Source organism: Sphingomonas sp. DC1600-2 (assembly GCF_049897605.1).
Taxonomy (GTDB): Bacteria; Pseudomonadota; Alphaproteobacteria; order Sphingomonadales; family Sphingomonadaceae; genus Sphingomonas.
This window is the reverse complement of sequence record NZ_JAFCWO010000006.1, coordinates 56,840-114,041: the sequence shown is the minus strand read 5'-3', so window position 1 is coordinate 114,041 and position 57,202 is coordinate 56,840. Positions and strand designations below refer to the sequence as shown.

At 64.5% G+C, this 57,202-nt stretch carries 51 protein-coding genes and 1 tRNA gene (2 of these 52 cut by a window edge); 28 read left to right on the top strand and 24 right to left on the bottom strand.

The genetic code is table 11. The features are described from left to right. The 4 genes from ACP7BL_RS12860 to ACP7BL_RS12845 all read right to left on the bottom strand — a co-directional run. A protein-coding gene (locus tag ACP7BL_RS12860; protein ID WP_033965428.1) for a hypothetical protein crosses the window boundary here: on the bottom strand, positions 1-432 show its 5' portion. The gene continues 300 nt to the left of window position 1, outside the view; 432 of the gene's 732 nt are visible here — the first part of the coding sequence; its start codon is at positions 430-432; its stop codon lies beyond the left edge, outside the window. Positions 433-447: 15 nt separating this feature from the next. Further along, positions 448-4,623 carry a translocation/assembly module TamB domain-containing protein gene (locus ACP7BL_RS12855; protein WP_426258512.1) on the bottom strand — a complete coding sequence of 1,392 codons (4,176 nt, stop codon included), beginning with the start codon at positions 4,621-4,623 and terminating at the stop codon, positions 448-450. Then, positions 4,620-6,581, bottom strand: a complete 1,962-nt coding sequence (locus ACP7BL_RS12850) for an autotransporter assembly complex protein TamA (protein WP_426258511.1) — start codon at positions 6,579-6,581, stop codon at positions 4,620-4,622. The genes ACP7BL_RS12855 and ACP7BL_RS12850 overlap by 4 nt, the downstream gene beginning before the upstream one ends. A 62-nt stretch (positions 6,582-6,643) precedes the next feature. Further along, the gene (locus ACP7BL_RS12845) at positions 6,644-6,856 is read right to left on the bottom strand and encodes a hypothetical protein (protein WP_126845258.1); all 213 of its coding nucleotides are present in this window, start codon (positions 6,854-6,856) and stop codon (positions 6,644-6,646) included. A gap of 181 nt (positions 6,857-7,037) precedes the next feature. On the opposite strand from ACP7BL_RS12845, the gene ACP7BL_RS12840 reads away from it, so the two are divergent. Beyond that, complete coding sequence (locus tag ACP7BL_RS12840) at positions 7,038-7,220, top strand: hypothetical protein (RefSeq protein ID WP_033965429.1); 183 nt, start codon at positions 7,038-7,040, stop codon at positions 7,218-7,220. A 1-nt stretch (position 7,221) separates the two neighbouring features. Here ACP7BL_RS12840 and ACP7BL_RS12835 read toward each other — a convergent pair whose 3' ends face one another. Continuing rightward, positions 7,222-7,857: a S24 family peptidase gene (locus tag ACP7BL_RS12835; RefSeq protein WP_426258510.1), complete on the bottom strand. Its 636-nt coding sequence runs from the start codon at positions 7,855-7,857 to the stop codon at positions 7,222-7,224. A 71-nt stretch (positions 7,858-7,928) separates the two neighbouring features. Between ACP7BL_RS12835 and ACP7BL_RS12830 the strand changes: the two genes are divergently transcribed. The 6 genes from ACP7BL_RS12830 to dcd all read left to right on the top strand — a co-directional run bounded on the left by ACP7BL_RS12830 (position 7,929) and on the right by dcd (position 10,764). Beyond that, the gene (locus tag ACP7BL_RS12830; protein ID WP_033965450.1) at positions 7,929-8,111 is read left to right on the top strand and encodes a hypothetical protein; all 183 of its coding nucleotides are present in this window, start codon (positions 7,929-7,931) and stop codon (positions 8,109-8,111) included. Then, the gene (locus ACP7BL_RS12825) at positions 8,108-8,419 is read left to right on the top strand and encodes a hypothetical protein (RefSeq protein ID WP_426258509.1); all 312 of its coding nucleotides are present in this window, start codon (positions 8,108-8,110) and stop codon (positions 8,417-8,419) included. Before ACP7BL_RS12830 ends, ACP7BL_RS12825 begins: the two co-directional genes overlap by 4 nt. 57 nt (positions 8,420-8,476) lie before the next feature. Next, positions 8,477-8,959, top strand: a complete 483-nt coding sequence (locus tag ACP7BL_RS12820; RefSeq protein WP_426258508.1) for a UPF0262 family protein — start codon at positions 8,477-8,479, stop codon at positions 8,957-8,959. A gap of 10 nt (positions 8,960-8,969) precedes the next feature. After that, a complete protein-coding gene (locus ACP7BL_RS12815) occupies positions 8,970-9,653 on the top strand; it encodes a GH25 family lysozyme (protein WP_426258507.1) in 684 nt (227 codons plus the stop codon). Further along, positions 9,650-10,114, top strand: coding sequence for a cytidine deaminase (locus tag ACP7BL_RS12810; protein WP_341203586.1), 465 nt, complete (start codon positions 9,650-9,652; stop codon positions 10,112-10,114). The genes ACP7BL_RS12815 and ACP7BL_RS12810 overlap by 4 nt, the downstream gene beginning before the upstream one ends. A 95-nt stretch (positions 10,115-10,209) precedes the next feature. Continuing rightward, positions 10,210-10,764, top strand: coding sequence for a dCTP deaminase (dcd, locus tag ACP7BL_RS12805; RefSeq protein ID WP_010407963.1), 555 nt, complete (start codon positions 10,210-10,212; stop codon positions 10,762-10,764). Between the two features lie 288 nt (positions 10,765-11,052). Here the strand turns inward: dcd and ACP7BL_RS12800 are convergent, their stop codons facing one another. The 4 genes from ACP7BL_RS12800 to ACP7BL_RS12785 form a co-directional block, all read right to left on the bottom strand. Beyond that, entirely contained in the window at positions 11,053-11,481 is a 429-nt protein-coding gene (locus ACP7BL_RS12800) for an ExbD/TolR family protein (RefSeq protein WP_426258506.1), read from the bottom strand. A gap of 30 nt (positions 11,482-11,511) precedes the next feature. Next, positions 11,512-11,994, bottom strand: coding sequence for an ExbD/TolR family protein (locus ACP7BL_RS12795; RefSeq protein WP_033965434.1), 483 nt, complete (start codon positions 11,992-11,994; stop codon positions 11,512-11,514). 95 nt (positions 11,995-12,089) lie between these two features. Beyond that, positions 12,090-12,875 carry a MotA/TolQ/ExbB proton channel family protein gene (locus ACP7BL_RS12790; RefSeq protein ID WP_426258505.1) on the bottom strand — a complete coding sequence of 262 codons (786 nt, stop codon included), beginning with the start codon at positions 12,873-12,875 and terminating at the stop codon, positions 12,090-12,092. Positions 12,876-12,940: 65 nt separating this feature from the next. Next, on the bottom strand, positions 12,941-13,609 hold the full coding sequence (locus ACP7BL_RS12785; RefSeq protein ID WP_426258504.1) for an energy transducer TonB: 669 nt from the start codon (positions 13,607-13,609) through the stop codon (positions 12,941-12,943). Between the two features lie 222 nt (positions 13,610-13,831). Between ACP7BL_RS12785 and ACP7BL_RS12780 the strand changes: the two genes are divergently transcribed. After that, on the top strand, positions 13,832-14,683 hold the full coding sequence (locus tag ACP7BL_RS12780; RefSeq protein ID WP_426258503.1) for a hypothetical protein: 852 nt from the start codon (positions 13,832-13,834) through the stop codon (positions 14,681-14,683). Here the strand turns inward: ACP7BL_RS12780 and ACP7BL_RS12775 are convergent. From ACP7BL_RS12775 to ACP7BL_RS12765, 3 genes are all read right to left on the bottom strand, one after another. Then, the gene (locus ACP7BL_RS12775; RefSeq protein WP_033965437.1) at positions 14,680-15,018 is read right to left on the bottom strand and encodes a Rossmann fold domain-containing protein; all 339 of its coding nucleotides are present in this window, start codon (positions 15,016-15,018) and stop codon (positions 14,680-14,682) included. The genes ACP7BL_RS12780 and ACP7BL_RS12775 overlap by 4 nt on opposite strands. Beyond that, on the bottom strand, positions 15,015-15,386 hold the full coding sequence (locus ACP7BL_RS12770; RefSeq protein WP_426258502.1) for a dihydroneopterin aldolase: 372 nt from the start codon (positions 15,384-15,386) through the stop codon (positions 15,015-15,017). Before ACP7BL_RS12770 ends, ACP7BL_RS12775 begins: the two co-directional genes overlap by 4 nt. A gap of 61 nt (positions 15,387-15,447) precedes the next feature. After that, a complete protein-coding gene (locus tag ACP7BL_RS12765; protein WP_426258501.1) occupies positions 15,448-16,080 on the bottom strand; it encodes a glutathione S-transferase family protein in 633 nt (210 codons plus the stop codon). Between the two features lie 110 nt (positions 16,081-16,190). Between ACP7BL_RS12765 and ACP7BL_RS12760 the strand changes: the two genes are divergently transcribed. The 4 genes from ACP7BL_RS12760 to ACP7BL_RS12745 are packed head-to-tail and all read left to right on the top strand — an operon-like array spanning position 16,191 to position 19,116. Beyond that, positions 16,191-16,703: a GNAT family N-acetyltransferase gene (locus ACP7BL_RS12760; RefSeq protein WP_033965439.1), complete on the top strand. Its 513-nt coding sequence runs from the start codon at positions 16,191-16,193 to the stop codon at positions 16,701-16,703. A 42-nt stretch (positions 16,704-16,745) separates the two neighbouring features. Continuing rightward, positions 16,746-17,312 carry a DUF1285 domain-containing protein gene (locus ACP7BL_RS12755; protein ID WP_033965440.1) on the top strand — a complete coding sequence of 189 codons (567 nt, stop codon included), beginning with the start codon at positions 16,746-16,748 and terminating at the stop codon, positions 17,310-17,312. Continuing rightward, entirely contained in the window at positions 17,309-17,905 is a 597-nt protein-coding gene (locus ACP7BL_RS12750) for a CoA pyrophosphatase (RefSeq protein ID WP_426258500.1), read from the top strand. Before ACP7BL_RS12755 ends, ACP7BL_RS12750 begins: the two co-directional genes overlap by 4 nt. After that, positions 17,893-19,116 (top strand): CCA tRNA nucleotidyltransferase, encoded by a 1,224-nt coding sequence (locus tag ACP7BL_RS12745; RefSeq protein WP_426258499.1) that lies wholly within the window; start codon positions 17,893-17,895, stop codon positions 19,114-19,116. Before ACP7BL_RS12750 ends, ACP7BL_RS12745 begins: the two co-directional genes overlap by 13 nt. Here the strand turns inward: ACP7BL_RS12745 and ACP7BL_RS12740 are convergent. Together ACP7BL_RS12740 and parC are read right to left on the bottom strand one after the other, a co-directional pair. Beyond that, a complete protein-coding gene (locus ACP7BL_RS12740; RefSeq protein WP_426258498.1) occupies positions 19,086-20,801 on the bottom strand; it encodes a putative bifunctional diguanylate cyclase/phosphodiesterase in 1,716 nt (571 codons plus the stop codon). The genes ACP7BL_RS12745 and ACP7BL_RS12740 overlap by 31 nt on opposite strands. Before the next feature lie 93 nt (positions 20,802-20,894). Further along, positions 20,895-23,141 carry a DNA topoisomerase IV subunit A gene (gene parC / locus ACP7BL_RS12735; RefSeq protein ID WP_426258497.1) on the bottom strand — a complete coding sequence of 749 codons (2,247 nt, stop codon included), beginning with the start codon at positions 23,139-23,141 and terminating at the stop codon, positions 20,895-20,897. Positions 23,142-23,207: 66 nt separating this feature from the next. Here parC and ACP7BL_RS12730 point away from each other — a divergent pair, with 66 nt between their 5' ends. From ACP7BL_RS12730 to purQ, 7 genes are all read left to right on the top strand, one after another. Further along, positions 23,208-24,113 carry an alpha/beta hydrolase gene (locus tag ACP7BL_RS12730; RefSeq protein ID WP_426258496.1) on the top strand — a complete coding sequence of 302 codons (906 nt, stop codon included), beginning with the start codon at positions 23,208-23,210 and terminating at the stop codon, positions 24,111-24,113. Further along, positions 24,110-25,324: a kynureninase gene (gene kynU / locus ACP7BL_RS12725; RefSeq protein ID WP_426258495.1), complete on the top strand. Its 1,215-nt coding sequence runs from the start codon at positions 24,110-24,112 to the stop codon at positions 25,322-25,324. Before ACP7BL_RS12730 ends, kynU begins: the two co-directional genes overlap by 4 nt. A 58-nt stretch (positions 25,325-25,382) precedes the next feature. Then, complete coding sequence (locus tag ACP7BL_RS12720; protein WP_137902641.1) at positions 25,383-26,303, top strand: hypothetical protein; 921 nt, start codon at positions 25,383-25,385, stop codon at positions 26,301-26,303. Between the two features lie 147 nt (positions 26,304-26,450). Next, the gene (purC, locus tag ACP7BL_RS12715; RefSeq protein WP_010407920.1) at positions 26,451-27,230 is read left to right on the top strand and encodes a phosphoribosylaminoimidazolesuccinocarboxamide synthase; all 780 of its coding nucleotides are present in this window, start codon (positions 26,451-26,453) and stop codon (positions 27,228-27,230) included. A 4-nt stretch (positions 27,231-27,234) separates the two neighbouring features. After that, the gene (locus ACP7BL_RS12710) at positions 27,235-28,926 is read left to right on the top strand and encodes a hypothetical protein (protein ID WP_426258494.1); all 1,692 of its coding nucleotides are present in this window, start codon (positions 27,235-27,237) and stop codon (positions 28,924-28,926) included. A gap of 84 nt (positions 28,927-29,010) precedes the next feature. Next, entirely contained in the window at positions 29,011-29,241 is a 231-nt protein-coding gene (purS, locus tag ACP7BL_RS12705) for a phosphoribosylformylglycinamidine synthase subunit PurS (RefSeq protein ID WP_033964473.1), read from the top strand. After that, a complete protein-coding gene (gene purQ, locus ACP7BL_RS12700) occupies positions 29,238-29,909 on the top strand; it encodes a phosphoribosylformylglycinamidine synthase subunit PurQ (RefSeq protein ID WP_426258493.1) in 672 nt (223 codons plus the stop codon). Before purS ends, purQ begins: the two co-directional genes overlap by 4 nt. 84 nt (positions 29,910-29,993) lie before the next feature. Here purQ and ACP7BL_RS12695 read toward each other — a convergent pair whose 3' ends face one another. After that, entirely contained in the window at positions 29,994-30,722 is a 729-nt protein-coding gene (locus ACP7BL_RS12695) for a queuosine precursor transporter (protein ID WP_126845241.1), read from the bottom strand. 82 nt (positions 30,723-30,804) lie between these two features. Between ACP7BL_RS12695 and ACP7BL_RS12690 the strand changes: the two genes are divergently transcribed. The 3 genes from ACP7BL_RS12690 (at position 30,805) to ACP7BL_RS12680 (ending at position 36,398) form a co-directional block, all read left to right on the top strand. Beyond that, a tRNA-Arg gene (locus ACP7BL_RS12690) sits at positions 30,805-30,881 on the top strand. 85 nt (positions 30,882-30,966) lie between these two features. Beyond that, entirely contained in the window at positions 30,967-33,591 is a 2,625-nt protein-coding gene (locus ACP7BL_RS12685) for a TonB-dependent receptor (RefSeq protein WP_426258492.1), read from the top strand. A gap of 248 nt (positions 33,592-33,839) precedes the next feature. Beyond that, entirely contained in the window at positions 33,840-36,398 is a 2,559-nt protein-coding gene (locus tag ACP7BL_RS12680; protein ID WP_426258491.1) for a TonB-dependent receptor, read from the top strand. 52 nt (positions 36,399-36,450) lie between these two features. Here ACP7BL_RS12680 and ACP7BL_RS12675 read toward each other — a convergent pair whose 3' ends face one another. Continuing rightward, entirely contained in the window at positions 36,451-37,230 is a 780-nt protein-coding gene (locus ACP7BL_RS12675; protein WP_126845239.1) for a response regulator, read from the bottom strand. Positions 37,231-37,416: 186 nt separating this feature from the next. Here ACP7BL_RS12675 and ACP7BL_RS12670 point away from each other — a divergent pair, with 186 nt between their 5' ends. Further along, on the top strand, positions 37,417-38,136 hold the full coding sequence (locus ACP7BL_RS12670) for a response regulator (RefSeq protein WP_426258490.1): 720 nt from the start codon (positions 37,417-37,419) through the stop codon (positions 38,134-38,136). Continuing rightward, positions 38,133-39,482, top strand: coding sequence for an ATP-binding protein (locus ACP7BL_RS12665; protein ID WP_426258489.1), 1,350 nt, complete (start codon positions 38,133-38,135; stop codon positions 39,480-39,482). The genes ACP7BL_RS12670 and ACP7BL_RS12665 overlap by 4 nt, the downstream gene beginning before the upstream one ends. Positions 39,483-39,561: 79 nt before the next feature. Here the strand turns inward: ACP7BL_RS12665 and ACP7BL_RS12660 are convergent, their stop codons facing one another. After that, positions 39,562-39,885 carry a hypothetical protein gene (locus ACP7BL_RS12660; RefSeq protein ID WP_010407883.1) on the bottom strand — a complete coding sequence of 108 codons (324 nt, stop codon included), beginning with the start codon at positions 39,883-39,885 and terminating at the stop codon, positions 39,562-39,564. Positions 39,886-40,129: 244 nt separating this feature from the next. On the opposite strand from ACP7BL_RS12660, the gene bamA reads away from it, so the two are divergent. Next, a complete protein-coding gene (bamA, locus tag ACP7BL_RS12655; RefSeq protein ID WP_426258488.1) occupies positions 40,130-42,712 on the top strand; it encodes an outer membrane protein assembly factor BamA in 2,583 nt (860 codons plus the stop codon). 51 nt (positions 42,713-42,763) lie between these two features. Here the strand turns inward: bamA and ACP7BL_RS12650 are convergent, their stop codons facing one another. After that, a complete protein-coding gene (locus ACP7BL_RS12650) occupies positions 42,764-45,571 on the bottom strand; it encodes a TonB-dependent receptor (protein WP_426258487.1) in 2,808 nt (935 codons plus the stop codon). A gap of 306 nt (positions 45,572-45,877) precedes the next feature. On the opposite strand from ACP7BL_RS12650, the gene ACP7BL_RS12645 reads away from it, so the two are divergent. Continuing rightward, entirely contained in the window at positions 45,878-46,558 is a 681-nt protein-coding gene (locus ACP7BL_RS12645; protein WP_426258486.1) for a response regulator transcription factor, read from the top strand. After that, complete coding sequence (locus ACP7BL_RS12640) at positions 46,551-47,885, top strand: sensor histidine kinase (RefSeq protein ID WP_033966783.1); 1,335 nt, start codon at positions 46,551-46,553, stop codon at positions 47,883-47,885. Before ACP7BL_RS12645 ends, ACP7BL_RS12640 begins: the two co-directional genes overlap by 8 nt. On the opposite strand, the gene ACP7BL_RS12635 is transcribed toward ACP7BL_RS12640, so the two are convergent. The 3 genes from ACP7BL_RS12635 to ACP7BL_RS12625 form a co-directional block, all read right to left on the bottom strand. Further along, entirely contained in the window at positions 47,882-48,577 is a 696-nt protein-coding gene (locus ACP7BL_RS12635) for a phosphatase PAP2 family protein (RefSeq protein ID WP_185867524.1), read from the bottom strand. The genes ACP7BL_RS12640 and ACP7BL_RS12635 overlap by 4 nt on opposite strands. Then, positions 48,577-50,883 carry a TonB-dependent receptor gene (locus ACP7BL_RS12630; protein WP_426258485.1) on the bottom strand — a complete coding sequence of 769 codons (2,307 nt, stop codon included), beginning with the start codon at positions 50,881-50,883 and terminating at the stop codon, positions 48,577-48,579. The genes ACP7BL_RS12635 and ACP7BL_RS12630 overlap by 1 nt, the downstream gene beginning before the upstream one ends. Positions 50,884-51,000: 117 nt before the next feature. Beyond that, a complete protein-coding gene (locus tag ACP7BL_RS12625) occupies positions 51,001-52,353 on the bottom strand; it encodes a patatin-like phospholipase family protein (protein ID WP_426258484.1) in 1,353 nt (450 codons plus the stop codon). A 138-nt stretch (positions 52,354-52,491) separates the two neighbouring features. Here ACP7BL_RS12625 and ACP7BL_RS12620 point away from each other — a divergent pair, with 138 nt between their 5' ends. Beyond that, positions 52,492-54,297: a hypothetical protein gene (locus tag ACP7BL_RS12620; protein WP_426258483.1), complete on the top strand. Its 1,806-nt coding sequence runs from the start codon at positions 52,492-52,494 to the stop codon at positions 54,295-54,297. On the opposite strand, the gene ACP7BL_RS12615 is transcribed toward ACP7BL_RS12620, so the two are convergent. The 3 genes from ACP7BL_RS12615 to ACP7BL_RS12605 form a co-directional block, all read right to left on the bottom strand. Next, positions 54,225-55,823 carry an FAD-binding protein gene (locus tag ACP7BL_RS12615; protein WP_171010496.1) on the bottom strand — a complete coding sequence of 533 codons (1,599 nt, stop codon included), beginning with the start codon at positions 55,821-55,823 and terminating at the stop codon, positions 54,225-54,227. The two genes, ACP7BL_RS12620 and ACP7BL_RS12615, sit on opposite strands and share 73 nt — an antisense overlap. An 84-nt stretch (positions 55,824-55,907) precedes the next feature. Then, complete coding sequence (locus ACP7BL_RS12610) at positions 55,908-56,774, bottom strand: RDD family protein (RefSeq protein WP_126848732.1); 867 nt, start codon at positions 56,772-56,774, stop codon at positions 55,908-55,910. Next, positions 56,755-57,202, bottom strand: partial view of a stage II sporulation protein M gene (locus ACP7BL_RS12605; RefSeq protein WP_137902647.1) — the 3' portion only. The gene runs 599 nt beyond the window's last position; 448 of the gene's 1,047 nt are visible here — the last part of the coding sequence; its start codon lies beyond the right edge, outside the window; its stop codon occupies positions 56,755-56,757. The genes ACP7BL_RS12610 and ACP7BL_RS12605 overlap by 20 nt, the downstream gene beginning before the upstream one ends.

Genomic DNA, 57,202 nt, shown 5'->3' with positions numbered 1-57,202 from the left:
GCGTGTCGCGGCATCGGCGAACTCACCGATCATCAGGGTCCGCAAATCGTCGCGAACCAGACCGTCTCGCTCGACCGCTTTCTTGCCAATGTCCTGATAGAAGGTGCCCAAGGTCTGCGCATAATCCAGGATTTCGACATCATTGGGCGGATAACGATAGTCGCGCAGGCGGATGACATCCCAAAACCAGCGCCCCGCGATGACAAAGCACCCGACCGATCCAACCAACAGAAACACCACCGCGATCGTCCAGCCCGGATCGCGCACCGAAAAGGCCGAGCGATAAATGCTCGGCAGGACGGCGACGGCAAGGCCCAGGATCGCCGCGAAAAACGGCAGCGAGCGCCAGATTGCCTCATCGGCGTCCAACTCGCGCTTGTAGGAGTCCGCAAAGAGTGCCGAGAGATATTCGTCGGTCTTGGTTTCCGCCACCGCCTGCTCCCCGCCTCAATAATCCTTCGATACGCGCAAGTTTGCGCTTTGCCGTCCGAGCGTCGAGATCGTCGACAGCACCGACAGCCAACGCGTCACCTGGAACTCGACCTGCGTCGCCGAATAGCCGGCTCCGTCGGTGACGATCTCGGCATAAAAGCGCCGCGTGATGTATTTGCCCGCCGCGACCGAGGTGCCCTGCCCGGTCTGCGCGTCGGCGGGAAGGATGCGCAAGCGGTCGAGCCCGGCCACGCGGCGGACCGCGTTGATCGGATCGAGCCCCCCCTTGCCGTTCTGCAGCGCCGCCACTGCCGAGGCCAGTTGCAACGCCTCGGGGGCGGACAGATTGGTGATCGACGTGCCGAACAACAGCCGCGACAGCAATTCGTCCTGCGGCAAGGCAGGCACGCTGGAGAAGGTGATTTCGGGCTTGAGCGCCGGGCCGGTGACGTTGATCGAGGCGTTCAGCCCGGTAGTGTTGGCATTGGCCGAGATATCCAGCGCCGGATTGGCGGGGACTTCGCCGGCAAACAGGATCTTGCCGCGTTCGAGCGCGAAGCTGCGCCCGGCGAAATCGTAATTGCCCTGCACCAGATCGGCGCGACCGGTGATCGCGGGATTGTCGGGCGCGCCGCCGATCTTGAGGTCGGCCGACCATTCGCTGCGCAGGCCAAGCCCGGTGACCAGCACCTGATTGGCGGCGCGCGCATGGATGGCGAGTTGCCACGGCGTACGCGGAGCTTCGTCATCCTCCACGCCGCCGCCGGGGACGTTGATTTCGCGAATGGCGAGTTGCGGCACCGCGCTGGCGGCGCTCGCCTGGCCCAGACGATAGCGTGCCTTGTCGAGCCGCAGATCGCCCGAAATCGTGCCCCCCGCCCCATCCGACTGGAAGCGCAACGGGCCGGTGACGGTCGCGCCGATATCGTCGCGCGCGATCATCACCGCGCGGTCTGTCTGCAAGGTCAGGTCGAGCCCAAGGCCGTTCTTGGCGGCGAAATTGAAGGTGCCGCTGCCGTTGACACGCCCGCCTTTGCCCGCATCGGCGGCGAAGCGATCGATCGTGAGGCGCGACCCGCCAAAGCGCCCGGACGCCTGAACATTGGTGAGCACGGTGCCGGTTGTCGCGCTTTCGATGCGCGCACCCTTGGCCTGGACGACGCCGGTGATTTGCGGATTGGCGATCGTCCCGCCAACGTCCGCACCGATCGCGACCGGGCCGGTCAGATCGAACAGTTCGACCCCGGTCAGCCGCCAGATCGTGTCGGCGGGCCCATCATAGCGAAGCTGCGCAAACGCCCCGGCATTGGATACGCGCGTCGCCAGATCGGGGCCTGCGGGCAAGGTCAGCAGCATTTGCGCGCGCCCGACGGTCTTGCCGCCGGTGGCCGCGACCGCGCGCGCTGCGATGCGGTCGGGCGACAGCGCTCCGGCAATCCCGACATCGACCGGACGCGATGACAGGATCAGGCCCGAACGCGTCAGGCCACGCACCGTCATATCGATCTTGCCGGTCGGCGCCGCGCCGCCGCCTTGCGCATAGGACAGGGTGCCCGAAGCATTGCCGCCGAGGCCAAGTCCCGGATAGCCGATGTCGAGGATCGACAGCGGCATCCGCGCAAGCGTTGCGTCGATCGCGCTCGATTTTCCGGTGAAGCGGCCCGACAGCTTCGCGTCCCCGCCCGAGAAGGTGAGGTCGGTCGAAGCCAGTCGCCAGCCATCGCCATCGCGCGTGAACACCGCAGGGGTGACGAGCTTCAGCGGCCGACGATCGAGCGTACCCTGCGCGGTCACGGAGTAGCTGTCCGGCGTCACGCGGGTGAGCGACTGAATATCGAAGGCACGCCCGCTCGACCCGGCGATCGAGGCGGTAACGGAGCCGGTGCCGCCGCGCAGCGAGGCGCGCGCAGCAAAGCGCCCGATCACCAGCGACCCGCGCCGCAACCCAGCGCCGGTCACGCTCGCTTCAATCGATGTGCCCGCCGGATCGAGCAGCGCCACCGCATCGAGATGCCCGCGCCGCAACACCACCGCATCGCTCAATCGTGCTGTGGTGGCATCGAGATGCGCCTCGATCCGCTGATGCTCGCCCACCGGGCGGAACAGCACCGCGCCCGACAAGCCCCCACCGGCCACCGTCAGCGTGCCGTCAAACCCGCCCGGCACGATCCGCAGCGGCCCCTTGGCATGTGTCCCGCTCACCGCCAGATCGGCGATGGAGATCGTCCCGTCGCCGCCCTTGGGCAACAGGATCGCGCCATTGCCGCTGAACGCCCCCAGCCGCGATCCGCCGCGCGCGGTGAAGGTGAACCCCTCTGCCGTCGGATCGAGATGCGCGATCACGTCGCTGAGGCCCATCGTGTCGTTGGGGCTTTTGAACACCAGATCGAGCGTCGGATGGTCGATCTTGCCATCGAGCTTCAGCGTCAGCGGGCCATAGGTTGCTTGCTGGCCCACCCCTTCGAAATGGAAGGTGCCGTCGCGGCGGCGATAGCCATTGCCGGTGATGCGGATTTGCGGCGCGGTCAGCACGAGATGGTTGAGGTGGAGGATCCCGTCGGGCGTCCGCTCCAACCCAGTAACGAGGCGCGGCAACCCGCCTGCCAGCGACCGGAAGAACGCATTTTCCAGCGTCAGCATCCGCGCCGTGCCCTGGCCGACGACGCGCGTGCCGTGGCCGCCGGGGCCCGGCACCGCCTTGAGTTCCGTCTGCACGTCGACCACGCCGAGGCCGGGAATGCGGTAGCGCCCCAGGCCACCATTCAGACCAATATCATAGCGACCGTCGCTGAGATCGAGCAGCAGGTTGATCCGCCCGTTGAGCTTGTCCGAGCTCAGCTTGAGGTCGTCGCCGATGACCAGCTTCGAGGTCACCCGCAGCACGCCATCGATCGTGAGATTGCGCAGGATGCCGCCCGCCACATCGCCAACCCCGGTGACGCGCGCCGCGACCGCGTGGATCGGCAGCAACACCGGCTGTTTGGACAAATGCCCGCGACCCGCGGCGTGGAAGTCCTCGAAACCCGTATCGTCAAAGGCAAAGCGCGCTGCGCTCAGGCGGTAGTCGAAGGCCGCCGTCGCGAAGCGACCGTCGAGGATGGTGCGCAATTCGATCGCACGCCCGGTCATGTTGGGGAACAACGCCGGTGGCCGCAGCAGGATCGTGTGGAGCCGCACATTGCGATAGGCGCTTTCCGCCAGATCGAGCGTGCCATCGCCAGTCAGGCTGAGCGAGACCGAACGGAGCGACAGCGTGCCCTTGAGCTGCCGGTCGACCAGCGTAGCGCCACCATTCACCAGCACGCGCGGGGCGGTCAGCCGTTCGAGCTTGCCATGCACCAGCGGCCCCGGCGTCAGGACACCCGAAAGCGTATAGGCCCCAGCGCGATTGGTGAGCGCGAGATCGACCAGCCGCGTCGGGCCGACATCGGCAATCGCCTTGCCCTGCCACGCCTGCCAGCTTCCCTTGCCCGCAATATCCAGCGCAATCGGTCGCGCGACCCCGATCAGCTTGGCGAGCACGCCCGTGGCGCTGCCGCGCGCCCGCGCCGCAACCTCCAGCCGATTGCGATCGGGCTCGGCGTCGAGATGCACGCGCAGCCGGTCACTCCCCGCCACCATCGCCGCCAGATCGATCAGCGCGCGGCGATTGTGGATGTCCGCGCGCGCGCGCAACCGCCCGATCCGCTCGACCCCGGTCACCGCGCGCCCGACGATCAGCCGGTCCACCGCCAACGCCCCGATGCGAATATCGAACCCCGGCAGGATCGGCCCCTTGGTCTCGGTCGGGCGCGTCTCGGGCAATTTGGCCAGTGTCGCGCTCGGGATGCGCAAGCTGGTGATATCCAGCCGATTGTCGAGCCAGCGCAGCGGCGACCAATGCAGGTCGGCACGCGGTGCCGCAAACACCAGTCCCTTCGGGTCGCGCACGCGCACATCGATCAGCGTCGCGCGGTTGTAGATCGATCCCTCGATCCGCCCGATGCTGTAGCGCAAGCCATTGGCGGGCCGCAGTCCGGATATGGTATCGGCGATCATCCGGTGCCCGATCGCGGTATCGACCAGCCCCAGCGCGGCGAGCAGCACCAGCAGCAGGCCGAGCACCGCACCCAGCACAATCCGCCCCCAATGGCGGCGGCGCGGCGGGACAGGTGCGGCTTCAACCGTCTCCGGGAGCGAGTCCCCGGTCAAAACGCCTGCCCCAACGAGACATAGACGGCGACGCGCGGATCGCCCTTGGCGGGGTTTACCGGCGTGCCGACATCGATGCGGATCGGCCCGAAATTGGAATAATAGCGCACGCCAATGCCGGTGCCGTAGCGCATTCCGCCCAGCGTCGGGATGCCGCCGGTGTAGATGTTGCCGCCATCGAAGAACGGCACCACGCCGAAATGGCCAAACGCCTTGACCCGCGCCTCGAGCGAAAATTCGGCAAGGCTGCGCCCGCCGATCGGATCGTTATTGGGGTCGCGCGGGCCGATGTCCTGATAGCCATAACCGCGCACCGACGCCCCGCCACCGGCGTAGAAGCGCCGCGACGGGGCCACCGCATCGCGCGGGGCCCCCGCGATGGTGCCCAGGCGAATGCGTCCCGCCAGCACCGTACCCGCCGTGATGGGTTGGTAGGCGCTGGCGTCGATCTGCATCTTGGCATAGCCAAAGATCGATCCTTCCAGCGACGCCTCGGGCGAGAAGCGTCCGCTCAGGCGGAAGCCGCGCGTCGGGTTGAGCAAATCGTTCGACCCGTCATAGCTGAGCGAGGTCGGCAGGGCGGCAATGAAATAGGTACGCCGACGCGGGGCACCGGTGGTGACGATCACATCGCGCTCGTCCGACGCGGCAAGCTCCCCGCCCAGCGACCAGGTCCACTTCTTCTGGAAGAAGATGTTGGTCTGCCGCTCCAGGCTGCCCGAGAGCGACACGGTGCGCGCCTGATAGGCGGTGCGCTTCAGGTTGGAGGCAGCCGCCTGAAAGGTCAGCACGCGGTCGCGCCCTTCGAAATTGTTGCGGCGGAAGATGACGCTCGCCAATTGCTCCTCGGTGCCGAGCACGCCGCGCAGCGTCAGCGCGCCCTCGGGCGGGAACAGATTGCGGTGCGTCCAGCTCACTTCCGCGCGCGCGCCTTCGCCAGTGCCGTAGCCAAGCTCCCCGGCAATGGTGTGCGGCGGTGCCGGTTCCAGGCCGACCGCGATGTCCACCGTTCCCGGCTCGGTGCCTTCAACGGGCTCGATCTTGGTCGAGGAGACCAGCCCGGTCTGAATCACCGCCCGCCGCAAATCGACCAGCGCAGAGGCATCATAGGTCTGGCCGGGGACGAAGCGGGCAATGTCCTGCACATGCTTGGCCCCGAACACCTTGTCGCCCGAAGTCATCACGATCTTGCCGAAGCGGCGCTCGGCCCCCGGTACCACCGCCATATCCAGCGTGGCGGTGTGCGCGGCGCGATCGACGACGATTTGCGGATCGCCAACCACGGCAAACGGGAAACCGCGATCGTTGATCGTGGTGCGCAGGCTCGTCTCGCCCGCGACCACGGCATCCGAATTGACGGCATCGCCCGGATTGACCCCGAAGGCGTGGCGAAGCGTTTGCGCCTTCGCGCCCGCCGCTTCCACCCCTGCGACGTTGACACCCGCGAAGGTGTAGAGTTGCCCCGGCTCGGCATCCAGCACGACCAGCGGTCGCGCAGCCGGTTCCACCCGCGTCGTCACGTGCGCATCGTAATAGCCTTCGGCGCGCAGCAATGTCGTGAGCAGGGTTGCGTCCTCGCGCGCGCGGCGATCGAGCTGCGCGGCATTGGCGGGTTGGCCGACATTGGCTTTCAGCGTCGACAACTGGGCGAAACGATCGCTGAGCAGGCTACTCGCGACATCGTCGATCCCGTCGACGCGGAAATCATAGCGGGTGTCCCCGGTCAGCGCGGTTGGCGTATCCGCCGAAACCGGCTCGGGCGGGGCCTTGGACAAATCGGGCCAGTCGACCCCCAGCCCCGGCAACGGCGCGAGCGGCGATTGTGGGTCGAGCGGCGATACCTTGAGGTCAGCCGGATCGGTCGACGGACGCACTTGCGCCATCGCACGCGGGCAAAACACACAAAGGACTCCGGCGGCGGCCAACGACACGCCCCGCCGCCCGACCGACAACGCCATGGCTCGTCCTAGCCCGGCTGCGCCCGCAGTGACAGGGGCTTAGTCGCCGATTTGGTCGCCGCTCAATGAACCGTGCCGACCGCACGGTCGGCCGAAAGCAACACGATCAGCCGCTCGATCTGCCGCCATCGACAAAAGTGCAGATAATTGCCGAGGTCGCGACTGCGGTCGGCGCGCGCCGCCGCCTCCAGCGCCGCCTCATCGCCAAATATCGTGATCAAATCGGTCGCATCGACGAAAGCGGCGCGGTCCGCGAGGTAAGGCAAGCAGGTCATCAACTCTCCGCGCAAATTTCTGGCCCGCAAGCGTGCAAACATCGAGGACACACGACCCGTGCCAGTTTCGCGAAAACGCGGCAATTCGGCCCCCATCAGGGTTAACGCGATCCACCAGACCGCACAATTCTCTCACGATGGGACGCTGGCGTCCTGCACCGGGACATGGCAAAGCGCCCGCATGGCACGCTCCCCCTCTCCCCGGACGCCGCTCGCGGGCGGTTTTTTGATCGCGATCGGTGCGATGGCAGGTGCCGGGATCGGGTTGTTCTCGCCGATCGGGCCGACGCGGGGCTTCCTGGTCGGGATTGCGCTGGGCGGTGCGCTGTCGCTCGCCCTGTGGCTTGTCGACCGACGCAAATAGCTCAACGCAACGTCCGCGACAGCCACACGACGCGACCGATCACGTCCACCGACGTCGAACGGATCGGAGGATAAACGGGATTGTCGCTGGAGATAACAAAGCCTTCGGCCACTTTCGCGACACGCTTGACCAACAGCACACCATCCCGCCGGAGCACGAAGATCGCCGGGCTCTCGCTGATCCGCGTATCGCGTTCGTCGATCACGATCTGATCGCCATCGGCAATCGTTGGCACCATCGAATCCCCACGCGCCCGCAGCATCGCCGTGCTGGCCGGGCGCAGCCGCAAATCGTCGAGCAAGCGGGGGTCGAGCAGCATGTCCGCCTCGCCCGGATCATCGTTCGCGATCGCCCCCGGCCCAGCCGACACCTCGACGTCCAGCCGTCGGATCGTCGCCATCGGCGTTGACGGCGGACCACCCAGTTCGGCCGCATCCACCCGGAAATAGGCCGCGAGCAGCGCACGGTCGCGCTCCGCCAGATCGCGCGGCGTCCCCCTTCGCACATATTGCTGCAGATAGGCATCGTTACGCCGCAGCATCCGCGACAGCGCGGCATAGCTCGCCGTGTCGCCATCGATCAGCGCCGCCAACCGCGCCCGGGGATCGCCTCGCTCCATATCCGACACGATAGCCATAGGAAATTTCCTAGACAAGTTGGAAAATGGAACATATCGTGAACTTCGGCGCGAATCACGGGAGATTGGACATGTCGGTGCTGCAAAAAATCGATCGCTATCTGAAGGCTACGGCAATGCCACCGACCAAGTTCGGACGGCTCGCAGTGCGGGACCCGCGGCTTGTCCACGACCTGCGGCGCGGTCGCGAACCCGGCCCGCGCATGGTACGCCGGATCGAGGCCTTCCTCGCCGAACAGCAGGCGCGACCATGAGCCGCGGCCCGGATGCCGCCACGCTGCTCCGCCGGGCGCTGGAACGCGATGCTCGCACGCAAGGATGTGCCATCACGATCGGCACCGTGCACAGCACACGCTGGGCCAGCGCGACCTTCGTCGGCGCACAACATCGGTTGACGCTGGATGCGCCCGACGATGCGGCGCTGGCCCGCTGGCTCGGTGCATTGGCCGAAGCCGAACTGACGCTGCGCGGACATCTTGTCGCCGATGCCACGGTAACCGCGCTCGCGCGGCACGGCGGATGCGCCGAGGCGACGATCGAAGTCCTGACGGTCGAGGCCTGACGCTTCGACCGGGCGCGATGGATTGTCGCGCGCGCGCCGCCCCGCTACGGCTGCGCCATGTCCGACCCGCGCATCATTGCCGTAACCCTTGACGAGCGCACCATCCTGTGGCGCTCGGCCGATATCGAACAGGAACGGCGGATCGCGATCTTCGATCTGATCGAGGGCAACCATTTTGCGCCGCAAAAGGCGTATCCCGACGGCTATGCCGGCCCGTACAAGATCGATCTGACGGTCGAGGAGGGACGGCTCGGCATCGGCATCCACCGCGAGGATGGCACCCATCTCGAAACCTACATCCTCGGCATGGGGCGCTTCCGTCGCCCGATCAAAGACTATTTCGCGATTTGCGACAGTTACTATCAGGCGATCCGCAACGCCACGCCCGCCCAGATCGAGACGGTCGATATGGCGCGGCGCGGCATCCACAATGAAGCCGCCGAACTGCTGAAAGAACGGCTGGAGGGCAAGATCGACATCGATTTCGATACCGCCCGCCGCCTGTTCACGCTGATTTGCGTCCTGCACATCAAAGGGTAAAGCGGGCAGCATGGGGCGTTGGAAAAAGCGGATCGGCCTGGCCGTTGCCGCCATCATCACCATCGGTGTGGGATATGCGGCAGGCTGGACCTGGATGCATCATTGGCGGCCGTCCGACAAATACGCCTTTCAGGGCGTCGATGTCGCCGAGGCAAACGGCGCGATCGACTGGTGGGCGGTGAAACGCGCCGGGGCCGATTTCGCCTATGTCCGCGTCACCAGTGGTGCCGACCGACGCGACGCCCGCTTTCAGGAAAATTGGGCTGGCCTCTATGAAACGGGGCTGCGCCGCGGTGCCAGCCACCTATATTCGATCTGCCGCCTCGCCACCGATCAAGCCAATCTGTTCAACACCACCGTGCCACGCGACGACAGCGCCCTGCCCGCCGCGCTCGAGCTCGATTTCGCGGCGGATTGCCCCACGCGCCCCGCCCCGCAGATCGTGCTCGACGAACTGCGCCGCTACATCACGATGGTCGAATCGCACACCGGCAAGCCGGTGCTGCTCAAGGTCAGCAAAGCGTTTGACGCGGCCTACGGCGTGACATTGGCAATCCCGCGTCCCGTCTGGGCGGTGCAGGATTTCTTTCCGCCCGATTATCCAGCAAGGCGTTGGCGGATGTGGCAGGCAAACGGCACGCGGCGCATCGACGGCGTCGACGGACCGATCCATTGGGACGTAGTAGCACCATGACCGAAGACAGCACCCGCGACACGCTGATCGCCGCCGCGCGCGCCGCCGCGCGCAATGCGCATGCCCCCTATTCGCGCTTCGCCGTCGGTGCGGCAGTGCTGCTGGCGGACGGACGGATCGTGACCGGGGCCAATTTCGAAAACGCCAGTTATGGCCTGTCGCTGTGCGCCGAGACGGTGGCACTCGCCACCGTCAACAGCGGCGGCGACTTGCGCCAGGTGGTCGCGATCGGCGTGATTGGCGGGGCGATGGACGCGGATGGCCGCCCGACCGGCAACGCCCCGGTGGGCCCCTGCGGGCGCTGCCGCCAGGTCATCAACGAAGCCGCCGATATGGCCGGGCGCGATATCCTCGTATGGTGCGGTGCGGCCGAGGGCGATGCGGTCGAGCGGCGTACCATTTCCGAATTGCTGCCACACGCCTTCGGGCCAAAGGATCTGGGCTTGGGCGCTGCTGAATAGCCGCGCGAGACGAACACGGCAGCCCCTTGCCCGCACCGCTATTTCCGGCGAAACGCGGGGACCGAAGACCGACACACCATAGGGGAATCATTCGCATGTCGATCATGTCCGACCGCTGGATCCGCGAGCAAGCGCTCGCCACCGGCATGATCGAGCCGTTCGTCGACGGGCAGAAGCGTGAAGGCTGCATCAGCTACGGGCTGTCCTCCTACGGCTATGACGCGCGCGTCTCCGACGAGTTCAAGATCTTCACCAACATCGACAGCGTCATCGTCGATCCCAAGGATTTTGCGGCGAACAGCTTCGTCGACCGCAAGACCGACGTCTGCATTATCCCGCCCAACAGCTTCGCGCTCGCACGCACGGTCGAATATTTCCGCATCCCGCGCGACGTGCTGGTGATTTGCCTCGGCAAATCGACCTATGCGCGCTGCGGCATCATCGTGAATGTCACCCCGCTGGAACCCGGCTGGGAGGGGCATGTGACACTGGAATTTTCCAACACCACCCCCCTGCCCGCCAAAATCTACGCCAATGAGGGCGCGTGCCAGTTCCTGTTCCTCGAAGGCAATGAGCCGTGCGAGACCAGCTACGCCGACCGTGCGGGCAAATATATGGGCCAGCGCGGGGTAACGTTGCCGCGGCTGTAAGCGGGCCAAAGTCAACGGAACGCCCCTCCTGCGTAAGGGGGGAATATCAGAATCCGCTCTTCAGAGCTGAGTTGCTGTTCCGCGAACGACCGCCGTCCGTTCGTTTTGAGCGAAGTCGAGAAACCTAGCACAGCGCGTGGCGCTGTTTCTCGACTTCGCTCGAAACGAACGGGCAAAGCATGGTCTTTCCGCTCCTGCGGAGCGTCCATCCAATACCCAGCAAACACCGCGCACAAAAAAGGCGGCCCCGAAGGACCGCCCTGATTGTGCATCGACAGATCGCGACGATCAGAAGTCGTTACGATATTGCTCGTTGCCGATGAAGCCGAGCTTCGAGACGTTCGAGCGCTTGATGATCGCCAGAACCTTGTCGACCTTTTCATACTTCGCTGCCGGGTCCGGCTGGAAGTGCAGCTCGGGCTCGGGGTTGAGCTGGGTCGTCTGCACCAGATATTGCTGCAGCGTCGCCTCGTCGGTCCGCGCGCCGTTCCACAGGATCACGCCGTCCGGCTGGATGACGATCTTGTTCTTTTGTGGGTCGACGTCAGGCTTCTTCGCGGATGGATCATTGATCGGAAGATCGACCTTCACCGCGTGCGTCTGGATCGGAATGGTGATGATGAACATGATGAGCAACACGAGCATGACGTCAATCAGCGGCGTCGTGTTCATGTCCATCATGGGCTCGCCTTCGGCGCCGCCACTGCTGATTGCCATGTCAAATACTCCTTGGTGCTACCGCACGCATTACGCCGACGGGCCACCCGTGGGGGGCGGTTCCGAGATGAAGCCGACCTTGGCAAAACCAGCCGATTGCATCGTGTAGATCGCGCCACCGATGCAGCGATACGGCGTGTCCACGTCACCGCGAATATGTGCCTCGGGCAGATCTTCGGTCGTCAGATTCTGAGCGCCGCCAGCCTTTTTGACAATCTCTTCGAGCTTGTCGGTCGCGCGCTTGAGCAGCTCTTCGTGCGTAACCCGCGTCAAACCCCAATAGATGGCGCACTTGCCGTCGCTATCCTTGGTGATCGAGAGCGAGACGTTCTCGGGCTTGGTCACGGTCGGGTCGTACCGCACGTCCGGCAGCTTCAGCTTGACCGACTGCACGATCGCCGGAACCGTGATGAGGAAGATGATGAGCAACACCAGCATGACGTCGACGAGCGGCGTCGTATTGATGTCGGACATCGGGGCGTCATCGCCGCCGCCACCTGTACTAATCGCCATGAAAGGCCATCCTATTCGTATCGGTCAGGCCACCCGATCGAGCCGGGCGGCGAAAGAAACGGGGCCGCCGCTGGGAGCGGCCCCGTTCGGTACTCTTAGACGCGGGTCTGCACGCCGCCAGCCTGGCCAGCCGTGGTCGTGGCAGGCTTCGGCGCAGTTGCGGTCGGAGCCTTCTTGCCGGGAGCGGCCGGACGAACCGCACCGTTCGAGGCGAGATAGCCGAGCACGTCGGTCGAGAAGGCGCTCAGGTGCTCCGCAATCGCCTTGTTACGGCGCTGCAGGAAGTTGAAGGCGAGCACGGCCGGAACCGCGACGACCAGACCGAAGGCGGTCATGATCAGCGATTCACCGACCGGACCTGCGACCTTGTCGATCGATGCCTGGCCAGCCTGGCCGATGCCGATTAGCGCGCGGTAAATACCGAGCACCGTACCGAACAGACCAACGAACGGTGCGGTTGCGCCGACGGTTGCGAGGAAGGCCAGACCGCCACCGAGCTGCGAGTTGATCGCCGCTTCCGAACGCTGCAGCGAGCCGTGCAGCCAGTCATGCGCTTCAACCGGGTCGGTCAGGCGCGAATGCTGTTCCTGCGCTTCGATGCCGTCGTCGACGATCTGCTTGTAGGCCGAGTTCTTCTCGAGCTTGGCAGCGCCTTCGCGCAGCGAGTTCGCATTCCAGAAGGTCGCACGAACGCGACGGCCCTGGTTGATGATCTTCTGCTGCTCGAACAGCTTGGTGAACAGGATGTAGAGCGTGAAGAACAGGAAGATGGTCAGGATTGCTGCCGTCGTCCAGGTGACGGGGCCACCCTGCTTCATCGCGTTCATGAAACCGAAATTGTCGGCAGCCGATGCACCGGCGGCAAGAATGGTGGTGGACATTGCGAAGACTTCCTTCTCGAAAAATGCCCGTGCGCCTCACCCCGGAGCACGCACGGGTGGATGGTTTATTCAGGCAAGCGCCAAACGACGTTACGCGAAGACGACGAGCGGATTGGATTGCCAGCGCCGTCCAGAGCAGGCGAATACCGCCCACGCCGCGTAATGAGGGAACACGCAGTACGATCGAGCGCAGTGTTGCCGCTCGATGCGACCACGACGCAGTTCTCGACACGTCCGGCGGTGTTGATTTCCCACTTGATCTTGCTCGTGCCCTGCGCCTGCGCGTTCAAAGCGTCAGACGGATAGTCATCGTTCGAAATCCAATCATTGGGATTACCCTTTGGGCCGGCCTGCTTGCTGATGGTCGGAGCCGGCGGAGCAGCAACCGGAACAGGGGCCGGCGCAGCGGCGCGCGGCGTAATCACCAACGCGGGCGGCGGAACGGCAACCGAGACCACAGGAGGGGGCGGAGCCGTAACGCGCACGATCGGCGGCGGCGACACGACCGGCGGGGTCTGAAGCTGCGGCTGCTCGGGCGGCGGGGGCGGCGGTTTGTCGGGTGGCGGCGGCGGTGGTTCGACGACGTCGAACGTGTTCAGCTTTTCGGTAACCTTCTTGATGTATTTGAAGGTCAGACCGTTCACGAAACCCCACGCGAACAGCGCGACAATGATCGACACGATCACGATCGAAACCACGCGGCTGCCACTCGTATTGCGATCAGCGTAAGCCATTCAGAAACGAAACTCCTCTTTTCCGGTCACGACGGTCCAAGCCGATCCGTAACGTCCGCTCGTTATTCCGGCCTGCCATGGGCTAATATATCCTGGACAGGCCCAACCTCTATCGCGCCGAAAACAACGACGCAAACGCTTTGTCTCACGCAACAAACGTACAACCGCCGCATGGCAGAATTATTTCTGTATAAAAATTGCTTCCTCGGATACCCGTTGGGAATGCCAAAGTTCCCAAAAATCGCCCTGACCGCCGCAATTGTCGGACTTTCCGCCCCATCCGCCGTTGCGGCGCAACATGCTCCGATAGCTACGGAAAGCACCGCGCCATCGCCCGCTTATGCCGATTATGCAGATCTCGTCGTCGCGGCTCCGGTCATCGTCGATGCGACCGTTCGCAGCACCGTCCGGCTCAAGCCGACCGATTCGGCAGGCCTCTCGCCCACTATGGCGCGCCTTTATGTGGAAGCCGACGTCTCGGCACTGATTCGCGGCACCGATGCCATGCCCGCGCGGCTTGGCTATACGCTGGACGTGCCGCTCGACGCCCATGGCCGCGCGCCGCAATATCGCAAGAGCCGGGTGTTGCTCTTCGCCCGCGCCGTGCCCGACCAGGTCGGGCAGATCCAGCTCATCCGCCCCGACGCCCAGCGCGGATGGTCGGCGGCTGGCGATGCGTTGACGCGGCGAATCGTGCGCGAAACGCTCGCCCCCGACGCACCGCCGACGGTGACGGGCATCGCTAACGCCTTTCACACGCCGGGTGATCTGCCCGGTTCGGGGGAAACGCAAATCTTCCTGTCGACGGCGGACAACCGCCCGATTTCGCTGACGATCGAGCGAAAGGCGGGCGAAGCGCCGCGCTGGTCGGTCGCCTTGAGCGAAGTGGTGGATGCCGCCGCGCCGCCGCCGCCGCGCGACACGCTGTTATGGTATCGGCTGGCGTGCAGCTTGCCCGCAACCTTGCCCGACGCGGTGCTGCACTCGTCCGGCGACGATGCGACGGTCGCCCGCGAGGATTATGCCTTGGTCATCACTGCGCTCGGGGCCTGCGATCGCGGCGGACGCTCCTAATCGCGTGCGCCGATGCGCAACACCTGGCCAGTCGAAGATGTCGCCGCTGCCAGAAAGAGCGCGGCGGCGAGGACATCGTCCGCACACGCGCCATCAGCGAGATCGAGCGCGGCCACGCGCATAGTTGGTGCGGCGTCGATCGCGATCGGGCCAATGCCTGCGATCAGCAATGCCCGGTCCAATTTTGGGACGGTTTCGGCAATGATGAGCAACGCCAATCCGCTATCAGCCCGCGAATCGGATACCGTATGCCGGAGTTCGGCCAGCGCAGCGGCATCGGCGGCGATCACGACGCGCGCCTGCCCTGCCAACGCCGCGGCCACCGCCTGCGTCACCGGCGGTTCCGCACCAACGTAATTCCGATCGATTCGTCCGCCTCGGCGATGGCCAGCTTGACGATCGACACCTCGACCCGCGTTACACGCGCATCTTGCAGGAACAGCGTTTCGCAAATGTGCTCGGCGACCGCCTCGACCAGCGTGAAATGCACCCCGGTCGGCAGGGCGGTGGTCGCGGCATGTTTCAGATCGAGATAGTTTTTCGAGGCTGACAGCGGCGTATCGGGATCGAAACGATCGGGCACCTGCAAATCCACCGTCAGCGAAATGCGCAGCGGTTGCGGCAGATGCGTCTCCTCCGAATAGATGCCGGTCAGCACCATCACTTCGAGATCGTGGACGTTCAGCGTCAGGCGGTCGGTCAAATCTTGCCCTTCTTGTCGATATGGGCGCGCGCCATAGCAGATCGCGGGCGCAGAGGAACCGTCACGCGGCGGCGCTGCTCCGGGCGGATGCGGCGGCGTGCCAGCGGCGAAGATGGACGAAGCCCGCCGGCACCGTCAGTCGCGCGGCCTTGGCGAAATCGATCGTGACCAGCGCCGAGATATCGGCGAAGCTGTAGCCGTCGGTGGCGATCCAAGCGCGCCCGGCGAGATGGGCATCGAGTGTTGCGGTAAACGCCGCCCACAAAATACCGCCGCGTTCGGCCAGTTCGGGAATTTGCGGGATGGCGGGCCACTTGCCCGCAACACCCCGATCGCGAAACGCCTCGCGCTGGTTGCGCAGGACATAAACCGCCGCAGCATAGCCTTCCTGCTCGATCCGCCGCGTCCACGATTCGATCCGCGCAATGTCCAGCGCGCTTTCGCCGAACAGCGAAGGTGCTGGCTGCAGCGCCTCGAAATACCGGCAAATCGCCGACGATTCGCACAGCACCTCGCCGGAATCGAGTTCGAGCGCCGGCACCACCCCGCGCGGATTGATCCGCAGAAAGGCCTCGCCCAAATGTTCATCGCAGCGCAGGTCGACCGGCACGCGGTCGACCTCGATTCCCTTTTCCGCCAGATAGATGCGAACGCGTCGCGGGCTTGGTGCCCAGGCGGCATCATAAAGTTTCACGAAGACTCTCCCCATTCGCCTTGCGTTCAGCGCGGTGGAGGCTAAAGCGCGCGGCCCCTTCGGTCTATGGGCCCGTTCCAGCGGGACACCGAGGGGACGAGGAAATCGCCGTGATCGAATATGTGCCGATTGCCGATGTTGCGCCCGCTGCGGTCGAGGGATTGCTCGACCGTGCCTTCGGCGCGAACCGACAGGAGCGCACCGCCTATCGCATTCGCGCAGGGATGGAGGCGATTCCGGCCCTGAGCTTCGCAGCGCTCGACGATGGCGCGTTGGTCGGCACGATCCAATGCTGGCCGATTCGCTTTGTCGGGGATGACGGGCGCGACGTGGCGATGGTGCAGCTTGGCCCGGTCGCGGTCGAACCCGGGCGGCAGCAAGGCGGCATCGGGCGCGCGCTCACCGCGCAAGCGCTTGCGGCGGCGGAGGGTGCTGGCCTGGCGGATGCAATCACGCTGATCGGCGATCCCGAATATTATGGCCGCTTCTTCGGTTTCGATGCCGCGCGCACGGCGGAATGGCGCGTGCCCGGCCCGGTCGAGCGGCATCGTCTGCTCGCGCGCGGCGACAAAGTGCCGAGCGGGGCGGGCCTGCTCGCGCCACGGATCGTCGCGCTGGCCTGACGCGGGTTTACGCAACGACCCGCCTGCCCTACCGCCGCTGACATGCCGATGGAGCCGATCCCCGATCTCGCCGCTTTGTCGCTCGCCGACATTGCGCGCCTTGCCGAAGCGCGCAAATTGCCGCCGGTCGAGCGCTGGAATCCCACGCATTGCGGCGACAGCGAAATGCGCATCGCGCGTGATGGCACCTGGTTCCATCAGGGCTCTCCGATCGGGCGAGAGGCGATGGTGCGGCTGTTCTCGACGATCCTCCGGCGCGAAGCCGATGGCGGCTATGTTCTGGTCACCCCGGTCGAGAAGCTCGACATCGTGGTCGAGGATGCGCCGTTCGTTGCGGTGGAAATGAAGGTGTCGGGCGAAGGCAAAGTGGCGACGCTCACCTTCCGGCTCAATACCGGCGATCTGGTCACCGCCGATGCCGATCATGCGCTACGTTTCGAGCCGCGCGAGGATGGTCCGCGCCCCTATCTGCACGTGCGTGCCGGGCTCGACGCGGTGGTGGCGCGCACAGTTTATTACGAGTTGGCGCAACGGGCGATCGACGGTGGCGACGTGCCGCCCGGCGTGTGGAGCGCAGGCGCATTCTTCCCGTTGGAGCCCTCCGCATGACGCTCGTGTCCCGTTTGCAGCAGGCGCTCGCCAATGGCCATGCCGATACGGTGCTGTTGACCGGCGACCATGTCGATCCCGATGCGATCGTCACCGCGCTGACGCAGGCCGCGGTGCTGATCCCGGTCACCGATCGCACCGAACCGGGCGTGATCCTGACGCGGCGCACCGATACGCTGTCGCGCCATGCCGGGCAGATCGCTTTCCCCGGCGGACGGATCGATCCGGGCGACGACGGGCCGGTCGCCGCCGCGTTGCGTGAAGCCGAAGAAGAAATCGCCTTGCCGCGCACCTACGTCCGCATCGTCGGCGAGGCCGACCGCTATCGCACCGTCACCGGTTTTGAGGTGACGCCGGTGATCGGCGTGGTGCCGCCCGATCTGGCGTTCATCCCCGCCGCCGCTGAAGTCGCCGAAGTGTTCGAGGTGCCGCTCGGCTTCCTGCTCGATTCGGGCAACCATATCGAGGCGAGCGTCGAGTGGCAGGGCCGCAACCGCCATTATTACGAGATTTTCTGGGGCGACCATCGCATCTGGGGTGCCACCGCCGCGATGATCGTCAACCTCTCGCGGCGACTGCGATGGACGGCCTGACGCTGCCCGACGCGCCCTGGCGGCAGCGCGCGGGGATCGCCGAATTGTGCGCGGTGCTCGGGGCCGCGCGCGGCGAAGCGCGCTTCGTCGGCGGCGCGGTGCGCGATTCGCTGCTTGGGCTGGACGTTGCCGATGTCGATCTGGCGACGCGCCACCCGCCGGAGGATGTGATCGACCTGCTCGCCCGCGCGCGGATTCGCGCGGTGCCGACGGGCCTTGCCCATGGCACGATCACGGCGGTGCTGGCGGATGGCTCTCCGGTCGAGGTCACCACGCTGCGCAGCGACGTTGCAACCGACGGACGCCACGCCACCGTCGCCTTTACCGATGATTGGCGGGAGGATGCCGCGCGGCGCGATTTCACGATCAACGCGCTCTATGCCGATCCGCAAACGGGCGAGATCTTCGATTATTTCGATGGCCTTGCCGATCTGGCGGCGCACCGCGTGCGCTTCATCGGCGATCCGTTGCAGCGCATCGCCGAGGATCATCTGCGCATCCTGCGCTTCTTCCGCTTCCACGCGCGCTTTGGCGATATGCCGGATGCGGCGGGGCTGGACGCCTGCACTGCGCGCGCCAATGATTTGATGGCGCTGTCCCGCGAACGGATCGCGGCGGAGCTGCTCAAGCTGCTGGTCGCCCCCAATGCGGTGGCGACGCTACGGTTGATGGTCGAGCGCGGAATCTTCCGACCGGTCCTGCCCGAAATCACCGCCGAGGGCGTCGAGGCGCTGGCCGACGTCGCGGGCAGCGAGACACTGGCGGGCCTCAGCCCCGACCCGATCCGTCGCCTCGCCGCCGCCCTGCCGCGCGATGCGAAGATTGGCGAAGACGTCGCCGCACGGCTGAAACTGTCGAATGCGCAGCGCAAACGCATCGTCTCGGCGCTCACGCCCGATCTCGCCGCCCCGCAGGCGCTCTCCTATCGCCTGGGCCAGGAAGGCGCGATCGACCGCGTGCTGCTGCATATCCCGGCGGCGATGGAGCGTGTGCTGGCGGTGCGCCAGATCCTCGATTGGGTTGCGCCGAGCTTCCCGGTGAATGGGGGCGCGATCGTCGCGCGCGGGGTCGACAAGGGGCCGGATGTCGCGCGGTTGCTCAAGCTGGTCGAACATCAGTGGATCGCCGAGAATTTCCCCTCAGCCGAGCGTGCCAACGCCATTGCCGACGCCGCCGTCGCTCAATTCCTGAGCGATTCCAGCATCGCATAGGCAGCCTCGACTTCCAGCGGGCGGGCGTAAAGATACCCTTGGCCATAGGTGCACCCCAACGCCGCGAGCGTCTGTGACAGTTCGTTGGTCTCGATTCCCTCGGCGGTGGTCTTCATGCCGAGCGCCTGGGCGAGCGACAGGATCGCGCGCACGATCGCAATCTTGTCGCGGTCGGCGAGCATTCCCGTCACGAAGCTGCGGTCGATCTTGAGGATGTCGATCGGTAGTTTCTGGAGATAAGCGAGGTTGGAATAGCCCGTGCCGAAATCGTCCATCGCGATGGTGGTGCCAAGCGCCTTCAACGCGTGCATGATGCCGGCCATGCGGTCCGGGTCGGTTACCAGCGCGCTTTCGGTCAGTTCCAGCGTAAAGCGCGATCCGTCCAGCCCGTAGGCGGCAAGCGCCGATTGCACGACCGGCGCGATCGCATCGCGCTGCAGCTGGATCGCGGACAAGTTGACCGCGAGCTTGACCCCGCAATCGCCGCCCATCCGCGCATCCCACTGCGCCAGCGTCGCCGCCGCTTCCTGAATAGCCCAGCGACCCAGCGGAACGATCAGCCCCGATTCTTCGGCCACGGGGATGAAATCATTGGGCGAATATTCGATTCCCGCCTCGTCGCGCCAGCGCGCCAGCGATTCGAACGACACCAGCCGCCCGGTCGCGAGGTCGCAAATCGGTTGATAGGTCAGCCGCATCTGCCCGCGCTCGATCGCGCGGCGCAGCGCAGTTTCCATGCCGAATTGCTCGCGCGCAATGTCGAACGCCTGGGTCTGATACGCCTCGGTCTTGCCCGTGCCCTTCGAGCGTTTTACCGCAAACTGGGCGTGCCGGATCAACTCCTCGCCATCGTCGATCGCCGCCGTGCCGAACGCGATACCGATCGAGCAGGCGACACGAATTTCGAAATCGGACAGGCGGAAGGGGGTGGAAAGCGCTCCCTGGATGCGCTTGGCGACGTGGTCGGCGTCGCTTGGGCCATCCTCCAACGTCAACAGAATCCCGAATTCGTCACCGCCGGTGCGCGCCAGCACGTCCTGCGCGCGCAAGGCCCCCTTCAAGCGCCGGGCAACCGTGATCAGCAACTCGTCCCCGGCCATCGATCCCAGGCAGGCATTTACGCGGCTGAAACGGTCGAGATCGACGACCAGCACCGCATAGTCGGTGCGCGACGCGGGATCGTCCAACAACGTCTCGAGTCGATCGCTGAAACCGGCCCTGTTGGGCAAGCCGGTCAGGCTGTCGGTCAGCATTTCCCGACGCAGATTGTGTTCGGTGCGCAGCTCGGCGGTCTGATCGACCAGAATCAAGACACACCGCTGATCGGCGTTGCGCGCCAGCCGCGCCAACGTTGCCTGATAATAATGGCAATCGACGGCGTCGCCATATTCGACCTGGAACTCCGCGCGCAGCGAATCGCCCCTGATAAACGCCTCGATTCGTCCCTCGATTTGCCCGACCAGCGAGCGCCGACGATCGCCAATGCCAAGACCCGCCATTTCATAGGCACGATTGACCGCTATGACCGCGATGCCGATGTCCTGCAGCGACAGCATCGCTGCGGGGATGGGAAGCAACTCAATCACCCGCGAGGCGAGCATGAGCGATGGCGCGTCAGCATTATCCTGCGTCAGCGCATCCGCCGCAGTTGAGAGGGCCAAAACAGGGTGCGGAACGAGCGCCATTGCCGTGACGGTAGCGTCAAATCGTTAAGAACCCGCTCAACCTTCCGATTTTTCAGTACGTTGGTGAAATGACACCGTTGGCATTTGCGCCCGCTAGAAGCGGTTGTCGCGGGGGAATCCATTGGGTGGCATTCGGCCGGCAGCACCGCGCGCGGCACGCCACGGCGCAAGATCGGTTTCGGTACGGATGCGGCCGCTCTCGCCGCCCATCGGCCAGCTCAATCCTTCGGCAAAAACGAAGGCGATCGCGTCGGATAGCCCTCCATCCCGGAAGCGCATCAGCTGCACCCCCTGCCCGCGCGCCATCTCTGCCAGCTCGGACAGCGGAAACACCAGCAAGCGCCGATTATCGCCTATTGCAGCGATATAATCCGCCTCGGGCGCAACCGGGCGGACGACCTTGAGCTTGGCCCCGATCCGCGGCGTCACCACGGTCTTGCCCTTGCGCGTCTCCGCGAGGATGTCGGCGGTGCGGACGATGAAGCCGCGACCGTCACTCGCCGCGACCAGCAGCTTCTCCGAAATGCCGGCGCGGAAGATCCCTACGATCCCGATTTCACCATCGAGATCGATCATCAACCGCACCGGCTCGCCAAAGCCGCGCCCGCCGGGCAATTTGTCGGCCGCGAGCGTGAAGAAGCGCCCGTTTTCGGCGGCGACGATGATCTTGTCGGTGGTGTGCGCGGTGAAGTCGAACAGCGCCGCATCGCCTTCCTTGAACTTCACCGCGGCGAGCCCGGCGGCATCGACATGCCCCTTCATCGCGCGGATCCAGCCGCGCTGCGACAGGATCACGGTAATCGGCTCGCGCTCGATCATCGCCTCGAGCGGGATATCACGCGCCGGGGCCGCCTCGGCGACGGTGGTGCGGCGCTTGCCGAGCTTGGTCTCGGGGCCATAGCGCTCGCGCAATTTGGTGAAGTCGCGCTTCAGCCGCGTGCGCTGCCGCGCCTCGCTGCCGAGCAGTGCCTCCAGCCCGGCCCGCTCCGCTTCCAGCGTGTCGCGCTCCTTGCGCAACTCCATTTCCTCCAGCCGCCGCAAGCTGCGCAGCCGCATGTTGAGGATTGCCTCGGCCTGGCGCTCGTTCAGCTCGAACTCGGCCATCATCACCGGCTTGGGCTCATCCTCGGTGCGGATGATCTCGATCACGCGGTCGAGATTGAGATAGGCGACGATATAGCCGTGCAGAAGCTCGATCCGGTCGGCGATCTTCGACAGCCGGTGCGTGGTGCGCCGTTGCAGCACGATGAACTGATGCGCCACCCATTCCTGCAACGCCTGGCGCAGGCTCATCACGCGCGGGGTGCGGTTGGCGTCGAGCACGTTGAGGTTGAGGCTGAAGCGGACTTCCAGGTCCGACATCTTGAACAGGCTTTCCATCAGCATGTCGGCCTCGACCGTGCGGCTGCGCGGTTCGATGACGATGCGGATTTCCGAATCCGATTCATCGCGGATGTCGGCCAGGATCGGCAGTTTCTTGTCGTTGACGATCGCCGCGATCTGCTCGATCAACTTGCCCTTCTGGATGCCGTAGGGGATTTCGGTGACGATCGCGTTCCAGGTGCCGCGCCCCTGATCCTCGACATGCCAGCGCGCGCGCACGCGAAAGCCCCCGCGCCCGGTGGCATAGGCCTCGGCAATCGCCGCCGGGCTGTCGACGACCAAGCCACCGGTCGGGAAATCGGGGCCCTTGATATGCTCGAGCAGCGCCGCATCCTCGGCGTGCGGATTGTCGATCAGCAGGATCGCCGCGTCGAACAGTTCGGCGGCGTTGTGCGGCGGGATGCTGGTGGCCATGCCAACCGCGATTCCCGCCGCACCGTTTGCGAGCAGGTTCGGGAAAGCTCCAGGGAAAAGCTCGGGCTCCTGCTCTTCATTATTATAGGTGGGTTTGAAGCCGACGGCGTCTTCGTCGAGCCCTTCCATCAAATCCATGGCGACTTGCGTCAGCCGCGCCTCGGTATAGCGGAAGGCAGCGGCGTTATCGCCGTCGATATTGCCGAAATTCCCCTGCCCCTCAACCAGCGGATAGCGCACCGAAAAATCCTGCGCGAGCCGGACCATCGCGTCATAGACCGAGGAATCGCCATGCGGATGATATTTGCCGATCACTTCGCCAACGACGCGCGCCGATTTCTTATAGGCGGTGTTCGGGTCCATCCGCAGTTGGCGCATCGCCCACAACAACCGGCGGTGCACCGGTTTCATGCCGTCGCGCACGTCGGGTAGCGAACGCGCGGTGATCGTCGACAGGGCATAGACCAGATAGCGGTCGCTGAGCGCGCTATCGAAGGGTGAGTCCACGATGGCCTGGAAGGGATCGGTCAAATCGGTCGGCATAGCTCCGCGATAGCAGCCGCATTCGCAGGTGGCGAGATGGTCGCGTGGCGATTACACCCTGCGGACATGATCCGGTTGCTCTCGCTTGCCCTTCTCACTTTGCCCGCAGGTGCCATGCCCGATACTCCGCGCACGCCCGAACCGCCCTTGCTCAGCTGGCCCGACTTGACCGGACGGGCACAGCCGAAGCCCGATGCGACGATCGCCTATGGTACGGATGCACTGCAAAAGGTGGACGTGTGGCTCCCCGCAGGGGTCGGCCGCCATCCCGTCGTGCTGATGGTGCATGGCGGCTGCTGGACCACCAGCATCGCCGACCGCAGCCTGATGAACTGGATCGCCGACGATCTTCGCAAAAGCGGGATCGCGGTGTGGAATATCGAATATCGCGGGGTGGATCGTCCGGGCGGGGGCTATCCCGGAACCTTTCTCGATGCCGCGACCGCCGCCGACGCGCTCGCGTCCCACGCCGAGCCCTTTCATCTCGACACTACCCATATCGTCGCGGTCGGCCATTCGGCCGGCGGACACCTGGCGCTGTGGCTGGCCGGACGGTCGCGCTTGCCCAAGGACAGCCCCTTGTACAGCGCCCACCCGATCAAGATCAGCCATGTCGTAAGCCTCGGCGGGTTGCCCGATCTCGAAGCGACCGCCGCCAGCCCCGACAATGGGTGTGGCACGGACGTTGTGTCGCACCTGGTCGGCAAGCCCGGCACCCGCAGCGATGTTTATGCCGATACCTCGGTGCCGCGCCTACTGCCGCTCGGCGTGCCGCAGGATTTGGTGAACGGACGGGCCGACGCGATCATTCCGCTGCGCCTCGGCACCGGCTATGTCGACCAGGCCCGCGCCAAGGGCGACCGCGCCGCGCTGCACATTGTGGAGCGTACCGGCCATGTCGAACTGATCGCGCCGGAGACGGCGGCCTGGGCGCAAGCTAAGGCGCTGATCCGCAGCGCGCTGGCCCAATGACGCGCGACGAAGCGCGCGCGCGCGACGCCGCCGATCCGCTGCGCGGCTATCGCGACCGGTTCGCGCTGCCCGAGGGCGTGATCTATCTCGACGGCAATTCGCTTGGCCCCTTGCCCAGCGACACCGCGCCCGCGCTCGCCGACATGGCCGGGCGGCAATGGGGCGAGCGGCTGATCCGCAGCTGGAACGAAGGCTGGATCGACGCCCCGCAGCGCATTGGCGGCAAGATCGCGGCGCTGATCGGTGCCGAGCCCGACGAAGTGATCGTGGCGGATTCGACCTCGGTCAACCTGTTCAAGCTGCTCGTCGCTGCGCTTCGCCACGATCCCGCGCGCCGCACCATCGTCAGCGAAACCGGCAATTTCCCGACCGACCTGCACATCGCCGAGGGCGCGGTCGGCTGCGTGGCCGGTGCGCGGCTGAACGCGGTTGCGCGGGGCGCGCTCAGCGGTGCGATCGACGGCGACACTGCGGTCGTCCTGCTCACCCATGTCCATTACAAAACCGCCGAGCGCTTCGACATGGCGTCGTGGACCGCCGCTGCCCATGCCGCCGGGGCGCTGACACTATGGGACCTTAGCCACAGCGTTGGCGCGGTCCCGGTCGACCTCAATGCCGCCGGAGCCGAGCTCGCGGTCGGCTGCGGCTATAAATATCTCAATGGCGGGCCCGGTGCCCCGGCATTCCTGTTCGTCGCACGCCGCTTGCAGGAACGCTTGGCGAGCGCGCTATCGGGCTGGATGGGCCATGCCGCGCCGTTCGATCTTACCGATGCCTATCAACCGGCCAGCGGCATGAAGCGATGGCTGGCGGGCACCCCTTCGATGCTGGCGATGGCGGGACTGGAGGCGGGAGTCGACCTGTGGCGCGACGTCGATCAACAGGCGGTGGCGAAGAAGAGCGCGGCGCTGTTCGACCAATTCGCCGCCATCGGTGCGCGCCTGAACCTCGAATGCGTCAGCCCCGCCGATCCCGAACGGCGCGGCAGCCATATTTCGTTCCGCCATCCCCAGGCCTATGCGCTGTGCCAGGCGCTGATCGCGCGCGGCGTGATCGGCGACTTTCGCGACCCCGACATTGTGCGCTTTGGCCTGACTCCGCTCTACCTCGGATTCGAGGACGTATGGCGCGCCGGAGCGATCCTCGGGGACATCCTGGCAAGCGGCGCGCACCATGACCCAGCCTTCGCACAACGCAATGCGGTGACCTGACCCAGCGTGCCCTGCGGGTCCAAAACTGCTATGCGGTCGCGGGCATTGGGGGTGGACGATGCGATTCGCTAGGCTTCTCGCAGGATTACTGTTGCTTGGCGGATGCGATGGGGTCTCCGCACCCGGCGGCCCGGGATCGACCGCATCTGGTAAAGCCGCCGCGCTGCCCGCGCCCGACGGCGGGTTCGACTATCGCTACGCCTTCCGCCTGCCTGCCAGCCGGATCGAATCGGTGCAGGAAAGCCACGCGCGCGGTTGCGATCAGCTCGGCCCGGCGCGGTGCCGGATTACGGCGATGCGCTATACGGTCGGTACCGATAACGAGATCGCCGCCGCCCTCACGATGACGCTCGACCCAACGGTGGCGCGTGCCTTTGGCAAGGCCGCTGCGCAGACGGTGAACGCCGCGCACGGCACGATGACCGACGCCACCATCGCCGGGACCGACGCGGCCAACGGGAGCGGGCGCGGCGGAGTCGTGCTGGCGCGCCTGCGCGACGCCCTGGCCAATGCCGAATCCGGCGCTCGCGGCGCGACCGCCCCCGAACAGAAGGGACTGGCCATCGCCAAGGTCGATCGATTGCGCAGCGCGATCGCGACGATCGGCGATGTCGATCAGGGGGCCGCTGGTGCCACCGCGAGCGTGCCGGTGCTGTTCCAATACAGCTCCAACGGCGGAATCCCGGGAATCGGGGCGTCGCCCGCCGCGACCTTTGAAAGCGCTGGCGACACCTTTCTGGCGTCGCTCGCCGGGCTGCTGGTGGTGCTGGCTGGGATCGGGCCGTGGCTGGCGTTGCTGCTTGGCGGCGCGTTGCTGCTCCGCTGGATTTTGGCGCGAACCGAGGGCGCTGCCGCCCCCGTCCTGCCCCCGGCCCCGCGACAGGACGACGGTGGACACACCGGCATCGTCCAGCGTTGGTTCCACCACGAAACACCGAAAGCGCACGAGACCCGCGAGGAACACGAACCGGTTGCGTAACGGGCGAAGCGCCGCGCCCTGCGCCCAAGCTGATTGCACCGCCGCCGCGCATTCGATATAGCGGAACCCTTACCGCCCCGGCCCGCGTTCCCCGCGTCGCCGGGGCCTATCGTTTTCAGCTTTTGGTTTTTAGGGGTATCCGCGCACATGGCACGCCGCCGCCAGATCTACGAAGGCAAGGCCAAGATCCTCTATGAGGGGCCTGAGCCAGGGACGCTGATCCAGTATTTCAAGGATGACGCAACCGCCTTCAACGCCCAGAAAAAGGGCACGATCAGCGGCAAGGGCGTGCTCAACAACCGGATTTCCGAGCATATCTTCACCCTGCTCGGGCTGATCGGCGTACCGACGCACTTCATCCGCCGCCTCAACATGCGCGAGCAGTTGATCCGCCAGGTCGAGATCATCCCGATCGAAGTGGTGGTCCGCAATGTCGCCGCCGGATCGATTTCGACTCGACTCGGCATTGAGGAAGGCACCCAGCTTCCCCGCACGATCATCGAATATTATTATAAGGACGATGCGCTCGGCGATCCGATGATCACCGACGAGCATATCGCCGCGTTCGGCTGGGCCGGGCAGGAAGAGATGCACGACATTGCCGACCTGGCGATTCGCATCAACGATTTCCTGTGCGGGCTGTTCGCCGGGATCGGCATTCGCCTGGTCGATTTCAAACTCGAATTCGGGCGGGTGTGGGACAATGATTATCCGCGCATCCTGCTCGCCGACGAAATCAGCCCCGATGGCTGCCGCCTGTGGGACATGACCACCAACGAGAAACTCGACAAGGATCGCTTCCGTCGCGATCTCGGCGGTGAAGTCGAAGCGTATCAGGAAGTTGCGCGCCGTCTCGGGCTGCTGCCCGAAGGGGCCGACAATGCCGTGCTCGATCTCGAAAAGCATCGGCTGAGCAAGGGCAAATAAGCACATGGCGGGGTGGCGGCAGCTTCGGGCCGCCGCCCCGGCGGCTGTGTGGCCCTATGCGGCACTGACCGTCGTCTATCTGCTGAGCGTGCTGCGCGTGGTCGGCTGGGCAGGCCTCACCGACCCCGCAGCGCTGTACTGGCATGATTGGCAGGACCAGTCGCTCTACGTGCGCTCGGCGACCGCGCTTGCGACCGGCGATCTGGCCCCGAGCCAGCATTATTACCCGCTGCTCTATCCGTTGCTCGGCCTGCCCTTCCTGCAGCTGTGGCCGAGCCAGCCGTTTTTCCTCGTCAATCTGGCTTGCTATCTACTGGCCTTTGGCGGCTTTCGCAGCGTGGCGCGCAGTTTTGGCGTGCCGTTATGGGGGGCCGTGCTGCTCTTCGCCGCGACGACGCTCGCGCAATTCGACATTGCCAAAGTGTGGATCGAACCGTGGACGAGCACACCGGCGGCGGCGCTGCTGTGGTTGGCATTGGGGGCGATGGCGCAATTGTGGGAAGAGGCTTCCTCTTCCCGCTCTCTCTTCACCCTTCCCCGGCCCTTGCTACTTCCCCGGCGGGGGCCTGGGCCCAGTCGCGAGCCGGTTATAGGCTCGGACAGCGCTTCCTTACGATCCACACCGCAATTGGGCCCCGGCCTGCGCCGGGGAAGCGTTGAAGAGAAGCGCGCGCAGGGCGGATCTCGCTCGCCCGCGAGCATCCTCGGCCTGGCGCTCGGCCTGATCCCGTTCGCCCGTCCCGGCGACGTCATCATCGGCGCGATCATCGCGCTCGCCGCAACGGCCGCGCTGATCCGCGCTCGAGACGGGCGCGCAGCCCGCTATGCTGCTACCAGCTTTTTCCTGTCCTTCGGTGCATTGGCCACGCTGTTCGTGGCGATCTACGGCTTCGGCCCAAGCCCCTATATGCTCTATTCGGCGCAATATGGCTTCAACTTCAGCTGGCTCGGCTGGAAGGCCTATGTCCTGCTGGTCGAGCCGCGCGCCTGGTTCGGCGAGGGTGTCGGGTTGCTGGATGCGGCACCGTGGCTGCTGCTCGGCGGGGCCGGGATCCTCGTCGCCTGGTGGACCCCAGCTGCAAGGCGGCCGGTGACGCTCGCGGTCGCTGCGGCGGGTGCGGTCTATGTCATCCTGATGCTCGCTTATGTCGATTTACTGCCGACCGGGCTGTGGCGCTTCAACAATGTCCATTATTTCAAATGGGTGCTCCCGCTGTTCGGGCTGTTCGCCCTGCGTTTCGTGCTCGATGCGTGGCGGCGGCCGGTGACCCTGGTCGCGCTGCTGCCGATTTTGCTCGCTCTGACGATCCGGATCGACCCCGTACCAGTCGAGGCCCATCAACCCGCGCGGATGGTGGTGTTCCCGGCCCCGGTCGGGGCCGCGTGGACGCCAACCTATTTCGCCACCGCGTGGTTGACCGACGCGCGCGGCGAGCAACGCAACTCGTTCGATTACCATCAGATCTTGATCGGCAATCGGGTGCGCGCGGTCGCTTTACGACGCCCGTTCGCAGGCGATGAGCGCTGGATCGGCGACGACCATGTCCGTGCGCAATTGGAGGGGCGCGATACCGGCGGCTATGCGCCGCTCTATCTCACCGGCCCGTGGCCCAAGACCGCGCTCGCCCGCTACGGCGCGCGGATATCCTTCGGCCTGCCCCATTGGTTCGAACCGCGCGAGACCGCGCGCCACTGATCCCTGACGCCACACGACGCTTGCGACACGGCGCGCACGGGGCCATAGGGTGCCGCGCTAACGACCAGCAGCCAGGATATGCCCATGAAGCTCCGCATTTTCGTCACGCTGAAGCCCGGCGTGCTCGATCCGCAGGGCCGCGCGATTCACAAGGCTCTCGGTGGCCTCGGCTTCGGCGGCGTCAACGACGTCCGCGCCGGCAAGCTGATCGAACTCGATGTCGCCGACGATACCAGCGACGAGCGGATCGACGCGATGTGCCGCGAATTGCTCGCCAACACCGTCATCGAAAACTATCGGATCGAACGCGTATGAAGACCGCGGTCATCGTCTTTCCCGGCTCGAATTGCGACCGCGACATCGCGACCGCACTGCACGAGGTCAGCGGCGTCGCGCCGACGATGGTGTGGCATGCCGATAGCGATCTGCCCGATGGCGTCGGCCTGATCGCGCTGCCCGGCGGCTTTTCCTATGGCGACTATCTGCGGTCGGGCGCGATCGGCGCACGCTCGCCGATCATGCGCGCGGTGACGGCGGCGGCCGAGCGCGGCGTGCCGGTGCTCGGCATTTGCAACGGCTTTCAGGTGTTGACCGAGGCGGGGCTGCTGCCGGGCGCACTGATGCGCAATGCCGGGCTCGATTTCGTGTGCCGCGAAGTCGCGCTGACCGTCGACAATGCACAAAGCGTGTTCACCAGCCGCTATGGCGCGGGCGAGCAGATCATCATCCCCGTCGCGCATCATGACGGCAATTATTCAGCCGATGCCGAAACGCTCGACCGGCTGGAAGGCGAAGGCCGCGTCGCGTTCCGCTATGCCGAGCCCGTCAACGGCTCCGCGCGCAACATTGCGGGCGTGCTCAATGCCGCTGGCAACGTGCTCGGCCTGATGCCGCATCCCGAACGCCGCATCGAAACTGCGGCGCATGGCGGCAATGATGGACGGCGGATGTTCGAGGGCTTGCTGGAACTGGTCGGGGCGTAAAGACGGACCGAATCGGTCTTCTGCCCCCTTCCGAACGGTTGACGGAAAAGGCATTCCTCTCTCAACACGCGAACCGCATCGATCCTAAATCTGGAACGGTGAAAAGTCCGTCCCGCGGTCGTAAACATCCACGCCCTCGCTGCGCTTCAGCACGTTGACCACCAGATAGGTCACCGGCGTCAGCAGCACTTCCCAGGACACTTTCAGCACGAACTGGCTGAGCATCACCATGCCGATCTGCTCGACCGGCCAATCCGCCAAGCCGTAAAAGGCGATCGGATAGAAGATCAGGCTGTCCGCCCCCTCCCCCACGATCGTGCTGCCGATCGTGCGCGTCCACAGATATTTGCCCCCGGTGGCGATCTTCATCTTGGCGAGCACGAAGGAATTGAGCAGATCCCCCACCCAGAAGGCGGTGATCGACGCCAGGATGATCCGCCAGCCCGCGCCGAACACGCGTTCATACGCCGCCTGCCCGTTCCAGCCCTGGGCGACCGGCAGATGCACCACGGTCCATTCCATAACCGCCATGAACAGCAACGCGCCGAACCCCGCCCACAGCGCGCGCCGCGCGCGGGCATAGCCATACACCTCGGTCAGCACGTCATCGATGACATAGGAGATCGGGAAAAACAGGATCCCCGCACCGAACGGCCAAAGCCCGATCCACGGCAGGTTGATAACCGAGCGCTTCTCCGCGCCGATCACGTTCGACAGCAGCAGGATAACGACGAACGCCACCATCACGAAATCGAAATAACGGAACTGCCGCCCGGCCAGATCGCGTGCGTTGATGCTCTGTGGTGTCGTCATGCGGATCCGCCCCTGCCCTCGCCGGGCGGTTATGAAGGCCGTTTCGCTGCGCCGCAATCCACGCTACAGGCGAATCCGGTGCGCGCCCGTAGCTCAGTTGGATAGAGCAAGGAGCTTCTACCTCCTCGGTCGGGGGTTCGACTCCCTCCGGGCGCGCCAATTTTCTGCCATGCGCAGCACCCATCGGTCCGAACCGCCGCGCGGAAATCCATGCGAAACAAACCGATTCTAGCGCGCGTGGCGTATGCACACCACACCCCGCCGCCTGGTCCGCCACACCCCACCCGCGCTGACGATGTTGCTGCTCGGCTGCAGCCTGACATCGCTCGCTTATGCGGAGACGGGCGCTGCGCCCGTGCCCGAACCCGCAGCGCCCGTGCAAACAGAGGCCACGAACGACGACATCGTCGTTACCGGGCGGGCGCTGCCCGGGTCGGTCATCGGCGACATCCCCCCCGAAAACCGGCTGAATCCGGCCGATGTCGCGGCATACGGCGTATCCACGATTAGCGAATTGCTCGATGCGCTGGCCGACCAGACCCAAAGCGACCAGGGCCGCGACAGCAGCAGCGCGCCGGTCGTGCTGGTCAACGGCAAGCGCATCTCGGGCGTCAACGAAATCGGCGATTTGCCGACCGAATCGATCCTGCGCGTCGATATCCTGCCTGAAGAGGTCGCGCTGAAATACGGCTATGACGCGCAGCGCAAGGTCGTGAACATCATCTTGCGCCGCCGCTTCATCGCGCGCGTTGCCAATCTCACGGGAGGCCTCGCAACCGAGGGCGAGGGCGAGAATGGCGCAGCGGTGCTGAGCTACGTCCGCATCCATGACAGCGATCGCTTCAACCTGTCGGCCAAGGCGGTCGCCAGCGCGCGGCTATTGCAAAGTGAGCGTAACGTGACACCTACCAACACCCTGATCGACGACACCGCATACCGCACGCTCAAGCCGACATCGCGCAGCTACACCCTGAATGGCACCTATGCGCATCGCCTGTCCGACACCATCACCGCGTCCTTCAACGCGAACGGCGGCTATCAAACCAGCGACGCGTTGAACGGCCTGCCGACTATGGCGGTTGGCAGCATCCTGTCCGACGAGGCCTTGCGCCAGCATAGTGAAACCGCAACCGCGCATGGCGGTGCCACGCTCAATGCCGATCTGTCCAAGAACTGGCAGGTCTCGGCGATCGGCACCTTCGACCATAGCGATACCCGCACGGCCACCGACACCGCTTCGCGCACCCCGCTTGGCAGCACACAGCGCCAACATGCCAGCTCGATCAGCGATGCCGGAAGCGGCAGCGTGGTCGCAATGGGCAAGCTGCTCACACTTCCGGCGGGGCCTTTACGCACCAGCTTGCGCGTGGGCGGCGCGTTCAGCGCGCTGGAATCGGACAGCACGGGTGTCGATGCCAGCAGCGCGCGCACCTTCAACCGCTCCGAATTCAATGCGCAGGCCAGCCTCGACGTGCCGCTGACCAGCACCAAGGCGCACTTTCTGGATACGATCGGCACGCTGTCGGCGAACGTCAATGTCGGCACGACGCGGCTTTCCGATTATGGCGCGCTGGGCACGCTCGGTTACGGCCTCAACTGGACCCCGCGCAAGGGCATCAGCATCATCGTGTCGATGAACGAGGACCGCGTTGCCCCGACGCTCGAGCAACTCAACGCGCCGACGATCACCACGGCCAACGTGCTGGTGTACGATTACAGGCGCGGCAAGACAGTTTCGGTCACGCAGATCAGCGGTGGCTCGTCTGCGCTCGCCGCCGACGATCGCCATGTGTTCAAAGCCAGCCTGTCGGCAGCGGCGATCGCCCGCACCAGGACCAAGTTGACGCTGAGCGCGAATTACATCGACAGCCGCACCGACAATGCGATCGGCAGCCTGCCCACGCTGTCGGCGGCGGTCGAGGCGGCGTTTCCCGATCGCTATATCCGCGATGCGTCGGGCACTCTGGTCGAAGTCGACGCACGCCCCGTGAACTTCGCGCGTGAATACCGCCAGGAAATTCGCTCCGGCCTGACCTTTTCGGAGGTCCTACGCCCGGCAAGGCGGCCGCAGCCTCCCGCCAATTGGCACCCGCCCGCTGGTTTCCCGCCACCCGGCCGACCGATGGAGCCGCCCGGTCACGCGGTCGCCGACGACACACCCGAATCCGACCGTACCGCCCCCGGCAAAGATGGCGACGATATCGTCGTCGAGGGTCGCCGGTCGACTCGCGATACGTTCGCCCCACCGCCGCCCGGTGATGGCGACGGCCCGCCGCCCGGTCCCCCACCCGAGGGAATGGGTCCGCCGCCCGATGGCATGGGACCGCCCCCCGGCGGCTTTGGCGGCCCTGGAGGTCCGGGAGGGCCGGGCGGCCCTGGTGGCGGCGGCGGTGACAACAGTCTGCGCCTGCAATTCTCGGCCTTCCATAGCTGGTACTTCCGCGACCGGCTGGTGCTGCGTGACGACAGCGCGACGATCGACTTGCTCGACGGCGGGTCGACCGGCACCGGCGGTCAGCCGCGCCACGCCGTGCAAGTCGACGCCGGTATCATCGACAATGGCGTTGGGCTGCGCCTGAGCGGCAACTGGAAAAGTGCGACGACGGTCACCACCACCGCAGACGCGGCCGGATCGCTGCATTTCTCGGCGCTGGCGACCTTCGATCTGCGGATCTTCGCCAATCTTGAACAACGCTTTCCGGGTCAAGCCTGGGCGCGCGCAACGCGGGTCAGCCTGGCGATCGGCAATATGCTCGACACCCGCCAGACCGTTCGCGACGCAAATGGGGCCACGCCACTGCTGTACCAGCCGGACCTACTCGATCCGCTTGGTCGCACCGTCAGCCTGTCGCTGCGCCGTCTGTTCTGACGCTCCCGGACCGCAAAATCCGCGGGGCAAAATCTTCTTCAACAACTACAAGCAACGTATCGGTAAATTCTACAGGACTTGTAACATTACGAAACAATCTGTGTCTATAATAATACCATCCGCCGGATAAACTTCTATAAAAATCTTCGAAATAGCCATTGTCATTTAACCTTCATAAGAACTCTTCACCGAATTATTGACAGCGAACGATACAACGTTCCGCTGCGCAGTTCAAAAAAGGGAAGACAATGCGCAAAGCTCTTATGTATAGTGCTGCCATGGCGGGGCTCAGCTTGCCGACGCTCGCAGCAGCCCAATCGACCGGGTCGATCGATGCCGAAACCGACATCGTCGTCAGTGGCAAACGCGCGACGGGCATTAACGGCATCGAAATTCCCGACACGCCCAAGGCAAAGGCGGTGCTGACGCAGGACTTCATCGCCCACCGCGTTCCGGGCCAGTCGATCCTCGACACGATCAACCAGATCCCCGGCGTCAATTTCACCAATAGCGATCCCTATGGTGCGTCGGGCGGGCAGCTCCGCATTCGCGGCTTCGACGGCGCGCGCGTGTCGCTGACCTTCGACGGCATTCCGCTCAACGATTCCGGCAATTACGCGATCTATTCAAACCAGCAGCTCGACCCCGAATTGATCGAGCAGGTCAACGTCAATTTCGGCACCACCGATGTCGATTCGCCGACCGCGAGCGCATCGGGCGGCACGGTCAACTATCGCTCGCTCACCCCAACCGACAAGATGGGCGCAATCGCGATCTATTCGCACGGCACCTATGACATGAACCGCGTGTTCGGCCTGTTCAACACGGGTGTATTCACCGCGTTCGGGACCAAGGCGTGGTTCTCGGCGAGCAAGGAAACATACGACCAGTATCGCGGCTATGGCAGCCTCGACAAAAAGCAGTTCAACGGGAAACTGTACCAACCGCTGGGCAGCAATGGCGACTTCATCTCGATCGCGGGCCATTACAATGAGAACCGCAACAGTTCGTACAGCAACCCGTCGCTGTCCAACATCCGTTCGGTGCTGGGCACCTCGGTCGTGCCGTCGACGATCAGTTCCTCCAACCCCTACACGCTGTCGCTCAGCAAGAGCCAGTATGACGCGCTGTATAACAACACTTCCTCCGCCTTCCTGTACGATGCGAGTTGCTCACTTCCCTCGGCAAGCGGCGTCAACGGCACCAGCCAGAGCGACAAATCGGCCTGCTCGAACGTGGCCGCGACCGCGATCAACCCGTCCAATACCGGCAATGTGCGGATCAACTCGCGCATCACGCTGACGCCCAAGCTGACGCTGACCTTCGACGGTGCCTATAGCTTCACGCGCGCCAATGGTGGCGGATCGACGGTGCTGGCGGAAAGCAACGCCAATGCCACCAACGCTGCCGGGACCGCGGCGGCTTCGGGCGTCTATAGCTATCAGTTCCAGCGCCTCGGCGCGGGCACGGCGAGCGGGGTCGACATTAACGGCGATGGTGACACGCTGGATTATGTGCGGGTCTATTCGCCCTCGAACACGCGGACGCAGCGCTTCACCGCGATTGCCAATTTGCGCTATGAGTTCGACGCCGACAATGCGGTGCGCTTCGCCTATACGTGGGACCGCGCACGCCATCGCCAGACCGGCGAAATGAGCCTGCTCGATGCGACCGGCCAGCCCTATAATGTGTTCAGCGCGATCGACGGCGTGAGCGATTATGCCGTGGTCGATGCGGCCGGCAACGTGCTGCAGAAGCGCAACCGGCTGTCTTATGCGATCCTGCATCAGCTTTCGGGCGAATATCGCGGGTCGTTTCTGAACGAGAAGCTGAAGGTCGCGCTGGGCGTGCGTGCGCCGTTCTTCCGCCGCAACCTGACCAATTATTGCTACACCATCCCCGGCAGCACCAGCGATGCCTATTGCACGTCGCAGACCGCGGCGCAGGTGGCCGCCAATGCAACCACGGCGACCTATGGCCTGCCGTACAACAACCGGGTGAAGACCTATAACGCCATATTGCCCAATATCGGCCTGACCTATGCCGTTGCGCCGCACTTGAGTGCCTTTGCCAGCTATTCCAAAGGCTTCTCGGCACCGCGCACCGACAACCTATATGCCTTCGATGACGTCAAGATCAAACCGACCGGTGCGGTGAAGCCCGAAAAGACCGACACGGTCGACCTTGGCCTGCGCTACACCACCGCCTTGATCCAGGCGCAGGTGGCGGGCTGGTACACCTATTACGACAATCGCATCATCTCGACCACGACCGAGCTCGAGGGTGGCGGCACGCTGACCACCGATCGCAACGTCGGCGCGGTGAAGAGCAAGGGCGTGGATGCCAGCATCGGCATCGCCCCCGTGCAGCATCTGTCGATCTACGGCTTCGGCTCGTTCATCGATGCGCGGTTGCAAAGCGATGTCATCAACCCGACCACCGGTCTTGTCACCGCCAACACCGCCGGCAAGTTCGTCGTCGAGACGCCGAAATGGCAATATGGCGGGCGCGTGCAGGTCGATTTCGATCCGATCGCAATCGGGCTGCAGGTCAAGCATGTCGGCCGCCGCTATGCGACCGACGTCAACGACGTGATCGCCCCCGGATACACCACGGTCGATCTCGACGCGCGGGTCGGGCTGAAACAGCTTGGGCTGCCGCAGACCTATTTCCAGCTCAACGTCGCCAACCTGTTCAACGAACGCTATTTCAGCAATCTGACGACTGGCACCGACTCCACCAGCACGACGCGCTACACCTTCGGGTCGCCGCGCACCTTCGTGGCCTCGATCCACTTCGGCTTCTGATGCGGCGGCGGGGCGGATCGCACCGTGCGGCCCGCCCCGCATCTGCCTGGCTTCAGGCCACCCGCGCCTCCACGCGCGGCAGAAACAAATACCCCCGGTTGCGCACCGTACGGATGATCTCGTCGCCGCCATTGACCGACAGCTTGCGCCGCAAGCGGCTGACATGGACGTCGATCGTGCGGTCGTTGCAATGGGGATTATCCCGTCCGGTCAGATCCGCGAGATTTTCGCGCGAGTGGACGACTTGCGGATCGCGCAGAAAGATGGCGAGCATGCGATATTCGGTTTCGGTCACGGCCACGATTGCTCCGCCCGGTGCCGTGAGTTTGCGGCGGCGTGAATCGAAGGTCCAGCCGGCGAACGCAAAACAATCGGTCGGCGCGGGTGCCGTATGACCGACGCTGATCGTACCGCCACGCGCCGCCGTCGCCGCGCGACGACGCAAGACCGAGCGAATACGCGCCATGATCTCGCGCGGGCTGGAGGGTTTCAGGACATAATCGTCGGCCCCCATCTCCAGCGCGACGATGCGGTCGATCTCGCTCGAAATGGCGGACAGCATGATGATGCCGGGCCCGTCGGCATCGTGCATCAGCGAGCGCAGGATCGAGAGCCCGTCCTCGCCCGGCATCATGATGTCGAGCACGATCAGGTCGCATTCGCGCCGCTCCAACCGGTCGCGCAGGGCAGCACCATTGGCGACGGCCTCGGCCCCGAAGCCGTTTTCGACGAGAAATTCGGTGAGCAGCTCGCGCACGCCGGGATCATCATCGACGATGACGATTCGGGCTCCGCTTGGGCTGGAGATTGCAGTATTGGCGCTAACTGTCATGGTCGAGAAACTCCGAAAGGAAACACGCTGCGGCGACGAACTGCGCCCCGCGCATGGGCTGCGTTTTTTTCCGCCCTGTTTCCGGCCATGTCTCCGATGTTACAAAGCGACGCCGCTGCGCACGCGGCGGCCCGGACATGCCCTGACGGACATATCCCGGACACATCGCAGTCGCACCGCCGCGCGATGACCCCGGCCACCCCGCCCCCGTCCGACTCGCCCACCCTGCTGATCGTCGATGACGACCATGCCATTCGCTGCTTGCTGACCGAAAGCCTCGGCCAGCACGGCTATCGCGTGGAAACCGCAGCCAGCGCGCAGGAGATGGACATGGCGCTTGCCCGCCACCCGATTGCGCTCATCCTGCTCGATATCATGATGCCGGGGGAGGACGGCATTTCCGCATGCCGCCGCATCGCCTTGCGCGGTGGGCCGCCGATCGTGTTTCTCAGCGCGCTCGGCGATGAACCGGACCGAATCCTGGGCCTGGAAATCGGGGCCAGCCATTACCTCACCAAACCGTGCAGCGCGCGCGAAGTGCTGGCGACCGTTCGCGCGGCGCTGCGTGCCCGCGACGGTGCCGCCGAAGAACCGCGCCACTATCGCTTCCTCGATTGGCGGGTCGATTTCGCGGCGCGCGAGTTGATCGACGGCAGCGGCATGCTGGTCGATTTGACCGACGGCGAATTTTCGGTGCTGCGCGCTTTCGTCCGTCGCCCGCGCCGGGTGCTGACGCGCGATGCGCTGCTGGAGGATGCGCGCGGCCCCGATAGCGAGGCCTATGATCGTGCGATCGACGTGCAGGTCAGTCGCCTGCGCCGCAAATTGCGGGCGCGCGACGACGAGATCATCCGCACCATCCGCAACGAAGGCTATTATTTCGTTCCCAGCGTGACCCGGACGTGACCGCCGACCGAACCGTCGACCTGCGACGCTCCTGGCCGCTGTTCCTGCGCATCTTCAGCTTGATGCTGGGGACGGTGATCCTCGTCCAGTTGCTCAATTTCGGTGCCTTCCTGCTGATGCCGCCGCCCGCCCCCGTCATCTACACGACGAGCCGCATCGCGATGGTCGCGCAGTCCGGTCGCGATCCGACCAAGCGCCTGGCGATCGAGGAGACCGGCACCCCACCCGGACCGAGCCACGACGCCCGCGATCTGGCGCTAGGCCACCTGATCGCGACCGATCTGCACCTTCCCGAAACGGCGGTCGTCGTGCAATCCGATCAGCACAAAGGGCCGACCATCATCGGTGCGTTTCACCCGCCCCCGCCGATGGGCATGGCAGACGAGCGTCGACGCCACCGCGCGATGGATGACGCATTGTTCGGCGATTTCAGGGTTTATGTTCAGCAGCCCGATGGCCGTTGGCATGTGATCACGCCGATCGACCACATGCTGAGCCCGTGGCGGATGCGCTTCGTCCTGTGGTTTGTGCTGGCGGCGGTCGGCATTGCCCCGCTGGCATGGGCGATGTCGCGCCGGATCGCCAAGCCGATCGCGCTGTTCGCGGCGGCCGCCGACCGGCTCGGTCGCGATCCCCGCGCCGCACCGCTCACCTTGTCGGGCCCATCCGAAATCGCCGAAGCGGCGGCGAGCTTCAACCAGATGCAGGAACGCCTCAACCGCTATGTCGAGGATCGCACGACGTTGATCGCTGCGGTGGCGCACGATCTGCGCACCCCGCTGATGCGGCTGTCGCTACGTCTGGAAAAAGCCCCCGACGCGATCCGCCTCGCCGGGGAAGACGATATTCGCGAAATGAGCGAGCGGATCGGCGCGGCGATGGCCTTTGTCCGCGAAATGACCCGCCACGTCCGCCGCCAGCGGCTCGACTTGCGCTCGCTGGCCGAAAGTGTCGCGACCGACGCGGCCGATCGGGGCGGCGACGTTACGCTCCTGCCGGGGCCGGCGATCAGCATGGAGGGCGACGCCCCGTCGCTCAAGGCGCTGCTCACCAATCTCGTGACCAATGCCGTGCACTATGGCGGTAACGCGCAGATCGCGCTGCGCCGCGAGCGCGATGTCGCGATCGTCGAAGTCAGCGACAACGGGCCTGGCATGGTGCCGTCGGACCTGGTCCGCGCGTTCGAACCGTTCTTCCGCGCGGAACGATCGCGCAATCGTGACACCGGCGGCACCGGCCTTGGCCTCGCCAGCGTGCGCGCGGTGGCCCGTGCGCATGGCGGCGAGGCCAAGGTCGAGAACCGACCGACCGGCGGGCTGCTCGCGCGGGTGACGCTGCCGGTCTGAGCAACCGCTCCGCGCGAGGCCCCGGTTCAGCGCAGCAAACGCCACCAATGCTGCGCGACGAACAACATTGCGCGCAGCATCATTGGAACGTCGCCCCGTCAGCCAGCACTTTGGACGGGCTGAACCCCTGCTGCTCCAGGAACTGGTTGAGCCCGGTCACGAGTTCCAGCGCCGCCGTCGTGGTCAAGGCGACGCGCCCGACGACGACCCGCTCCAGCGCGGGCTGCGGACGACTATGATCGCAACGCGCGCTTTCCAGCGTCAGCACGATCACGCCATTGAGGTTGGCCAGCCCCGAATAGCCGGTCGCGAAAATCTCGGGCGCAAACGGGTTGTCGATATAGGGGGGCTGCTCGGGGAGCTGCGGCGGAGGAACGAGCGGACTCTTGATGGCAACAAACATGGCAAGCCTTTCACTACATGCGCGCCGGATGGGGACAGCGCGCAACGGTCTGGTGCGCTCCCCAAATGTCCATCAAATGTCCCGCACTTGGCGGCCCTGACATACGGCGACCCGCCAAGCGCGCCGATCGCCGCCGCGCGACCATATGTTTTGCGGCCGACGTATCGGCGCGCGTGTCGGCAAAATCCGAACATCCACCGGACACATCCCCTGCCTAGCCCCGCCGCTGGTTGGAGATGCACTGATGTTGTTTGTGTTGGGCGTTGGCCCGATCGTTATCGCTTCCGCTGGCGTCGCTGTTACGCCTCCCCCCCTCCAGACGCCGCCACCGCCTCACCCCGCTGCGATAGCGCGCACGATCGCGTCGCTTCAGGTCGAGGGCGCACAGCGGTTCGAGGCGGAAACCGTGCTGTCCTACACCAAGCTGCGGGTCGGCCAGGCCTTCAGCAACGAAACGCTCGATCAGGCGATCAAGGACCTCTACGCCAGCGACCTGTTCGCCGACGTGTCGATCAGCGGTGCCGAGACCGGCGCGATCGTGCTGCGGGTGCGCGAAAACCCGATCATCAACCGCGTGCTGTTCGAGGGCAACAAACGGTTGAAGGAGGACAAGATCGCCAAGGAGGTGAAGCTCGCCCCACGGCAGATTTTCACCCGCACCGCCGTGCGCCAGGATGTTGCGCGGATCGTCGAGCTCTATCGCCGCCAGGGCCGCTTCGCCGCCGTGATCGAACCCAAGATGGTGTCGCTCGACCAGAACCGCGTCGATCTCGTCTTCGAAATCAGCGAGGGGCCAAAATCGCAGGTCCGCCAGATCAACATCCTCGGCAATACCGTCTTCCCCGACAGCAAGCTGCGCGAACAGATGGCCACGAAGGCGGCCCGCCTCAAAACCATGCTGAGTTCCAACACCAGCTACGATCAGGACCGGCTTGCCTATGACCAGCAGAAGCTTCGGCAGTTTTACCTGACCGAGGGCTATGCCGACTTCAAGGTGATCTCCGCCGTGGCCGAGCTGACGCCGGACAAGAAGGACTTCATCATCACCTATGTCGTCGAGGAGGGCAAACGCTACAAATTCGGGGATGTGACCGTCGACAGCGACATTCGCGACTTCGACAATAAGCGGGTCGCCGCCAACCTCGGCATCACCAAGGGCGAGTGGTATAACGCAAAGCGCGTCGAAACCGCGGTGGACTCGCTTAGCGCCGCAGCCGGTGCGCTCGGCTACGCATTTGCCGACGTCAATCCCGATTTCCAGCGCGACAAGGACACGCTGACGATGGGGATCAATTTCCACATCGCCGAGGCCAAGCGCACCTTCGTCGAACGCGTCGATATCAACGGCAACACCCAGACGCAGGACAAGATCATCCGACGCGAGATCCGGCTGGCCGAAGGCGACGCCTTCAGCAATTTCCAGGTCAAGCGTTCGCAGGATCGCATCAATTCGCTCGGCTATTTCCAGGACAAGTTCGAGATCAAGCAGACCGAGGGCTCCGCGCCTGATCGGGTCGTGCTGACCGCCGACCTGCAGGAAAAATCGACCGGCGAGCTGTCGCTGTCGGCGGGCTATTCGAGCCTTGAGAAGTTCATCATCCAGGCGTCGATCACGCAACGCAATTTTCGCGGCAAGGGCCAGGAGTTGCGCGCGAGCGTGAGTTACTCGACCTATTCCAAATCGGTCGAACTGGGCTTTACCGAACCGTATCTGTTCAACACCAACATCGCGCTCGGCGGCGACATCTTCCGGCGCGACTATCGGTCGTACAACACGATCGGCGACAGCACGACGACCACGTACAAGCAGGTATCGACCGGGTTTCAGATCCGCGCAGGGCTCCCGCTCAACGAATATTGGACCGCGTCGGCCCGCTATGGCCTTAGCTACGAGCAAGTGTCGCTCGACCAGGCGACCTATTACACCAACGGCGTCTGCGACGTCGCGCTGGCGGGTTCCTATCTTTGCGACGCGATCGGCAATCGCTGGACATCCTCGATCGGCTATTCGTTCATTTTCGACAGCCTCAACAACCGCCTCCAACCGACCAAGGGCTCGCGCCTGTCGATCAGCCAGGACTTTGCCGGGGTGGGCGGCGACACGCGCTATCTGCGGTCGACCATCGTCGCGGCGAAATATTGGGGGCTGGGCTCGGGCTTCGTGCTCAACGCGCAGGCCGAAGGCGGCCATATCATAGGCATCGGGCAGGATGTGCGGCTGACCGACCGCTTCTTCCTGGGCGACCCGCAACTGCGCGGCTTCGACATTCGCGGGGTCGGGCCGCGTGTCATCCGCCAATATTATGACACGTCGACCGTCCCCGCGACGCTGACCGCAGCCAGCAACAACACCTCCGAAGCGCTTGGCGGCGACACCTATTATCGCGGTCGTCTGGAGCTTGAACTGCCGCTTGGCGCTGGGATGCGCGAAATGGGCCTGCGTCCGTCCATCTATGCCGATATCGGCGCGGTGTTCGGTGGCGTAAAGACCCCGACGCTGGCCGACAGTTGCGCCGCCGCGATCATCGCCGGTGTCGCCTGCACCACCTCGACCCGGCAATATACCAATAGCAGCGGCGCGTTGCTGTACCTCGATTCGAGCGGCAACACGACCACCACCAATACCGGTACGCCTTATACCTATGCGTTGAGCGCCTATCGCGAGAGCTATGCCGGCAACAGCCCCAAGCCGCGCGTCTCGATCGGCATTGGCGTCAACTGGAATTCCCCGTTCGGCCCGCTCCGCATCGACCTCGCCAAGGCGCTCCTCAAGCAAAGCGGCGACGATACCAAGCTGCTCACCTTCAACGTCGGCGGCCAATTCTGAAGCCGCAATACCAAACCGGAGCGCCCGTCACAGACGCTCCGGTCCGTTGCCTCAGAACTTCAGCGACACGCCGGTGAAGAACGCCCGGCCATACGGGTCATAGGTCGACGGATAGGTGTTCGCCTGCTGCTGATTGCTGCCCAGGATCGGCGGCTGGCGATCGAACAGGTTGTTAACGCCCAGCGTCCAGGTGAACTTCTTCATCACGTCGAACGACAGCGTCGTATCGACATAATGATAGGCCTTGATGTGATCGACCGAATAGCTTCCCGAGTCATCATCCACTGGCGACAGATAGCGATAGAGCAGCGAGAACGTCACCGGCCCCGAGGTGAGCGTCGTGCGCGCCGATAGACGCCATTTTGCGTAAGGGTCGCCGCAATTGACGCCGAACTTGCCCGCGCAGCTGACGTTGAGATCGGGCAGCGACGCCACCGGATTGATGTCGAACGCCAGCAGACGCGTGCCGCTCAAGCGGAACGACAGGCTGCTATTCTCCGCGCCGATCTTGAGCGGCACCGAATAGCGCGCCTCAAAATCGATCCCGCGCGTCTTCGCCCCGCCGGTATTGGCCAGCAGGTTGACCGCGCCCGTGATCGCATAGCTGTTGGCATCACGCGGCAGCAGCGAACAATAAGAGCTGTTATACGCGACATAGCCGTTCCCGGCATTGCCGTAACACGCCGTGATGATGTTCGCCGTGCCCGGGGTGGAGATATAGTTCGCGATGTTGATGCGATAATAATCGACGGTCAGCGAGAAGCGCTTCAGGAAGCGCGGCTGCAGCACCGCGCCGACCGTATAAGTATTGGCCGTTTCCTCGCGCAGATTGCTGTTGCCGCCGGTGACCGAGTCGATCTGCGATCCGTTGTTGAAATCCGTTCCGAGCGCGCTGGCCCCAACGCCCGTCGCCAGGCAGCTCGCCTTGAGGTTGGCGTTCTCGATCGCGGCCTTTAGCGTGCACGGGTCGGTTGCGGTCGGGAAATCCTGGGAGGTGCCGCTATACAGATTGGCCACGGTCGGTGCCCGCACCGCGCGCGAAAACTGCCCGCGCAGGCTGATGTCGCGGATCGGCGACCAGACGAGCCCGCCCGAGAAGGTGCTCACCGATTTGGCTGCGGTGGAATAATAGGAATAGCGATACGCGCCATTGGCAACCAGGCTGTGGATGAACGGCTTGTCCGCCAGCAGCGGCACTTCGATTTCACCGTATAGCTCTTTGACGTTGTATCCGCCCGACAAGCCCTGGCTGCCGTTAAACCCGACCACGTCCCCCGACGACAGCGCTGCATCGGGATTGTAGCTGCCATATTCGTCGCGATATTCGGTACCGATCGCAATCCCTGCCGGGCCTGCGCCAAGGTCGAACAGATTGTCGTTGGTAATCGCCGCGCTCGCCACCTTCTCGGTGATTTCGCTGACGTTGCGCGTGTCGATCGAAATGAAGGCTGCGGCCGCGCTGCTGATATTGCCCGCGCCATAAATGTTGAGCGGGACACAGCCGTTGCTGGTATCCGAACAGACCAAATTGCCCGACGAATCATAGGTGGTCTTCAGCGCCTGCAACACACGCTTGCGCGATACGTTGCCGGTCTGCGTTTCGACCTGACGGGTGTGCGAATAGCTAAAATAGGCGTCATATTTCCAGTTGCCGGTAATCTCGCCTTTGGCACCGAACACGCCGCGATAGGCGGTGTTGTCGTCGCTCGAAATGCGATCGCCCACCTCGGTCATGCGGCGATAGATCGTCGCCGTCGTATAACCATCGCCATCGGTGTCCGCCGCCTTCAGCAACGCTTGCGAAGAGGATGAGAGGAACGACGAATCATTGTCGATCTGTACCGATCCGGTGAACGGCGTCGGTGCGAGCTGGTTCTTCACCTTGTTGTGGATGTACTGACCCTCGGCATAGAGCGTCAGGTGGTCGCTCACGTCATAATGCGCCTGGCCGCTGGTGAGAAAACGCTCCTGCGGCACCTGCAGATAGTTGTACGGCGCATAATTGTACGCGTCGGTCTTGGAGCTATAGGTCGAATAGCTGCCGTCGGTATTGAACTTGCGGCTGACGCCGCCAATGGCAAAGCGTGTGCCGGGAATCGAACCCGACCCCCCTGCGGAAAGGCCGCCCGCCCCATCATCGACCATGGCCTGATTCGAATAGCCGCGATCGCTCTGCAAAATCGGGTTACGCTTTGTGTAATCGACGTACAGCGTCACGTTGCCGCGACCGCCATCGAAATTGTGTCCGAGCAGCAGATTGACGTCGGCCGTCCCACCATCGCCCTGGCCGGTAATCCGATAATTGGCGTTGGCCTGGACGCCCGAGAAATTTTGCTTGAGGAGGAAATTAACCACACCCGAGACCGCGTCCGACCCATAGACCGCTGAACGTCCCCCGGTAACAAGATCGACCCGCTCGATCAGCCCGGTCGGGATGGTGTTTAGATCGACGATCTGGCTGGCGTCGTAGGAAATATAGCGTCGCCCATTGACGAGCACCAAGGTGCGCGTCGCGCCCAGTCCACGCAGGTCGGCCGTGGTCACGCCGCCACCGGGATTGTTCGAGGCAGCCGTGGTGCTCGGAACAAACTGCGGCAGATCCTTCAAGATGTTCTCAACGTTGATCTGGCCGCTCAGCGCGATCTCCTGGCTGGAAATGACCGAGATGGGCGATGCCTGCTGGAGTTCCGGGCGAGCAATGCGCGACCCGGTGACGACAATATCGACCGGGGCGTCGGCAGCGATCGCCTGATCCGTATTCGCCGCCGTCTCGGAACTTGTGCTTTGAGCTTGGGCGAACGCGGGCGTGACCACCGCCAAGGTGGTAGAAAGAAGTTTTGCAATGAGGGTGATGCGCATGGGCAAATCCAGACAAATCGGGTTGAACTCCGAATGACAAATTCGGATTTCACGAACGTCATCTGAATCTCATTGTCACATCAACAAGAAATGGCCGCATCGGACAATCAATGTCTCCTCGGTTACGTCAAAGTCACAATTTATTACATAATGTTTATCATTCTTTATTATTGTTTACATTCATTGCGACGACACGTAATTATTAAAATATTGAAGAATCGCGACCCCCTCGCAAAGCGCATATGCGGTAACGCACATTGGCATTTCACAAGCGCTTTGTCGGAGGCTTCGTATTAAAGAGCCCGCATGCACATTTTGCTCGCCGAAGACGACACCGAGACCGCGCGCTTTATCGCCGAGGGACTGACTGCGCTCGGTCACAAAGTGACGCAGGTCGCAACCGGTCCCCTGGCGCTACAGGCGGCGAGCGATGCCACCTTCGATGCCGTGATCCTGGACCGGATGTTACCGGGCCTGGACGGCCTGGAAGTACTGCGCCGCCTGCGCGCGGTCCCCAACCGGGTCCCGGTCTTGGTGCTGACCGCGCTGGGCGGCATTGCCGACCGCGTCGACGGGCTCGATGCCGGGGCCGACGATTATCTGGTCAAGCCCTTCGCCTTTGTCGAACTCGCCGCGCGGCTGAACGCACTCGCACGGCGCGTGCCCGGCCCCGAGCAAACCACCCGGATCGAGATTGGCGAGATCGCGCTCGATCTGCTGCGGCGCGAGGTGACGCGGTGCGGCAAGCCAGTCCATTTGCAACCGCGCGAATTTGCCTTGCTCGAGCAGTTGATGCGCCAAGCCGGGCGCGTGGTGACGCGCACTATGTTTCTTGAGAGCGTGTGGGGTTTTCATTTCGACCCGCAAACCAACATCGTCGAAAGCCACCTCAGCCGCCTGCGCACGAAACTGCGCGAGGGCTTCGGCGGTGACGATCCGATCGAGACGATCCGCGGCTCCGGCTATCGGATGCGCGCCGATGCGTAGAGCCAAGGCAAGCGCGGCGTATCGTATTGCCTTTACCTATTCGACGGCGTTCACCCTTGCCATCCTGCTGCTCGGCATCGCGATTTACATTGCCGCAGACGCGCAATTTCGCCGCCAGCAGGACGCCGCGTTGGTCGACGAAGCGACCGCTCTCGCGCATGAATTCAATGAAGGCGACTTACCCGAAATCCGTCGCGCCATCGCCAGACGCGAAGGCGGCAACACCATCAACGTTTATGGCTATGCGATGTTCGATCGGAACGGCCACCGCGTCGGTGGCGGCTTGAACGCCCGAAAGCCGCCAGCCGGACTGCAGGACATCGTGTTTGTCGATCCGGTCGAGGGGGCCGATCGCGCGCGTGCCTATGCTACCGATCTGACCGGCGGCTTCCGCCTGGTCGTGGCGCGCGACAGCGAGAGCATGGACGGAATCGATCGCACTATCGTGCTGATCTTCGGCGGTGCGTTCGTTCTGGTCATCGGCCTTAGCGTCATCGGCGCCTTGTTGCTCGGCGGCTATCTCCAGCGGCGGCTCGATGGCATTAGCGGCGTCGCGCGCGCCATCATGGCGGGGGACATGGCACAGCGCGTGCCGATCTCCCAGCGTCGCGACGAATTCGATGCCGTTGGATCAGCGCTCAACACCATGCTCGACCGGATCGGGCAGTTGATGGACAATCTGCGCCAGGTATCCAGCGACGTGGCACATGACCTGCGCACGCCATTGCTGCGCCTGCGCAACCAGCTCGAACAGGTCGGCCGGGTTGAGGGGGCGGCGGAACGCGCGATCGAACAGGGCGATGCCGTGCTGGCGCTGTTCGCCGCCCTGCTGCGCATAGCCGAGGTCGAGGGCGGTGCGCTGGCGCGCGGCTTCGTCGTGACCGACCTGACGCTGCTGGTGACCGAAATCGCCGAAAGTTATGCGCCGGCCTTTGCCGATGGCGGGCGCACCCTCTGCTGGTCAATCGCACCCGGCATCAAAGTGTTGGGCGACCGCGAATTGATAGCGCAAGCCCTGATCAACCTGCTCGACAACGCGTTGTTGCACACACCGGCCCGCACGCAGGTGACCGTCTCGCTCGGCGGCGACGCGCACGCCGCGACGGTATCGGTCGCCGATACCGGGCCGGGAGTGCCGCCCGGCGACCATGCCCGTATCCTCAACCGTTTCGCGCGTGGGGAGGCCAGCCGCACTACGCCCGGCAACGGGCTCGGGCTCAGCCTGGTCGCGGCGGTGACGGCCGCGCATGGCGGCACCGTCGCGGTCACCGACAATGCACCGGGCTTGCGCGTAACCCTACGATTGCCACGCGTGAGCGCGGCTTAGCCTTTGGCGACGCCGGCGGTCACCAGTTCCTGGCGTGCAGCATCAAACGCCGCGCGGAATTCCGGCTTCGCCAGCAAGCGTTCGGCGATGAGCACGCCCAGCATTTGCCCCGCGCTCACATCGCTGCGGAAATGCTGTTCGCACACGATCCGGCTCTGGCCATAGCGTGCGGCACGCGCCAGCAGCGCGTCGGCCTTTTCGGGCACCAGTCGCGCCAGCGTTTCACCCATCGAAAACGCCATCGAGGTATGCCCGCTCGGATAGCTCGACAGCGGATCGTCATTGCGCTTGCAACTCTTCAGCGCGGGATCGACGATATAGGGGCGCGGGCGCTTGAAATGATCCTTTCCGCGATCGACCGCCGCCTTCTCGCTCGCGCGTACCTGCGCCAGCAGCGCGGCAGTCGCGGGCAGCCGGTCGAGATCGAATTTGGGGCCAAGCACGCCCGCGAAGATCGTCGCGTTCTTGGTATCGCCGTCGAGTCGGGCATCGGCTTCATCGACAGCCGTGCGCGCCGCGCCCGCCGCGCGCAATTCGGCGAGTTCGGCCAGTGCCTGCAGGCTGTTGGCCGCTGGCGGCGGCGGGAGGACGAGCGCGGGGTCGAGATCCCGCGCCTCGAGCAAGGGCACCACTTTGGGCGCGGGTGCCGCAGCGACGCAGAGCGCAATTGCGGCGAGAAGGGCCCGCTTCATCAGAAGGTGTAGGTGATCTGGCCGGTGATCGCGCGGCCTGGCTGGTAATAATATTGGTCGAAGTTGAGCGGGCTGACGACACCGATGCCAGCGGTGTTCTTGCCCGTCCCGATCTGCGTCACCTTTTGCGAATTGAGCAGGTCGGTGACGTCAATTCCGACCCGGATGCGCCCGAAATCATAGCTCGTCGCCAGATTGACCGTGTTGTAGGGCGAAATGCGATAGGCATTGGCCAAGTCCGCATATTGCGGCCCGGTCCATTTGTCGGTTAGCGAGAATTTGATCGGCCCGTTCTTGTAGAGGATACCGCCAGCCGCCGTCGACATCGGGGCCTTGCCGATGATCGTGCGCGGGACGACCTTGCCCGTCACCGGGTCGGTATAGACAGTGGTCTTGGCATAGTTGCGCGACGCGTTCGCGAACACGGCCAGACCATTGCCAAAGGCATAGGTCACCTGCCCCTCGACACCCTTGTACAGCGCACCGCCGATGTTGGTGAAGATCGTGCCGAGCCCTTGACCGGACGTATCGGTGTAGCTGTAGAATTTGTTGGTGAAGTTGATGACATAGACATCCGCGTCCAGCGACAGATGGCTGCCGTGATACACCGCGCCCGCCTGATAGTTGGTCGATTTCTGCGGCACCGCGTTTGAGAAGGTCGTGTTGGCGACGTACAGCTGGCTCAGCGGCGGGGCGAGGAAGCCCTTGGCATATTGGCCGTAGATCGAAAAATTGCTGGTCGGCTGATAATTGATCGTCACGAACGGAAGATCAGCGCTGTAATTATTGGCATTACGCTGCGCATAGCGCGTCGTCTGATTGTACAGCGCATCGATCTTGCGACCGAAATCAACGTGCTTGAAGCCGGGTGTGATTTTCAGCCCTTCGATTGGGCGCAACTCGAGCTCGACGAATTCCTCGGTATGGTTGCCGCGCGACTTCTGGTCGAACTTGATATATTGCGGGGTCAACGCCCCGGGATTTAGCCCAGTCGCCGGGGCTTTTACGACTTTCTCGACATAGTTGAAGCCGCCCGTCGTCAGATCGACATCGGTCTGCTGACGATAGGTATGGCTGAATTCGAGCCAAGCGCCTGCCGTGATCGTCGCGAACGACGCAAGGTCAATCCGCACCTTGGCGATGTCCCCGAACACGCGGTATTTGTTGGTCTTGGTATAGCCCGGAATGTCGCCCGCAATCGCTTTACCATCGGCACCCGTCGTCGTGTACGCTGCGCCTGGCAGCGTGGTCACATCGTTCGCCGAGAGCGTCTCGTTATCATAATAATAGGTATACGCACGGTTCTCGAACACCGCGCCCGGCGCAAGGTTCGCTTCCAGCTTGATGATTTCGAAATCCGTCGTCTTGTCGGTATGATTGTACCCATAATATTGCGACGTCTTCGGGTCGTTGTTCAGCCCGAAATATTTTCCGTACAGAGATTGCTGATACAGTGTCGAACCGTCGCTGTCGGCCTGGTTGAAGCGATTCTTGTTATAGGTTGCGATGAAGGTCAGCTTCACGTCCGGGCCAACTGGGACGACGACTTTGCCGAATAGATTGTAATTCTGGTACTTGGAATAGCTCGTGCGGCCGTCACTATGGACGTACTGACCGCTGAACACCGCCTGCGCGCCATTGGCGAAGGTGCCGGTCTGCAACAGGCCCCGCGCAAGATAGGTATTGAAGCTGCCATAGCTGCCGACGATCTGGCCGCCAAAGTCGTCGCGCGTGGCGCGGCTGAACAGGTTGAAGGTACCGCCAAAGGTCGCCTGGCCGAGGTTGCTGGCGTTGCCCGGGCCGCGATCGACGATGAGCGTCTCGATCGTGTTCGACGGGAAGAAGGTGGTCGAATGGTGCGTCGGGTCGTTGGTGTCGCCGAACGGCACGCCGTCATACGTGATGTTATATTCGCCATCCTGGAAGCCGCGAATCTGCGCCTTCGATTCGGACAGGCCGATACCGTTATTGCCGCCATAGTTGGACACGCTCGGCGTGATCAACGCGATCTGGTTGAAATCAACCGTCGCCGGCAGCGAATCCTCGATGAACGAGCGCGACACGATCGCTTGCGGCTGCGTCGTCTTCAGCGACGCCGTAACCGGCGCGAGTTCGTTGGCTTTGGTCGCGGTGACGACGATGTCGGAGCCCTCGGCGATGTCGGTCTTGGCGGCAGGTTCGGTCTTCTGCTCGGTCGCGGCGGCAGGCGCGGTTTCGGCCGTAGCGGCGGTGGCGCAGAACGAGGCGACCAGCGCAAAGGCGCTTACGCCGAACAGACGCGAACGCGCCTCGGTGCGAATCGACATGATTTTGTTTTCCCCAACTCGGTGTCCGTCCCGGTGGGATTGGGCTATGGATCAGTCGTGACAGTTTCGTTGCAAATTGGCGTCAATTTCGAGATTGAGAAATTGTAACACAATGCGTCAGCGGTCGGGCAAGGGGCTGAGGCGCACGGCAGTCGGCTCCACGCCGGGTCCAATCCGGGTCAAAACCCGCCATGGCGGGGACCGATCGGCACGTGCCGCGCCGAACCGAGTCAGGCACGCCATGAAGCTGGGTGAGAACATCGCGTCCTTGGGTTGCTTGACGCACGACCCCGGCGGCCGATCGAAACCGTCGGCCGTCACCAAGCCGATCGACCCGGTCGGATCCGCCAGCCGCAAATCGGCAATCGACTGCACTTCCAATTGGTTGACCACGATCGCCTCGGCGCGAAGCGCAGTGGTCAGCGCATCCGCCCCTTTTTGCGGCGATGCGTCGTCGGTCAGCACCGTCGGCCCATTGCGCACGACGTACAGCATCGGCGGGGCCGGCGGGGTTGCCATGCCCTGCGACTGCGCCATCAACGCCGCCGCGCGGCCCTCGGCATAGGCCTGCGCCGCTACCATCGTTTCGAACACCGATTGCCGCACGCCGCCATCATAATAAACGCGGTCGCCCACCTTCACCTGCTGAAAAAACACCGGCATCGCCGCCGAGGCAATCGCCGCCCCGGCGATGCACTGCTGCGCTTCGGCCTTGGGCAAGGTGCGCGCCATCATCTTGATCGGCGCATAATAGAAATCGCCGTTTTCGGCATCGACGAAGCCGATAAAGGCATCGGCGCTGGCATCGGAGGCCAGCGCATCGATCATCGGGCAGCCCTTTGCCGGGTCGCCATCGACACACAAAGCGGCGAGCACCTTGCGTTTCAGGGGAGCAAGCCCCGCGATCGACCCCGTAATCACCGCCTGCCATTGCGGGTTGCGATTGACGATATCGCTCTCGCTGCCCGGCGCATAGGCCTGGCGCAGCGCGGCAAACGCCTGATCGGTGCCGACCGCAAGAAACAGCGCCTGCAATCCGCCAGTGCTGACCCCGGTAATAGTGCGGGCGCGGGGAAACTGATCGGGATGGGCGCTGCGCAACCGGTCTAGAAAGCCGACGCCGAACGCCCCCCATTGCCCGCCGCCCGACAGCAGCAGCACGGCATCTCCCGGCGGCGCGGCGATCGCCGCCTCCGGCACGCGCAGCGCTTTCGGCCGCATCGCGTTGCGCGCGCCTGCGGCAAGGCTTGCCTCAAGCGAAAAGCGGGCGCGCGGGTCGGCCGCCAGCGCTTGAACCTGGAGGCCCCCCGCGCCGGCATCTGCCTGGATATCTTCGACGAGCTGCGAACGCGGCATCTTTATGATATATTTGGTGAATTGCGGGCAATCGATATGGAGAGCGCCCCGCGTGGCGCAGCCGCCAAGCGCCAGCGCGATCGTCGCGACGAGCATTGCGCGAACCTTCAGCATGGCATGCCCCCAAACCGTTTCGGACCCATTTCGCACTTGCCGATAGACGCGACCTACGTACGATGTTTTACTGGAGTCCGAAAAACGTGAAAGCCGTCGCGGGGGCGAGGCGGAAAGCGCGACGCGGGGAACAGGGTCATGGAGAACAGGACACCGCATCGCTTGCGGTTGCTCGGTGCGTTTGGGCTGTTCGCGCCTGACGGCACCCGCCTGCAGATCACCAGCCGCAAGGGCATTGCCTTGCTCGCCCTGATTGCCCTGGCGCGCTCGGGCGAACGCTCGCGCGCCTGGCTGCAAGCGCAACTGTGGGGCGGCCGCGATCCCGATCAAGCCCGCGCCAGCTTGCGCCGAGAACTGTCCAATTTGCGGCTGGCGATCAATGGAGCCGGTGAGCCACCGCTCCTCTCCGCGGACTCCGTAAAAGTTCGGCTGGACCTCGACCGGATCGATGTCGATGTGCGCGAACTCCACACCGACGTCACCAATGTGCGTACCCCCGCCCTCGCCGATCCCGGAGAATTGCTGGAAGGCCTCGATTTGCCTGGCGAGGACGGATTCGAGGATTGGCTCCGCGAACAGCGCCAGCATGTCCGCACGCTGATTGAACATGTGCACGTGCAAGCGTGGGAGCGAGTCGCGCTATCCGATACGCCGGTATCGGCGCAAAGCGCACAAGCACCCGCCACGTCCGGGCTGGCCAACGGTTTCGCTCCCTCGTCCCGCAAGCCGTCGGTCGGGGTGATCGGGTTCAGCACCCGGTCCAGCGCCCCCGACGATATCGCGCTTGCCACCGCCTTTGCGGACGAAATCGGGGATGCGCTTTCGCGGTTCTCGACGCTGTTCGTGGTGCTGGCCGGCCCGCGCGTGGAACGCCCGCTGGATCACGGCCCGCTTTGCCGCGAACTGGGCGTGCGCTATCTGCTCGAAGGCAGCGTGCAGCGGGAAAGCGGGACCATCCGCATTCAGGTGCGCCTGACCGATGGTGTGGTGCGCGAACAGATCTGGACCCAGCACTTCGATACGGCGCTGCACGCCCTGTTCGACGTGCAGGCCGAGATCGCGGCGACGGTCGCGCAACAAATCGACTCCTCGGTCGAGATCGCCGAGCGCACGCGGGCCGCAGCACAACCGGTAACGACCGCCGATGCCTATCATCTCTATTGGCGGGCCAATGCGCTGTTCCGTCAGTGGGAACGGGCCCCGATAGAGGAGGCGATCGCGCTGGCCGGGCAAGTGCTGGTGCTGGAGCCGAACAATGCCTGGGCGAGCGCCCTTGCCGCCTTTTGCCATTCGATCACCTTCGCCTTCGGCTGGGCGGACGATCCTGCGGCGACGCGGGCGGCGGCCCTCGCTCACTATGAACATTGCCTGCGCTACGGCGACGATGATCCGTTCGTGCTCGGCTATGCGGCGGGAACGCTGGTCGGCATTGGCGGAGACATCGACATCGCCGATCAATTGATCGAGCGGGCGCTCGAGATTCACCCGGCATCGGGGGCCAGCCTGTTCTGGGGCGGGTGGGTCGACATTGCGCGTGCCAAGCCGGCGCGGGCGATCACGCGCTTCGAGCAGGCGCTGCGGATGAACCCGCGTTCGGCAGTGCGGCCGCAAGCGTTGACCGGAATAGGACTCGGCCTGCTCGCCTGTGGCGAAGTCGCGCGCGCACGGACCGCCTTGCGCGAGGCTGTGCAATATCTCCCGCACGCCCCGGTCACCCTTGCCGCGCTGGTTGTGGCGTTTACCCTCAACGGCGAGGAGCAGGAGGCGGCTCCCTACGCCATCCGCCTGCGTGCGCTGGGCGGCACGCGCAGCATCGATGCGATCATTCGCGATCCGCGGATGCGTGCGGTGCTCGACACCGCGCTGGATCGCTATGCCAGGCCCCAGGCCGACAAGGCATCGCTGCACACAACGCCCCGCATCTCGGGCGAGAGCAGCCGATAACGCGCCGCCCGCCAACGCCCGGCGCGCGAGCGGGGGTCGCTCGGCATCCCGAAGTCGCGCATCACCCGGGTGCTGGTGATGACACCCTGCTTGCCCCAATGCTGGCTGAAGGGGATGCCCTCGCGCTCCAGCGCCAGCGCCACGCACCGCGCGGCATCGGCGCTGTTAAGGGTGCGAAGCCCATCCATGTTGATCACCACCGTGTCGTCGAAACGGGTAAAGGCCATCAGCCCGGCAGCCTTGGTGACGAAGCGCAGCGTGAACACCTGGTGCCCGCCGCCATGGGTATGGAACGCATCCAGCATGGTTTTCAGCGTCGTGCTTAAATGTGCTCGCTCGATCGCATAAGCGGCATTGTACAGTTCGATTTCCCATCCGAGGATTTTCTGGCGGACATGCGGGCCATTGGCCCCGCCCCAGGTCAATTGGCGGGGGGCCACGCCCGGTGCCGGCTCGGGCTTGAACTCCTGTGCGACCAGCCACGCCACCGCCTGCGGCAAGGGCAGCAGCAAATCCTGTTCGGGCTGCGCCGCGAGCGCCCGGCCGAGCAGGTTGAGCGGTTCATGGGTCGGTTCGTGCGGAACATCGGGCAGCGCCGCCAGCCGGGCGACCACGCGATTCGGTTCGCGCTTGTAGAACAGCGTCACCAGTGCATCGTGGGCGTCACCCCGATAGCCGGCATAGGGGTGAAAGGGATCGAGAATGACCTCGATATAATAAGGCGTTTCCCGGCTTGGCGGCCACACCTCGCGCGCGAAGCCCGCATAATCGCCCGCCTGCAATTGCGCGATCGCTGCGGCTGTCAGCGGGTGCTTTACCCGTACCAGATCGACGACGAAGCCCGGCACTGCCTCCAGCAGCACGGCATTGACGACGCCGAGCCCACCGAGATGGACCAGCGTCGCCTCGAACAGGTCAGCCTCCAGCACAACATGATTGGCCAGCGTCCGCGCCGTTGCCGCCGCGAGCCAGGGCACCGGACCGCGCTCGATCCACCACGATTCGCCTGGGCCCGTTACGATATGCACCCCGCGAATGTGATTTTGGAAACCGCCATAGCTGAGCGCCGAACCGTGCACGCCCGTGCCCAGCATCCCCCCCACCGTCTGCCCGTCATGCGCGCCCGACGTGGCCAACGAGAGCGAGGGTTCCAGAAAGGCATTCAGATCATGGATCGTCGTCCCCGCATGCGCCAGCACCATGCGGTCGCGGTGCACCGCCGCCGCACCGAGATCCGCAGGATCGACACGCCAGATATGTTGCGCCAGCGTCGTCTGTGCCAGCCCGCCCGGCCCCTTGGTAATGTCGCTGAACGACCAGGCCGAACCGAGCACATTGACCGGTGCACGCTTTTGCGCCGCATGCCCCAGCACCGCGCCCAACAATTCGGCGGTCTTGCGCAGCGCCGGGATGGCCTCGCTCGGTCCAGGTCCCGGAATCAACGCCGCAGTTTCGACCTGCAGCCGATCCTGCGTGTGGTGGTAATTGCGCCAATGCGGCGTGGTGGACCAAGACAGCGAGGGCACGCGCATTCCTCCGAACACTAAGGTGCGCGCGCCTTGCCGCAAAGCTGTCCGAATCGCGTGAAAATCGGGCGGTATCGCTGCGGCTCAGGCGAATTTATCCGCACGCCGCCGCCCGACCAGCAGTCCGCGTTCAAGTCGACCGCACAAGGCAGCATAATAATCGTCGAGAAAGCCGCGATCGTCATGATCGTCCGGTAGCCCCGCCTTGCGCCGGATCGTGGCGGCGACGGTGGCGATGGCATCCTCGCGCCCGCTGCGCAGGACCTCCTCCAGCGTCTGCAACTCGTAGACGCCGTACAGATCGAGCGCGGCTTCGGGAAACACGCGCCGCGCACGTTCGCTCGCGACGACCAGATCCGCGCCAAGCTCGCCGCGCACGGTGCGCACCACCCATGTCCCGGCGAGGAGGTCGCCGATCCGCAGCCGGTCGCGGTTGAACAGCGGGAAGAACAGGAAAATGCCGCTCCACCCCAGCGCAAAGATCGTCGCGAAACTGTCCGCCAACCCCTGCACCGCTTGCGACATCAGGAAACTGAGCGGCAGGAACACTTCGATCTCGCGCATTGCGTTGCGCGCGATCACCGCCCCCCCGGTCAGCCGCGCGCCATCGCGCGCGACGACGCGCAGGCCCATCAAGCGCTTGCCTGGCGTCGCCCCGCGCCCGCCCATCTCAAACAGCGCGAACCAGCCATTGCGCAACACGAAGAAGCCCAGCAACCACAGGATCGCCAGGGCGCTTTGCTTGCTCGCCACGAACAGCAAGACGATGGCGATCGTCGCCAAGACGAGCAGAATCAACATCGCCACCGCGTCGACCATGAAGGCGGCGGCGCGGACTCCCGCCCCGCCCAGCTCGATTTGCAGATCGACGCCTTCGGGCGTGACGAAGCTGCGCCGCAGCGATTGCGGGCCCTTCGGGCGGCGCGTCCGGTTACGCCTGAACAACGCCATGGCGACCCCTCGGCAGATAGAAATACAGTAGCCAGCCAGCCAGCATCGCCAGCCCGATCGCATAGCGCGACAGATCGGCGGTAACCGTCTGCCGCCCGATCCCTTCCAGCACCCCGGCCACCGCCAGCATCACCACCGTGCCCGCCATCACCGTCGCCCCGCTTTTGCCCGCCGCCACCGCCGCATCCATCCGCGCCTGGCGTCCGGGAAAGGCGATCGCGGTGCCGATGCGGAACCCCGCCGCCCCCGACAGGATGATCGCGAACATTTCGGTGGTGCCGTGGATCATGATCCAGCCAATGAAGCCGAAGCCCAGCCCCTTGGGCGCGAACACCGCGAGAAACGCACCCAAAGTCAGGCCGTTATAGACGATCAGCAACACCGTCGGCACGCCAAAGGCAAAGCCCAGCGCAAAAGCGAAAATCGCA

Coding starts and splice junctions, on each gene's coding strand:
- ACP7BL_RS12850 (WP_426258511.1), bottom strand. CDS start 6,581: ATGGCGTTGTCGGTCGGGCGGCGGGGCGTGTCGTTGGCCGCCGCCGGA.
- ACP7BL_RS12845 (WP_126845258.1), bottom strand. CDS start 6,856: ATGACCTGCTTGCCTTACCTCGCGGACCGCGCCGCTTTCGTCGATGCG.
- ACP7BL_RS12840 (WP_033965429.1), top strand. CDS start 7,038: ATGGCACGCTCCCCCTCTCCCCGGACGCCGCTCGCGGGCGGTTTTTTG.
- ACP7BL_RS12835 (WP_426258510.1), bottom strand. CDS start 7,857: ATGGCTATCGTGTCGGATATGGAGCGAGGCGATCCCCGGGCGCGGTTG.
- ACP7BL_RS12830 (WP_033965450.1), top strand. CDS start 7,929: ATGTCGGTGCTGCAAAAAATCGATCGCTATCTGAAGGCTACGGCAATG.
- ACP7BL_RS12825 (WP_426258509.1), top strand. CDS start 8,108: ATGAGCCGCGGCCCGGATGCCGCCACGCTGCTCCGCCGGGCGCTGGAA.
- ACP7BL_RS12820 (WP_426258508.1), top strand. CDS start 8,477: ATGTCCGACCCGCGCATCATTGCCGTAACCCTTGACGAGCGCACCATC.
- ACP7BL_RS12815 (WP_426258507.1), top strand. CDS start 8,970: ATGGGGCGTTGGAAAAAGCGGATCGGCCTGGCCGTTGCCGCCATCATC.
- ACP7BL_RS12810 (WP_341203586.1), top strand. CDS start 9,650: ATGACCGAAGACAGCACCCGCGACACGCTGATCGCCGCCGCGCGCGCC.
- dcd (WP_010407963.1), top strand. CDS start 10,210: ATGTCGATCATGTCCGACCGCTGGATCCGCGAGCAAGCGCTCGCCACC.
- ACP7BL_RS12800 (WP_426258506.1), bottom strand. CDS start 11,481: ATGGCAATCAGCAGTGGCGGCGCCGAAGGCGAGCCCATGATGGACATG.
- ACP7BL_RS12795 (WP_033965434.1), bottom strand. CDS start 11,994: ATGGCGATTAGTACAGGTGGCGGCGGCGATGACGCCCCGATGTCCGAC.
- ACP7BL_RS12790 (WP_426258505.1), bottom strand. CDS start 12,875: ATGTCCACCACCATTCTTGCCGCCGGTGCATCGGCTGCCGACAATTTC.
- ACP7BL_RS12785 (WP_426258504.1), bottom strand. CDS start 13,609: ATGGCTTACGCTGATCGCAATACGAGTGGCAGCCGCGTGGTTTCGATC.
- ACP7BL_RS12780 (WP_426258503.1), top strand. CDS start 13,832: ATGCCAAAGTTCCCAAAAATCGCCCTGACCGCCGCAATTGTCGGACTT.
- ACP7BL_RS12755 (WP_033965440.1), top strand. CDS start 16,746: ATGCCGATGGAGCCGATCCCCGATCTCGCCGCTTTGTCGCTCGCCGAC.
- ACP7BL_RS12750 (WP_426258500.1), top strand. CDS start 17,309: ATGACGCTCGTGTCCCGTTTGCAGCAGGCGCTCGCCAATGGCCATGCC.
- ACP7BL_RS12745 (WP_426258499.1), top strand. CDS start 17,893: ATGGACGGCCTGACGCTGCCCGACGCGCCCTGGCGGCAGCGCGCGGGG.
- ACP7BL_RS12740 (WP_426258498.1), bottom strand. CDS start 20,801: ATGGCGCTCGTTCCGCACCCTGTTTTGGCCCTCTCAACTGCGGCGGAT.
- parC (WP_426258497.1), bottom strand. CDS start 23,141: ATGCCGACCGATTTGACCGATCCCTTCCAGGCCATCGTGGACTCACCC.
- ACP7BL_RS12730 (WP_426258496.1), top strand. CDS start 23,208: ATGATCCGGTTGCTCTCGCTTGCCCTTCTCACTTTGCCCGCAGGTGCC.
- kynU (WP_426258495.1), top strand. CDS start 24,110: ATGACGCGCGACGAAGCGCGCGCGCGCGACGCCGCCGATCCGCTGCGC.
- ACP7BL_RS12720 (WP_137902641.1), top strand. CDS start 25,383: ATGCGATTCGCTAGGCTTCTCGCAGGATTACTGTTGCTTGGCGGATGC.
- purC (WP_010407920.1), top strand. CDS start 26,451: ATGGCACGCCGCCGCCAGATCTACGAAGGCAAGGCCAAGATCCTCTAT.
- ACP7BL_RS12710 (WP_426258494.1), top strand. CDS start 27,235: ATGGCGGGGTGGCGGCAGCTTCGGGCCGCCGCCCCGGCGGCTGTGTGG.
- purS (WP_033964473.1), top strand. CDS start 29,011: ATGAAGCTCCGCATTTTCGTCACGCTGAAGCCCGGCGTGCTCGATCCG.
- purQ (WP_426258493.1), top strand. CDS start 29,238: ATGAAGACCGCGGTCATCGTCTTTCCCGGCTCGAATTGCGACCGCGAC.
- ACP7BL_RS12695 (WP_126845241.1), bottom strand. CDS start 30,722: ATGACGACACCACAGAGCATCAACGCACGCGATCTGGCCGGGCGGCAG.
- ACP7BL_RS12685 (WP_426258492.1), top strand. CDS start 30,967: ATGCACACCACACCCCGCCGCCTGGTCCGCCACACCCCACCCGCGCTG.
- ACP7BL_RS12680 (WP_426258491.1), top strand. CDS start 33,840: ATGCGCAAAGCTCTTATGTATAGTGCTGCCATGGCGGGGCTCAGCTTG.
- ACP7BL_RS12675 (WP_126845239.1), bottom strand. CDS start 37,230: ATGACAGTTAGCGCCAATACTGCAATCTCCAGCCCAAGCGGAGCCCGA.
- ACP7BL_RS12670 (WP_426258490.1), top strand. CDS start 37,417: ATGACCCCGGCCACCCCGCCCCCGTCCGACTCGCCCACCCTGCTGATC.
- ACP7BL_RS12660 (WP_010407883.1), bottom strand. CDS start 39,885: ATGTTTGTTGCCATCAAGAGTCCGCTCGTTCCTCCGCCGCAGCTCCCC.
- bamA (WP_426258488.1), top strand. CDS start 40,130: ATGTTGTTTGTGTTGGGCGTTGGCCCGATCGTTATCGCTTCCGCTGGC.
- ACP7BL_RS12650 (WP_426258487.1), bottom strand. CDS start 45,571: ATGCGCATCACCCTCATTGCAAAACTTCTTTCTACCACCTTGGCGGTG.
- ACP7BL_RS12645 (WP_426258486.1), top strand. CDS start 45,878: ATGCACATTTTGCTCGCCGAAGACGACACCGAGACCGCGCGCTTTATC.
- ACP7BL_RS12640 (WP_033966783.1), top strand. CDS start 46,551: ATGCGTAGAGCCAAGGCAAGCGCGGCGTATCGTATTGCCTTTACCTAT.
- ACP7BL_RS12635 (WP_185867524.1), bottom strand. CDS start 48,577: ATGAAGCGGGCCCTTCTCGCCGCAATTGCGCTCTGCGTCGCTGCGGCA.
- ACP7BL_RS12630 (WP_426258485.1), bottom strand. CDS start 50,883: ATGTCGATTCGCACCGAGGCGCGTTCGCGTCTGTTCGGCGTAAGCGCC.
- ACP7BL_RS12625 (WP_426258484.1), bottom strand. CDS start 52,353: ATGCTGAAGGTTCGCGCAATGCTCGTCGCGACGATCGCGCTGGCGCTT.
- ACP7BL_RS12620 (WP_426258483.1), top strand. CDS start 52,492: ATGGAGAACAGGACACCGCATCGCTTGCGGTTGCTCGGTGCGTTTGGG.
- ACP7BL_RS12610 (WP_126848732.1), bottom strand. CDS start 56,774: ATGGCGTTGTTCAGGCGTAACCGGACGCGCCGCCCGAAGGGCCCGCAA.